Origin of the sequence: Mesorhizobium sp. ISC25, assembly GCF_042295465.1 — a bacterium.
Lineage (GTDB): Bacteria > Pseudomonadota > Alphaproteobacteria > Rhizobiales > Rhizobiaceae > Mesorhizobium.
Genome location: NZ_CP135441.1, coordinates 6418095 through 6475765 on the forward strand (window position 1 = coordinate 6418095; position 57671 = coordinate 6475765).

The 57671-nt window shown below is 61.0% G+C and carries 50 protein-coding genes (2 of these 50 cut by a window edge); 27 read left to right on the plus strand and 23 right to left on the minus strand.

The features are described 5' to 3' along the window. From RQ479_RS31625 to RQ479_RS31640, 4 genes are all read left to right on the plus strand, one after another. Positions 1-275, plus strand: the 3' portion of a protein-coding gene (locus tag RQ479_RS31625) for a sugar transferase (RefSeq protein WP_376703603.1). 400 nt of this gene lie to the left of the window's left edge; the window shows 275 of its 675 coding nt (coding positions 401-675); its start codon lies beyond the left edge, outside the window; its stop codon occupies positions 273-275. A 74-nt stretch (positions 276-349) separates the two neighbouring features. Beyond that, positions 350-1354, plus strand: a complete 1005-nt coding sequence (locus tag RQ479_RS31630; protein WP_352718011.1) for an SDR family NAD(P)-dependent oxidoreductase — start codon at positions 350-352, stop codon at positions 1352-1354. Beyond that, positions 1351-2625: a hypothetical protein gene (locus RQ479_RS31635; RefSeq protein ID WP_376703604.1), complete on the plus strand. Its 1275-nt coding sequence runs from the start codon at positions 1351-1353 to the stop codon at positions 2623-2625. Before RQ479_RS31630 ends, RQ479_RS31635 begins: the two co-directional genes overlap by 4 nt. Further along, positions 2612-3874 carry a polysaccharide biosynthesis/export family protein gene (locus RQ479_RS31640; protein WP_376703605.1) on the plus strand — a complete coding sequence of 421 codons (1263 nt, stop codon included), beginning with the start codon at positions 2612-2614 and terminating at the stop codon, positions 3872-3874. The genes RQ479_RS31635 and RQ479_RS31640 overlap by 14 nt, the downstream gene beginning before the upstream one ends. A gap of 39 nt (positions 3875-3913) precedes the next feature. Here the strand turns inward: RQ479_RS31640 and RQ479_RS31645 are convergent, their stop codons facing one another. Continuing rightward, the gene (locus tag RQ479_RS31645) at positions 3914-5212 is read right to left on the minus strand and encodes an HlyD family type I secretion periplasmic adaptor subunit (protein WP_376703606.1); all 1299 of its coding nucleotides are present in this window, start codon (positions 5210-5212) and stop codon (positions 3914-3916) included. Between the two features lie 242 nt (positions 5213-5454). Further along, the gene (locus tag RQ479_RS31650) at positions 5455-7206 is read right to left on the minus strand and encodes a type I secretion system permease/ATPase (protein ID WP_376703607.1); all 1752 of its coding nucleotides are present in this window, start codon (positions 7204-7206) and stop codon (positions 5455-5457) included. 406 nt (positions 7207-7612) lie between these two features. Here RQ479_RS31650 and RQ479_RS31655 point away from each other — a divergent pair, with 406 nt between their 5' ends. Next, positions 7613-8305, plus strand: coding sequence for a class I SAM-dependent methyltransferase (locus tag RQ479_RS31655; RefSeq protein ID WP_352517216.1), 693 nt, complete (start codon positions 7613-7615; stop codon positions 8303-8305). Between the two features lie 84 nt (positions 8306-8389). Here RQ479_RS31655 and RQ479_RS31660 read toward each other — a convergent pair whose 3' ends face one another. The 9 genes from RQ479_RS31660 to RQ479_RS31700 form a co-directional block, all read right to left on the minus strand. After that, positions 8390-8656: an acyl carrier protein gene (locus RQ479_RS31660; protein WP_292653750.1), complete on the minus strand. Its 267-nt coding sequence runs from the start codon at positions 8654-8656 to the stop codon at positions 8390-8392. Between the two features lie 56 nt (positions 8657-8712). After that, on the minus strand, positions 8713-10266 hold the full coding sequence (locus RQ479_RS31665) for a class I adenylate-forming enzyme family protein (RefSeq protein WP_376706058.1): 1554 nt from the start codon (positions 10264-10266) through the stop codon (positions 8713-8715). Further along, complete coding sequence (gene asnB, locus RQ479_RS31670; protein ID WP_376703608.1) at positions 10266-12287, minus strand: asparagine synthase (glutamine-hydrolyzing); 2022 nt, start codon at positions 12285-12287, stop codon at positions 10266-10268. Before asnB (RQ479_RS31670) ends, RQ479_RS31665 begins: the two co-directional genes overlap by 1 nt. A 22-nt stretch (positions 12288-12309) precedes the next feature. Then, positions 12310-13263, minus strand: a complete 954-nt coding sequence (nadE, locus tag RQ479_RS31675) for an NAD(+) synthase (RefSeq protein WP_376703609.1) — start codon at positions 13261-13263, stop codon at positions 12310-12312. A 26-nt stretch (positions 13264-13289) separates the two neighbouring features. Continuing rightward, complete coding sequence (locus tag RQ479_RS31680) at positions 13290-16028, minus strand: AMP-binding protein (protein ID WP_376703610.1); 2739 nt, start codon at positions 16026-16028, stop codon at positions 13290-13292. Between the two features lie 304 nt (positions 16029-16332). Next, entirely contained in the window at positions 16333-16581 is a 249-nt protein-coding gene (locus RQ479_RS31685; protein WP_352467105.1) for a hypothetical protein, read from the minus strand. A gap of 191 nt (positions 16582-16772) precedes the next feature. Beyond that, on the minus strand, positions 16773-17033 hold the full coding sequence (locus RQ479_RS31690; RefSeq protein WP_376703611.1) for a hypothetical protein: 261 nt from the start codon (positions 17031-17033) through the stop codon (positions 16773-16775). Positions 17034-17134: 101 nt separating this feature from the next. Continuing rightward, positions 17135-18034: a proline iminopeptidase-family hydrolase gene (locus RQ479_RS31695; RefSeq protein WP_376703612.1), complete on the minus strand. Its 900-nt coding sequence runs from the start codon at positions 18032-18034 to the stop codon at positions 17135-17137. A 173-nt stretch (positions 18035-18207) separates the two neighbouring features. Next, complete coding sequence (locus tag RQ479_RS31700) at positions 18208-18933, minus strand: LuxR family transcriptional regulator (RefSeq protein ID WP_376703613.1); 726 nt, start codon at positions 18931-18933, stop codon at positions 18208-18210. A gap of 298 nt (positions 18934-19231) precedes the next feature. Between RQ479_RS31700 and RQ479_RS31705 the strand changes: the two genes are divergently transcribed. The 10 genes from RQ479_RS31705 (at position 19232) to RQ479_RS31750 (ending at position 29922) form a co-directional block, all read left to right on the plus strand. Next, positions 19232-20905 (plus strand): ABC transporter substrate-binding protein, encoded by a 1674-nt coding sequence (locus RQ479_RS31705; protein ID WP_376703614.1) that lies wholly within the window; start codon positions 19232-19234, stop codon positions 20903-20905. A 107-nt stretch (positions 20906-21012) separates the two neighbouring features. Then, entirely contained in the window at positions 21013-22041 is a 1029-nt protein-coding gene (locus RQ479_RS31710; RefSeq protein WP_376703615.1) for an ABC transporter permease, read from the plus strand. After that, complete coding sequence (locus tag RQ479_RS31715) at positions 22041-23015, plus strand: ABC transporter permease (protein ID WP_376703616.1); 975 nt, start codon at positions 22041-22043, stop codon at positions 23013-23015. Before RQ479_RS31710 ends, RQ479_RS31715 begins: the two co-directional genes overlap by 1 nt. Next, positions 23005-24030 (plus strand): ABC transporter ATP-binding protein, encoded by a 1026-nt coding sequence (locus RQ479_RS31720; protein WP_376703617.1) that lies wholly within the window; start codon positions 23005-23007, stop codon positions 24028-24030. The genes RQ479_RS31715 and RQ479_RS31720 overlap by 11 nt, the downstream gene beginning before the upstream one ends. Continuing rightward, the gene (locus tag RQ479_RS31725; RefSeq protein ID WP_376703618.1) at positions 24027-25019 is read left to right on the plus strand and encodes an ABC transporter ATP-binding protein; all 993 of its coding nucleotides are present in this window, start codon (positions 24027-24029) and stop codon (positions 25017-25019) included. Before RQ479_RS31720 ends, RQ479_RS31725 begins: the two co-directional genes overlap by 4 nt. Before the next feature lie 332 nt (positions 25020-25351). After that, positions 25352-26560, plus strand: coding sequence for an ABC transporter substrate-binding protein (locus RQ479_RS31730; RefSeq protein WP_376703619.1), 1209 nt, complete (start codon positions 25352-25354; stop codon positions 26558-26560). A gap of 11 nt (positions 26561-26571) precedes the next feature. Next, the gene (locus RQ479_RS31735; RefSeq protein WP_376703620.1) at positions 26572-27345 is read left to right on the plus strand and encodes an ABC transporter ATP-binding protein; all 774 of its coding nucleotides are present in this window, start codon (positions 26572-26574) and stop codon (positions 27343-27345) included. Beyond that, positions 27338-28048 (plus strand): ABC transporter ATP-binding protein, encoded by a 711-nt coding sequence (locus tag RQ479_RS31740; protein ID WP_352661984.1) that lies wholly within the window; start codon positions 27338-27340, stop codon positions 28046-28048. Before RQ479_RS31735 ends, RQ479_RS31740 begins: the two co-directional genes overlap by 8 nt. 7 nt (positions 28049-28055) lie before the next feature. Then, positions 28056-28943: a branched-chain amino acid ABC transporter permease gene (locus tag RQ479_RS31745; protein ID WP_376703622.1), complete on the plus strand. Its 888-nt coding sequence runs from the start codon at positions 28056-28058 to the stop codon at positions 28941-28943. 1 nt (position 28944) lies between these two features. Then, a complete protein-coding gene (locus tag RQ479_RS31750) occupies positions 28945-29922 on the plus strand; it encodes a branched-chain amino acid ABC transporter permease (protein WP_376703623.1) in 978 nt (325 codons plus the stop codon). Between the two features lie 19 nt (positions 29923-29941). Here RQ479_RS31750 and RQ479_RS31755 read toward each other — a convergent pair whose 3' ends face one another. Genes RQ479_RS31755 through RQ479_RS31770 form a run of 4 tightly spaced genes read right to left on the minus strand, consistent with a single transcriptional unit; the run spans position 29942 to position 33968 of the window. Beyond that, positions 29942-31114 (minus strand): ABC transporter ATP-binding protein, encoded by a 1173-nt coding sequence (locus tag RQ479_RS31755; protein WP_376703624.1) that lies wholly within the window; start codon positions 31112-31114, stop codon positions 29942-29944. Next, positions 31107-32249, minus strand: coding sequence for an extracellular solute-binding protein (locus tag RQ479_RS31760; protein ID WP_376703625.1), 1143 nt, complete (start codon positions 32247-32249; stop codon positions 31107-31109). Before RQ479_RS31760 ends, RQ479_RS31755 begins: the two co-directional genes overlap by 8 nt. Positions 32250-32271: 22 nt before the next feature. Next, positions 32272-33093, minus strand: a complete 822-nt coding sequence (locus RQ479_RS31765) for an ABC transporter permease (protein ID WP_352467122.1) — start codon at positions 33091-33093, stop codon at positions 32272-32274. Next, positions 33090-33968, minus strand: a complete 879-nt coding sequence (locus RQ479_RS31770; protein ID WP_376703626.1) for an ABC transporter permease — start codon at positions 33966-33968, stop codon at positions 33090-33092. Before RQ479_RS31770 ends, RQ479_RS31765 begins: the two co-directional genes overlap by 4 nt. 250 nt (positions 33969-34218) lie before the next feature. On the opposite strand from RQ479_RS31770, the gene RQ479_RS31775 reads away from it, so the two are divergent. The 6 genes from RQ479_RS31775 (at position 34219) to RQ479_RS31800 (ending at position 41173) form a co-directional block, all read left to right on the plus strand. Further along, positions 34219-35145, plus strand: coding sequence for an ArsR/SmtB family transcription factor (locus RQ479_RS31775; protein WP_376703627.1), 927 nt, complete (start codon positions 34219-34221; stop codon positions 35143-35145). 184 nt (positions 35146-35329) lie between these two features. Further along, positions 35330-36841 carry an alpha-N-arabinofuranosidase gene (locus RQ479_RS31780; RefSeq protein WP_376703628.1) on the plus strand — a complete coding sequence of 504 codons (1512 nt, stop codon included), beginning with the start codon at positions 35330-35332 and terminating at the stop codon, positions 36839-36841. 43 nt (positions 36842-36884) lie between these two features. After that, on the plus strand, positions 36885-37976 hold the full coding sequence (locus tag RQ479_RS31785; RefSeq protein WP_376703629.1) for an ABC transporter ATP-binding protein: 1092 nt from the start codon (positions 36885-36887) through the stop codon (positions 37974-37976). A gap of 19 nt (positions 37977-37995) precedes the next feature. Beyond that, positions 37996-38913 (plus strand): carbohydrate ABC transporter permease, encoded by a 918-nt coding sequence (locus tag RQ479_RS31790; protein ID WP_376706059.1) that lies wholly within the window; start codon positions 37996-37998, stop codon positions 38911-38913. After that, entirely contained in the window at positions 38910-39758 is an 849-nt protein-coding gene (locus tag RQ479_RS31795) for a carbohydrate ABC transporter permease (protein WP_376703630.1), read from the plus strand. Before RQ479_RS31790 ends, RQ479_RS31795 begins: the two co-directional genes overlap by 4 nt. Before the next feature lie 95 nt (positions 39759-39853). Further along, positions 39854-41173: an ABC transporter substrate-binding protein gene (locus RQ479_RS31800; protein WP_376703631.1), complete on the plus strand. Its 1320-nt coding sequence runs from the start codon at positions 39854-39856 to the stop codon at positions 41171-41173. Positions 41174-41349: 176 nt separating this feature from the next. On the opposite strand, the gene minE is transcribed toward RQ479_RS31800, so the two are convergent. The 3 genes from minE to minC are packed head-to-tail and all read right to left on the minus strand — an operon-like array spanning position 41350 to position 43173. Next, complete coding sequence (gene minE / locus RQ479_RS31805; protein ID WP_023677151.1) at positions 41350-41622, minus strand: cell division topological specificity factor MinE; 273 nt, start codon at positions 41620-41622, stop codon at positions 41350-41352. Further along, positions 41619-42434, minus strand: a complete 816-nt coding sequence (minD, locus tag RQ479_RS31810) for a septum site-determining protein MinD (RefSeq protein ID WP_254819515.1) — start codon at positions 42432-42434, stop codon at positions 41619-41621. Before minD ends, minE begins: the two co-directional genes overlap by 4 nt. A gap of 19 nt (positions 42435-42453) precedes the next feature. Continuing rightward, a complete protein-coding gene (gene minC, locus RQ479_RS31815; RefSeq protein ID WP_376703632.1) occupies positions 42454-43173 on the minus strand; it encodes a septum site-determining protein MinC in 720 nt (239 codons plus the stop codon). Positions 43174-43412: 239 nt separating this feature from the next. Between minC and RQ479_RS31820 the strand changes: the two genes are divergently transcribed. Then, a complete protein-coding gene (locus RQ479_RS31820; protein ID WP_376703633.1) occupies positions 43413-44273 on the plus strand; it encodes an alpha/beta hydrolase in 861 nt (286 codons plus the stop codon). A 93-nt stretch (positions 44274-44366) separates the two neighbouring features. Here RQ479_RS31820 and RQ479_RS31825 read toward each other — a convergent pair whose 3' ends face one another. Both RQ479_RS31825 and RQ479_RS31830 read right to left on the minus strand, forming a co-directional pair. After that, positions 44367-45473, minus strand: coding sequence for a glycosyltransferase (locus RQ479_RS31825; RefSeq protein ID WP_376703634.1), 1107 nt, complete (start codon positions 45471-45473; stop codon positions 44367-44369). A gap of 10 nt (positions 45474-45483) precedes the next feature. Continuing rightward, on the minus strand, positions 45484-47034 hold the full coding sequence (locus RQ479_RS31830; protein ID WP_376703635.1) for a GumC family protein: 1551 nt from the start codon (positions 47032-47034) through the stop codon (positions 45484-45486). A 171-nt stretch (positions 47035-47205) separates the two neighbouring features. Here RQ479_RS31830 and RQ479_RS31835 point away from each other — a divergent pair, with 171 nt between their 5' ends. Then, positions 47206-48507, plus strand: a complete 1302-nt coding sequence (locus RQ479_RS31835) for a VpsF family polysaccharide biosynthesis protein (protein WP_376703636.1) — start codon at positions 47206-47208, stop codon at positions 48505-48507. A gap of 29 nt (positions 48508-48536) precedes the next feature. Here RQ479_RS31835 and RQ479_RS31840 read toward each other — a convergent pair whose 3' ends face one another. Then, positions 48537-49979 carry a hypothetical protein gene (locus RQ479_RS31840; protein ID WP_376703637.1) on the minus strand — a complete coding sequence of 481 codons (1443 nt, stop codon included), beginning with the start codon at positions 49977-49979 and terminating at the stop codon, positions 48537-48539. Between the two features lie 201 nt (positions 49980-50180). Between RQ479_RS31840 and wecB the strand changes: the two genes are divergently transcribed. From wecB to RQ479_RS31855, 3 genes are read left to right on the plus strand one after another with little or no spacing between them, the layout of a single operon-like run. Continuing rightward, on the plus strand, positions 50181-51335 hold the full coding sequence (gene wecB / locus RQ479_RS31845) for a non-hydrolyzing UDP-N-acetylglucosamine 2-epimerase (protein ID WP_352467134.1): 1155 nt from the start codon (positions 50181-50183) through the stop codon (positions 51333-51335). Then, positions 51328-52659: a UDP-N-acetyl-D-mannosamine dehydrogenase gene (gene wecC / locus RQ479_RS31850; RefSeq protein WP_292653783.1), complete on the plus strand. Its 1332-nt coding sequence runs from the start codon at positions 51328-51330 to the stop codon at positions 52657-52659. The genes wecB and wecC overlap by 8 nt, the downstream gene beginning before the upstream one ends. After that, positions 52656-53459, plus strand: coding sequence for a WecB/TagA/CpsF family glycosyltransferase (locus RQ479_RS31855; protein WP_376703638.1), 804 nt, complete (start codon positions 52656-52658; stop codon positions 53457-53459). The genes wecC and RQ479_RS31855 overlap by 4 nt, the downstream gene beginning before the upstream one ends. 44 nt (positions 53460-53503) lie before the next feature. Here the strand turns inward: RQ479_RS31855 and RQ479_RS31860 are convergent, their stop codons facing one another. Continuing rightward, entirely contained in the window at positions 53504-54943 is a 1440-nt protein-coding gene (locus RQ479_RS31860) for a lipopolysaccharide biosynthesis protein (protein WP_376703639.1), read from the minus strand. A 169-nt stretch (positions 54944-55112) separates the two neighbouring features. Here RQ479_RS31860 and RQ479_RS31865 point away from each other — a divergent pair, with 169 nt between their 5' ends. Then, on the plus strand, positions 55113-56231 hold the full coding sequence (locus tag RQ479_RS31865) for a glycosyltransferase family 4 protein (RefSeq protein ID WP_376703640.1): 1119 nt from the start codon (positions 55113-55115) through the stop codon (positions 56229-56231). Here the strand turns inward: RQ479_RS31865 and asnB (RQ479_RS31870) are convergent. Next, positions 56205-57671: the 3' portion of an asparagine synthase (glutamine-hydrolyzing) gene (asnB, locus tag RQ479_RS31870; protein ID WP_376703641.1), read on the minus strand. Its footprint extends 396 nt past the window's final position; only the last 1467 of its 1863 coding nucleotides appear in the window; the start codon falls outside the window, past its right edge; its stop codon occupies positions 56205-56207. The two genes, RQ479_RS31865 and asnB (RQ479_RS31870), sit on opposite strands and share 27 nt — an antisense overlap.

Genomic DNA, 57671 nt, shown 5'->3' on the forward strand with positions numbered 1-57671 from the left:
TCTTCGCCGATTGTTTTCGCGGGAGCTTCGAGGGTATTTTACAATACAAGCCAGGCTTGCTGGGTCCAGCCCAGGTCCTCTTCCGGAATGAAGCGCATTTTTATCCGGGATCCGTGGACCCGCTACTGTTCTACCGCGAGGTTCTGTTTCCTGCGAAAGCCAGGCTCGACCTTTCCTATTATCCGCAGCGCACAATCGTCTCCGATGTCGTGTGGATGGTGCGCGGGCTGCTGGCGGTACTTGGCATCGTTTCGCCGCCGCCGATCGGAACTTGAGAGCAGGCGGGACATCCGCGCTCTCGTGGATTTGCAAAGTCAGTGCCTCACGTCATAGGGGGAACGCTTGGGTCATGGCATACAAGGGCAGGAAAGTTCTGGTTACGGGTGCCGATGGGTTCATCGGTTCGCATCTCACCGAAGCACTCGTCCGTAGCGGTGCCGACGTCACGGCGGTGGCTCTCTATAATTCGTTCGACAGCCACGGCTGGCTGGACGATTTACCGGACACCATACGAAGCCAACTGAACCTCATCCGAGGCGATGTTCGCGACAGCGCGTTCCTTAATCGGATCGTGCGTGGCCAGGCGGTCGTGTTTCATCTCGCCGCACTGATCGCTATCCCGTATTCGTATGCCGCCGCCCAGTCCTATGTGGAAACCAACATCCTGGGCACGGTCAACGTCCTCGAAGCGGCGCGTCAATGGGAGACTGAGCGTGTGGTGCACACCTCGACAAGCGAGGTTTATGGCACCGCGCTGACAATGCCTATCAGCGAATCCCACCCGTTGCAGGGACAATCACCATATTCGGCATCCAAGATCGGTGCGGACATGATGGCGGAGTCCTACGCCCGATCGTTCGACATCCCCGTGGTTATCATGCGGCCCTTCAATACGTACGGCCCACGCCAAAGTGAGCGGGCCATCGTACCGACCATCATACGTCAGGCTCTCGACAAAAAATGCCCGGCGATCATGGTGGGAGACACAAGCCCGATCCGCGATCTTACTTTCGTGGAAGACACTGCGGCGGCGTTTTTGACCGCAGGTTCGGCCGAGCTCGAATTTGGCCATGCCTACAATGCCGGAAGCCAGCGCGCTGTGACGATCTCGGACGTATTGGATCTGGTGATCGAGTTGAGTGGCTGCAAGAAACCGATTCACCGCGACGAGCGCCGCCTGCGGCCGCAGAATTCCGAGGTGCGTGCCTTGCTGGCCGATTCTTCGCTCCTCGAAAGCAAGACTGGATGGCGCGCCCAGACCAGCCTGCGCGAAGGCTTGGAGCGGACCATCGGATGGTGGCAAGGGCGCCTCAGCGAAGGCCGAGTGCGACACGAAATGGGCTACATGACATGACCTTTCGCCCGCGTGGGTTGGCTCCACTATTGATTGCGGCTGCCTTGTCGTTGGATTTGTCCACGGCCGGCGGCCGGCAAGACAGCGCGCCGACACAGTTTGTCGCGCCAGTGATGATGGATCTGCCCGATTATCTCCAACCCGCGACGGATCCAGCCTTCGGGACAATTTTCATGCGCATTACCAAGCCTGGCGCTCTTGGCAATGGCGTCGTATGCGAGAAAAAATTTTGCAGCCACCGTTATTCCAGCTCCCAAGCGTGGAATTCAGACCAGAGTCTCCTCGTCATCACCAACGGCTGCAACGGCATGTGCTTTTTCGACGGGCAGACCTATGTCCCGCTTTTCCGTCGCGCTCGATCGGCTGAATGCGAATGGCATCCGCAAAATGCCGATCTGATGATTTGCGTTCAGGACCGGAAAATTTCGACCTGGGCGCCGCGGACCAATCGCGAAGACGTGCTGTTCGTGTCGCCGAATTACCATGATCTTCAGTTCGGGCCGTCCAAAGGCAATCCCAGCCGTAACGGCGATCGTATAGCAGTGCGCGCAATCCGTGGCGATGGTGCGATGGTTGCCTTTGCCTATGATCTCAAGCAGCGCCGGAAATTTCCGGACATCGATCTTGCCCAGCTTGCCGGAACCGTCAGCGCCTGCTCGATCTCCCCGCTCGGAGCGAACATCCTGTGCTTTCAGAACGTGAAGGAAGACACAGAACAGCGAGCTGTTTTCTCCGTCGACGGGACGTTGCGGCAGAGTTGGACGGACCATCATCGGCCCGGCCATGGCGATATGACGGTCGATGAAGACGGCAGCGAAGTTTTCGTGGGCATCAGCAAATCCGACCCTGACAAATATCACGTCATCAAAAGGAGACTGGTCGACGGGAAGGTCACCTCGCTTATGAAGTTTGGCGAAGCCGAGCATGCGTCCGTGCGGGCACTGGACAGGAGCGGCTGGGTGTTCGTGAGCTATGGCGGCAATCCCGATGAGATCTCTGCCAATCCCGACTGGGCGCCATATGCGCGAGAGGTGATCGCGCTGCGCCTCGATGGCAGCGGTGAGGTTCGACGGGTCACGCAAACCCACAACGTCCCGTCCGACTATTGGAGCGAAACCCATGCCTCGCCGTCACCCGACGGCTCTCAGGTAATCTGGTCGAGCAACTGGGGCGTGCCTGGCGGGCCGGTCTACGAATTCATCACCCGTCTCGATTGGCCGGAAGAGCCGCGGTCGAACCAGAAGGAGATTGCCGCCAATGGTCCTCGTTAATCGAATCCTTCTTGTCGCGCTCGGTATGCTGGCTACCGTGGAAACGGCCGCTGCAGCGGAAGCGCGGGTTGCTTATCGACTTTCCGCCGGCGATACCGTCGAGATAGGAATTGCCTCCATCTCTGAGCGAACGCAACGTGCGGTGGTCCAGATGGACGGCACGATCGCGCTTCCCGAAGTCGGGATGGTTTCGGTGGGCGGCCTGACTCCGGCCGAATTGCAGACACGCATGCAGACGATCTTGCCAACCAAGATATTCCACCAGCGGCTGCCTGACGGGCGGGAGCAAATGATCGTCATCAAGCCGACAGACGTGACCGCCGTGGTTGCAGAGTACAGGCCGATCTATGTGACCGGCGACGTGCTTACTCCCGGACAGCAGGCCTACCGCCCGCTGATGACCGTGCGGCAGGCTATTGCCGTGTCAGGTGGTTTCAGCCTTTTGCGGTCCCGGGCAACCCAGGTTGGCCCCGATCCGGTGGATCTGCGGCGCGATTATGAGTCGCTTTGGGGGGAATACACGCGAGACTATTTTCACAGCGCCCGTCTCCGCGCCGAACTTCAGGGTAAGTCGACTTTCGACATGCAGCCACCACAAGGGTCGCCTTTGCCGGCAAGTTTTGCGTCGGCGATCGCGCAGGCCGAAGCAGAAGGGCTGAAGCTCTCGTTGGACAATTTCCAGAAAGAGCAGAGCTTTCTCGATAAAAGCGGCAAGGATGCTGCTGCACAAACCGAGACCTTGCTCGAGCGCGAGAAAGCCGAAGCGGATGGGGTGAAGGCGGACGAAGACGAGCTGGCGCGCGTAAGAAAAGCGTTTGAGTCGGGAAATCTAACCAATACCCGGCTCGCCGACGTCCGGCGCGCTTTGGTTCTCTCTTCCAGCCGGGCGCTCGAAACCTCGGTTGAACTTATGAGAGCACGACGTCAGCAGGACGATTTTGCCAGACAGCACGAACGCAATGACAACCAAAGAAGGATCAGTCTGCTGACCGAGCTGAAGGATACCAATGTGCGTCTTGCCGACGTCAGCGCAAGACTTCGCGCCGCCAGCCAGAAGTTGCAGCCCACGGGCGCGGCCGCCCTGCCGTTGCCGGTTGCCGGCGAAAGGATCCAGGCCGAGGTCACGATCGTTCGCAAAGTCGACGAAGAATGGCGGAAACAGCCGGCCCAAGAAGACACCGAGGTCATGCCGGGAGACACGATCGAGGTCAGGTTCAGCAGCGCTCTCGAAAACGCGGCGACGCGATAGACCGGGCCGCCGTACTGCCGGTTGAGTTTGGCAACCGCTTTACTGCCTGAAGGCTCTGGAAAACTGGTCGGTAAGGGGCTTCATCAAGTAGGACCAGACACTGCGCTCGTCGGTTCTTATGTGGACTTCGGCGGGCATGCCGGGTTTGAGTATTTTGTCTCCTGTCAGGCAGGTCGCTTCATTGTCGACGTCGATGCGCGCCGAAAAATAGGAAAGCTGGCGTTGCTGATCCTTGATCAGATCTGCTGAGACGCGGTTGACCGAGCCTTCGCAAGCAGGTGTGGTGCCGGCGTCGAACGCCGGAAAACGGATCGACACCTGCTGTCCGGGATGAATCTCATCGATACGCGACGGCGGAATGGAAGCGTCGACGACAAGGTTGTCGGAATCGGGCACAATCATCATGAGCACCTCTCCAGCGCCAATCACGCCGCCGACGGTGTGGACCGAGGATTCTTGTACCGTGCCCGATTGCGGGGCACGAATGTCTGTCCTGCCGAGTTCGTCTTCGGCCACCACCTTGCGCTCACTGAGCTCGGTCTGCTTGGCTTCCGTTTCGCGAAGTTCGTTGGTCACGTCGCTCCGCATTTGTTCGCCGAGCTGAAGCACCTGCAGGTCCGTTTCACTGATGTGAGCTTGTACCTCCGCTATCGCTGCGACAAGGCGTCCCGATTCGCCGCGAGTCCGGGTCTTCTCCAGGCTGACATTGCTCAACCTCTCCTTGGACACCAACTTCTTTGCGTAGAGAGATTCGACATCTGCAAGGTTCTTGGTCAGCAGATCCAGAGACTCGTCCGTCGCAGACTGCTGCGATTTGAGGCCATCGATCTGACGTTCCAGCTGCTTCGCGCGGCTTTGCAATTGTGCCTTCTGGCCAGCCAGCGCCGCAGCACGACTTTCAAACAAGGCACGCTCGCCACTGACAAGTGCCACCACTTGCGGGTCACCCATTTGAGCCCGAAGGTCGGGCGGGATCTGCATTTCCGGCAGACCCTGGCGCTCGGCCTCCAGTCGGGCCAGACGAATGGTGGCTCGATTGAGATCCTCGGTGATTATCTGCAGGTTTGCTCGGGTCAATGTGTTGTCCAGCCTGACCAACACGTCGCCGGCCTTCACATGATCGCCGTCCTGCGCGAAGATTCCGCCGATGGTGCCGCCGGTTTGATGCTGGACCTTTTTTATGTTGCTTTCGACGACCACAGTCGCAGGCGCAATCACCGCGCCGGCAATCTTGGTCAATCCCAACCAGAGCCCTCCGCCAAAGATCAACAGCAAGCTGGTTGCCAGGCCCAAGAGCAGATTGGCCCGGATGCCATCCGGATCTGGCTTCGTCTCCAACGAACGGCTCTCGCCACCGGCGGCGACGTATGACGACACGGTAACAGTAGAGCGATACTTCACATATGCCCGGCTACACCTTTGTGCGGCGGAACGACAATTCGCTGCCAAGCTCCGGACCAGATTACCCCAGGGTAGATTGGCTCGAATGCCATCCGGCTCCGGCTTCGCCCCGGTCGGCTGGCCTTCGCCGCCAACCGCAGCATATGACGACATGGTCACGTTAGACACTAAGCAATACCTCACGCATGCCCGCTTGCACCGTGTTGCAGCGGAACGACAATGTTTGGCTTGTCCGGACGCGGGAAGGGCCGGATCACATTTGCCAGAACGTCTTCGCGCGAGCCGAACGAATGGAGCATCCCGTTCGACAGGACGAGTACCTGATCGATGTTGACGAGAGCGGAGGGGCGATGCGCAACGACGATCACGATACCGCCGCGCTGACGCACTGCCAGGATTGCGCCGGCCAAAGCAGCATCGCCGTCTGCATCCAGATTGGAATTTGGTTCGTCAAGAACGACGAGGAATGGATCGCCGTAAAGTGCCCTGGCAAGCCCGACGAGCTGCCTCTGCCCAGCCGAAAGGGCCGCGCCGCCTTCTCCGATGCGTGTTTGAAAACCCTGCGGAAGACGCATGATCATCTTGTCCACGCCCGCAGCCTTGGCAGCTGCCAGCACGCCTTTTGCGTCGCTTTTGCCGCCGAACCTCGAAATATTGTCGGCGATCGTCCCGTCGAACAGCTCAACGTCCTGCGGCAGGTAGCCAATATGAATGCCGAGCAGTTCTGAGTTCCACTGATCGAGCGAGGCGCCGTCCAATCTTACCGTGCCACGAAGCGGCTTCCATGCCCCGACCAAAGCGCGCACGAGCGTGGTCTTGCCGGAGCCGCTCGGGCCGACGACCGCCAACCCTGCGCCTCTCGCCAAGCGGAAGCTTACATTGAAGATGGTTGGCTTCTGCAGACTTGGTGGTGCGACGGTCAATTCTTCGACCGCAAGCTCCGCCTTTGGGCGCGGCAGTTCCATTGTCTCTTGCTGGCTAGCAAAGGCGTCCAGTGCTGCCGCCAGCTCGGAATAGCTTTTGCGGGTTGCCAGAAACCCCCTCCAGTTTGCGATGGCCACATCGACCGGCGCCAGTGAGCGACCCAGCAAAATGGACGATGCGATGATCACGCCCGGCGAGGCCTCGCCCCCGATCACAAGGTAGGCACCAAGCCCCAGCACACATGATTGCAAGGCCATTCGAAGCGTCTTCGACAGTGAGCTCGCTGCGCCGACGACGTCGGAAAGCCGTTCCTGGTTCTTCAGATAAAGATGACTGACCTCGTTCCAGCGCCGGCTAAGCGGAGCGGACAGGCCCATCGCCTGAACAACCTCTGCGTTGCGGCGGCCGGAATCGGCCAGAAGCCGCTGTGCTACGAGTGTTTCAGATGCACGAGCCGCGGGTTTGCGGCCGATGATCTCGGCAACCACCGTCAAAAACACAACGGCGCATGCGCCGAGCGTTGCCAGCACACCAAGCGCCGGGTGCAGCAGATAGATGACCACCATATAAAATGGTATCCAGGGAGCATCGAATAAGACGGTCGGCCCCAGTCCGGAAAGAAAGCCACGTAGCTGGTCCAGATCACGAAGCGGGTGTACCCGGTTCGCATCCGGCCCGGCGACGAGGGGCAGGGAAAGCGAGGCTGCGAACGCCTTTTGCTGAAGATTTTTATGCAGGCGGCTGCCGATGCGGACTAACAGGCGAAGCCTCACGAAATCGAGGAGCCCATAGGCCGCGTAAAGTCCCAGCATCCCGACTGTAAATCCGATAAGAGTCGGCACGCTCTGCGAAGGCAGCACGCGGTCGTAGACCTGGAGCATGTAGACGGAGCCGGTCAAGGCGAGGATATTTATCAATCCGGAGAAAACGCCTACGCCAACGAGGCCGTGCACACAGCCGAACATTGCGGAGCGTAGATCGAGCGAGCGCCCTTTGGTTGACTTCATGATGTGCGCTCGTTGACGCGAAATTGCCGCGCAATCTCGTCGGTTCTTTCGATGAGGGACAAACTTTAACCTTCCGGGAAGCAGCAGCTCCGCCCCGCTGCTGGAACATTACGAATTGCTTACATACGTGCCTTCTTTGATTAAAATGTAGCAAAATCGTGACGCCAGGCTGAGAATTCGGCAACTGGCTCGCCAGGCTGGGGATAACTGGGTCGAGTAAGGAGATATTCCTAATCATGACACCGCGCAGAAGCTTATGGTCATCTTCGTAGCATCAAGGCTTCAAAGCGTCTGGGGAGGGATGGGTTTTGATTTTGTCGATCGAGAGTTAAACGATTTTGAGATACACTTCATCGGTACGCCATTGTCGGCCACCAACGCCGGCTAATACGGGAAGGCGAGTGTCGTGAGCGAAGAGATCAATGTCGCCGATGCCTATGGCAGGGGCCGCAGCACCTTCATGGGATTGCAATTGCTGGTCTCGCCCGGTGCGCTTGTTCCTCGGCCGGAAACGGAACTGCTCGGCAAGGCCGCTCTCGATGCTCTGAGCCAACTGAACTTACCGGTACCTCGCGTTGTCGACATGTGCTGTGGGGCGGGTAATCTGGCGTGCGCCATCGCACACCACGCTCCCACCGCGCGCGTGTGGGCAAGCGATCTTACCGACGGATGCGTGGAGGTCGCACGCCGCAACGTCATCCATCTTGATATGGAGGAGCGGGTAACGGTGCTTCAGGGCGACTTATTCAGCGCCTTCTCCGGCCTGGAGCTTGACGGCACGATCGACGTGATCGTTTGCAACCCGCCCTACATTTCCGAAAAACGGCTCGAGGGCGACCGTTCGCATCTGGTCGAACTCGAGCCGCGTGAAGCGTTCGCAGCCGGCCCCTACGGCCTGAGCATCCATATGCGGGTGCTCAAGGAGGCGCCGCGATATTTGCGGCGCGGAGGCATCCTGCTTTTCGAGGTCGGGCTTGGCCAGGACCGACAGGTCATGAGTTTGCTCGAGCGTTCCAAGGCTTATGAGAGTATCCGGGCAGTTACCAATCCAGCGGGCGAGGGCAGGGTGGTTGTGGGACACACAAAAGCGCAGGCATAAGCACTGCAGTCGCGGCAGGCTTCAGACACGCTGTCGCGGCTTAACGGCCGGGGACTTGAAACAGAGCTGCAAGGTTTTCGGGAATCAGTTTCTCTTGCGCATGACGTATTGCGCAATTCCCTGGATGGAATCGAGGTTCTCGGGCAGCAACTCGCTGTCTTCGACCGTGATGCCGAAGGTCTCCTCGATGAAGCCGATAACCTCGAGCACCCCCGTCGAGTCCACGATGCCCTGGTCGAGAAGCGAGGTGTCGCTCTCCAGGCTCTCCGGATCGGCTATATAGAAATTCGAGGCCAGGAAAGCGCGAATTTGTTCGCTGCAGGTATCGGTTCTATCCTTGGTAGATAACATTGATTTCGCCTCCGGTACAAAAGATGAATGCTGATCAACTTCGCCCTGGTACCGACTCATGACAGGGCCGTTTTTTTGAGTTTGCCCGTGTCGGTCATCGGCAGACTGGGTACGATGACGATGGACTTCGGAACCATGAAGTTTTCCAGCCGTCTCTGGCACTCTTTCTGCAACTGCTTTTCACCGATCATGCTTCCCTGCTCCATCACGACAAACGCCTTCACTGCTTGCCCGAGCAGCTCGTCCGGAACACCGATGACCGCGGCTTCCCGTACGCCCGCAATGTTCATCAGCACGTTTTCCACCTCCTTCGGCGCTATCTTCTCTCCGCGCGATTTTATGATCTCGTCGCCGCGACCGACAAAGTAGAGGTAGCCCTCGGCGTCCATCCGGCAGTAGTCGCCCGTGTACAGGACCTGCTCACCCGGCAGCGGGCCGGGCTTGAGCTTCCTGGCTGTCGCCTCCGGCTTGCCCCAATAGCCCTTCATCACCGTCGCTCCGCGGATAACGAGCTGACCAACGACGCCGGGGCCGACCCGCCTGTCATGCTCGTCGACAATCCACATTTCTGTATTGGGGATGGCGATCCCGACGCTCAACGGCTTTCGCTCCAGATCGTCCGGCGGCAGGTAAGTGCAGCGCTTGCATTCGGTAAGGCCGTACATCGAATAGATACGGGCGCCAGAAAACAGCTCCTGAAGCAGGAGAATGTGCTTGAGCGGCAGGGCGGCCGCAGTGTTGGTGACGTAGCGAATGCTCGAAAAATCCTGATCCCTGAGTGACTTGAGCTCCCCGAGTGCGGCAAAGATGGTCGGTACGCCGGGAAAACCCGTCACCCTCTCTTGCTTGATCAGCCCAAGGATCTGCGCCGGGAAGGCGAACGAACGCTCAAGCACGAGGCGGGCGCCGGCGCCGAATGCCATGATCATCTGGTAAAGACCGTAGTCGAAGGCGAGGGGCAGGACGTTGAGGATCACCTCGTCCTCGGCAAGCGCCAGGTATGAGGAAATCGAGGCGCACGCGGCAATCATGTTTCGGTGCGTCAGCATCACGCCCTTGGGTTCGCCCGTCGAGCCGGACGTATAAATGATCGCAGCGAGATCGATATCGATGCAGCGGCGCGCGGGCGGCGTGCTGCGGGCTGCCGCGACCGCAGTATCCCAGCGCACAGCATGCGGCAGTTCTTGCAGGTCGTTGCGTTCGATCGGTCCGGAGACGATCATGCGGCGCAACGATGGGCAATTCCGCGCCGGCTCCCTGAAAATCGAGTGCAGGTGTTTGTCGGTGATCAGTGCCGTCGGGCGGCAATCGTTGAGCAGATAAGCAAGCTTGTCGCTTTTGGTGAGCGGATTGACGATGCACACCACGGCGTTGGCCTTGAGCACCGCCCAGAACGCAACGACAGCCTCGACAGTGTTGTCGGCGAAGATCACCACCCGATCGCCACGTGTGATTCCAGCCTCGGTCAAATTATGGGCTATGGCGTTCGAGCGCATGTCGAGATCGCCATAGGTGACACGTTGGTTGCCGCACACCAGGGCCACCTTGCCGCCGAGCCGGCTGGCAGAGTGGGTGAGATAGTCGTGCAGGAGCGGTACGGCGCCATGCATCACGCGAGCACCTCTTCGCGATGCACGCGGTCGATATCGATGCTGAGGTTGAGCGTGCGAGCCCCACTTGGCCGGCTCGCGATAAATTGCTGATGGAGAAGCTGCGTCGACAGCACCCCGACCAGCGCCATATTGTCGGAGTTGGACAGGTCGCCGCCGCCGGCGCTGGCCTGGCACTTGCTCAGGAGCCGGGTAACCGACTTAGGATCGAAGACGTTCGCTTCGCGCAGCGCGGACTCCGAAAGTGCTTCGCGAATGTAGGCCGGAGCGCCATCTGCGACGAAGCAAAGCGCGTTGGGGGCCCGGTAAGGCTGCTTCTTGCGGGTGACGATTTCCGACGGCACGATCGGTTGCGCCACGCGCTTCAGCACATGCTTCTCATCGAGCACGCGCAGCTTGTAGGCGGCCGGAAGCGAATTCGCGAGCCTCACGAGTTCATGATCGAGGAACGGGAAGCGCCCCTCGACGGAATGAGCCATCAGCATCCTGTCCCCTTGTGAGGAAAGCAGGTATCCCGACATCAGCGTCTGGATCTCGATATACTGGTCCTGCGCAAGAGAGCCCCATCGCGAAAACTCCGATGGCAGGCGGGCAAGCAGCTCGGACACGGCGTTGCGGCGCTCCGTTTGGGCGCGCATGTCTGCCGAAAACAGCCGCTTGATAGCGCTTGTGGTACGCCAGCGCGTGCCATGCGCAAAACCAGGCGCGTCACAGGCGTGGATGTCGCGCCCGAAGAACTGGCGTGCCATCGCCTGCTGCTGCACCGGCGAGCGGCTGAGATAGGGATAGAGGCGCTCCAGCAAACGGGAGCGTCGCGTCGAGGCGGGCTGGCGTCCCCAGAAGCGGCGGACCTTGCCCTCGCGGAACAAATCGTAGCCCGCGAACATTTCGTCGGCCCCTTCGCCGGTCAGCACGACCTTGATGCCATGCTCGCGCACCAGTCTCGAGAGCAGGAACAGTGGCGCCGGCGCGGTCCTAAGGATTGGCCGCTCGGTGTGGTAGATCACCTCAGGGAAGATGCCAGCGATATCGCTGCGCGAAACAACCACCTCATGGTGGTCACTGCCGGCCACGCCGGCAACCACGCGCTGGAAATGCGTCTCATCATACTCGGCGTCGGCAAAACGCAGCGAGAAGGTCTGGAAGCGCTCGCCCGCGAAGCGTCTCCCCAGCGTGGCGATCAGTGAGCTGTCGAGCCCGCCGGACAAATAGCAGCCGACCGGCACGTCGGCGCGTACTATCCTGAGCGCCGTCGCGGCCTCCAGGGCGCTGCGCACTTCCTCCACCGCGTCATCAAGCGAGCCGCTGAATTCATCATCGCCGGGTGCGCCAACCTCTGGATAGCCAGGCTTCCAAAAAGCCCGCTCGCGAACGACGCCGCTGTCATAAATGCGGACATGCCCCGGCGTGAGTTCGCTTACTCCTCCAAACACGCCTTGTGGCGGCGCGACAGTCCAAAGTGTAAAAGTCTGATCGATGCCGGCTGGATCGAAGGCGCGGGGTATGTCCGCATCGGCCGCGAAAATGGCCTTCACCTCGCTGGCGAAGTAAAGCTGTCCGCCATGCTCGCAAAAGTGCAGCGGGCAGATGCCGAACCGATCCCGCGACAAGACGAGACGACCCGCCACGGAGTCCCAGATGGCGACTGCCCACTGCCCATTCATTCGTTCGAAGGCGGCCTCGCCCCAGGCATGATAGGCATGGACGATGACCTCGGTGTCGCTGCGTGTGCGGAAGCGATAGCCGAGCGCGACCAGGTCTTGTCGCAGCTCGACGTAATTGAAGATTTCGCCGTTGAAGACGATCCACATTGTGTCGCCCGCGCCGGCGAGTGGCTGCTGGCCGCTCGCGAGATCGATGACGGACAGGCGGGCATGCGCCAATCCCGCACGTCTGTCCCGGTAAAGGCCGCGCTCGTCCGGGCCGCGATGCGCCAGCGCGCCCACCATGCGCATCAGCGCATCCCGGGAAGGGGGCGCCGCGGCGGTGCTCAGCGACACAATTCCGGCGATGCCGCACATCGCCTAGCCCTCGCCCATTGAACTAGCCCTCGCCCATTGAAGAGGACACCAGCGGCCGCGCGTGAAGATAACGGGCGGCGCGCCGCTTGCTGTCGATATCCTTGAAAACCTTCTGAACCTGCACCACGGTCAGGCCGGTGGCCTCAGCGACGTCTTCGTTGGCGATCCCGTGGTTCAAGCCGTAGAGGCACAGATCCATCAGATAATATGGAAGCGCGAAGTAGAACTCCTCCTGACTCTGCGCCAGCGAGAAGGTGTCCGTGGTGGGCGGTCTGCGCCGGACCTCTTCCTCCACCCCAAGATATTCGGCCAACTGGTAGACCTGGGTCTTGTAGAGGTGAACGATTGGCATCAGGTCGGCAATTCCGTCGCCCTGCTTGACGAAGAAGCCCTGGTCGTACTCCAGGCGGTTCGGCGTGCCCGCTACCGCGTAGTTGAGGCGGTCGGCATGGTAGTATTCGGTCATCTTGCGCAGGCGCTGCTTGTAATTGGTTGCAGCGACGATCTGCAGGTAGGCGGCCGACGGCAGACGCACCGTGTCGGTCTTGCCTTCAGGGTCCTGAACCGTGAGGCGCGTGATGTTGAGACCGTTGCTCTCGAGAACCGAGGCGAGCACCAGCTTGCATTTCCAGCCGTCCCCATATTCTGGAACGACAGTCTGGATTGCTTCGGTCTGCCGTCTATAGGCGCCGATCGCTTCAAGGGCCGGCGTTATCTCCTCCAGGATCGTATCGATACCAAGTTGTGCGGCAACAGTGCGGCCGAGCCTTAGCGAGTCGCCGGAGGAATGGCGCTCCGGCATGAATATCCCGAGGACCTTGTCTTTCCCAAAGGCGCGAACACACAACGCCGCGACGACTGAGCTGTCGATGCCGCCTGAGAGGCCGACAACCACCCCTCGACGTCGCAGCGTGCCAAAGACCTGCTGGCGCAAGATCTGGACGATGCGATCGACTTCCGCGCCAGCGTCCAGCACCAGCGCGTCCTTGCCGAATGTTGAGATCAGGTCGATGGCTTGTACTCCAGTTTGCGAGACTCGGTTGGCGAATAGGTCTGCGCCACCGCTTTCTCGATAAGGGGACGGTTGGTGGCGAGGTGAGGCTCTATGACCAGATCGATGTGGGTGCCGACGATCGGAATCACATCCAGATGGGCGAAAACGCGATCCCAGCCGATGGCCAGAGTCATTCCGGGTCGAGCACAGCGAAACAGGGTGCCGGTGATCGGCAGCGCCGGCTTCGGCTCCGTCAGCCATTGGAAGAAGGCCCGCGCCCGCAAAACCTCCTGCAGTTCCAGTTTGGTTCTAAAGCTCGTCGCATTGAACTGTCCCTGGGCGTAGCGATCGAGAAGCTGGACCAGTTGCGCCTCTCGCCGCATTTTCACGGCGACTTTCGCGAGGGCGCGGCAAGCCATCCGGTAAGCGGATACGCGGTTGGTCCGGATTCGATTGAATGTGCGCGTAAACGTCTCCAAGTAGGCGCTTCGCTCGCCGACGAGGCTGGTGTCGAGGATGCCGAGGAACTTTACGGTTCGCCCCGCGGCCAGCAGCCGCGCCGCAACTTCGAAAGCAACAGCGCCACCGAGCGAATGGCCGAGAAGTCGTACATGGCCCGACGGTTGAGCGCGGCGGATCTGCTCGACCGCGGCATCGGCCATGTCGGCGAGGCTGTTTTGTCCGCGCAGTATCAGAGCCAGAGCCGGATACCTGATGGGGGCAACGCGGGTGACCTTGCCCATCGCTGCTGCAAAGGCAGCAAGGCTCGGGCCATAGCCGACGGATCCCGGGAACAGAAAAAGAATGGGAGGGTTGTGCCTCTCGGCGCGCGCGCTTTGATCGCCTGCCTGGGCAGATACGACCGCCTTGACCATTTCGTCCAGGCTCATCCCGACGGTGAAGGCCTCAAGACCGAGTTCCTGCCCGATGACGCTTTCGATTTCCATGACGCAGTGCAGCAGCTTCAGCGAATCTCCTCCGGCGTCATCCCAGCGCCCTGCCGCCACGCGCGTATTGAGAATGCTGGTCCACGCCCGCTGGACGACCTGCTGCGCCGTCAGCTTGCCTCGCGGCTCGAGCGGACGCGCGGTCGCTGCTGTCTCTCTGGCTGAAAGATCCATCTCTGCAAGTGTCGTGATGTCGACTTTGCCGCTCGGCAGACGCGGAATCTCGGCGATCGTGTGCAACCGCAAGGGACGCAGCGGCGGCGGCAGATTGGTCCTTACAAGCTGGCGAAGCTCGTCCGAAAAGGTCGCTTCGACCGAGCCCCGAGGAACAACAAAGGCGACAAGCTCATTCGCCGCAGCCACGATTGCCACAGCATCCGCAACAGAGGGTGCGCAACGCAGCACCCGTTCGAGTTCGGCTGGCTCGACGCGTCGACCATTGATCTTTACCTGGCGCCCCTTGCGACCGACGATGTGCAGTAGGCCTTGATTATCAAGTCGAACGAGGTCACCTGTCGCGAAAATCCGAAGGCCTGGATCGTCCGGGTCTGATGCTGCCGGGACAACCGCCCCGTCCTCCCAATGGCCAAGCAAGACATACGGGCTCCTGATCAGAAGCTCTCCTCTGCGGCTCGGTTGAACGCGGCGGCCCGTTTCGTCGACAATTGCGAAGGTGATTCCAGGCAGCAGCCAGCCAACTGGAACCGAATCTCCATGCTCCGGCCAGTCTCGCGGCAGGAACCATTGCGCGCCGGTGGTCTCGGTTGACGAGTAACCGATCTGGATGAGGCACGTATCGGAGACGGCCTTGCGCAGCAGGGCGATGTCGGTCCAGGGCACCTTCTCGCCACCGATCCGGGCGACTCTAAGTGAATGGAACGCTTCAGCAGGTCCGTCTGCCATGAGCGCGCGAAGCAGCGCCGGCACCAGATAGGTGATTGTCACGCCTTCGGAACGCACCAGGCGTTGAACGGCGCGCAAGCCGACCGCTTCGACTTCGACCAGATGCAAGGTGGCGCCGGTGAGAAGGGCTGCAAGAATTTCCCGGCACCCGGCGATTGTGGCGGGTCCTGTCAATGGCAGGAAAACATCATCCGAGTTGATGTGGCATGCATCGACATATTGCTGGACCCGGCACAGCAAGCTGCGCTGGCTGTTAACGATGCCTTTGGGCCGGCCCGTGCTTCCTGACGTATAAAGCACGATGGCGGGCGCATCGACAGATATGGAATAAGACTGAGGCACTTGCCCAGCCTGCGAGGCCGCACTGGTCGACACATCGATCCAACTGACCCGGTGAGGCAGACCGTCGGGTCGGACATTCCCCTCGCCCAGGACAGCTGAGAGCCGCGCCCCGGCCACGATTTCAAGAATCCGCGAGCTAGGATCTCGCGCGTTCAGTGGCACCGAAGGCCGTCCAGCCGTCATGCTTGCCAGCATGGCGATGGGATACCAGGCCGAGTTGGCCTGAAGAATACCTATCGCCTGTCCGTCTGGGACGGCCGCCGCGATCTGGTAGGACAGCGTCTCAACTGACCGGAGAAGCTGGGAATAGGTCAGACGATTGGCGCCGTCGCTGATTGCAAGCTTGTCGGGGTACTGGCGGACGATACTTCTCAGGTGCTCGAAGGCGGCAATGTTGGTAAAATCGGCGCCCAATCTTTGAAATGGGCGCAGTGCGGGACCACCCTGATCCAGTGCGTATTGTGAGACACTTGACCAACTATTGGAGGTCGCTGTCTGACAATCCACCGCTAGATCCTGATCCGCGATTTCTGATCCCAAATATGCCGAAGACATGAGTTGCCCACGCTAAGATTAGGGTCACTTATCGCCCCCCGCCCCAATCTTTTCATCGATCATTCTGATGATGCCCTGATCTTCCCTCAAGGACGCTTGGTTAGTCACTTCGCCTGTTTCGCAAGCCGCCGGCCGAGCCAAGCATTCCGGGCTCGCTGGGTGCTGTGGTGCGCATGACGCAGCGAGCATTGGCGTTTGTGCCAAGTTGGCAACACCTGTTGCACACATGCCAAGGCGGGATCGAAGACCAAGGTGGGATCGAAGACGGAATTTGCCGCTATTCAGGCATTATTCAGCATATTGCCTATTCTGTGTTTGTCCCGGGCGATACCGGCGACGCTTCGGTGTCGGAATAGCTGCCGGGGACGAAACAATATGCATAGATCTGTCCCCGATTTTCGTCAGTCACACGGATCCAGTCCTTTTCCCATTTTCGGAAGGTAATATGTCCATCGGTCACCATGGCCGCAGCTCTGAACGGACTCGGCGCGTTGACGACGCGCACCGAGATCACATCGTCGCCGTCCATACGCTCGACGAGATACGTCTGCATCAAAGCCTCCCGCTAAACCACCCGAACTTTAACGGCCGCTAATGGTTTCGGTTGCAACGTGCTTGGCGAAATTTGGGGGGACACGTTCCATACCTGCAGGCACCGAATTCCTTCGCACTCGGCGTCGACCGCGCTGGTCTCGCCTGTCGTCAACGGTTCGCGCGCCCTGAGCGTCGGGACCCAAAAGAAGCTCAAGACAGCTCAGCGCGCTGAGATATCGGCCGGATGGCACAGCGCGCAGCCTGCGCGCCGCCCAGACCGGCACCATCGCCGCGCCGATTTCGGACGTCACCACCCCCTTTTTCGCCGAGTTCGTATGCGGAGTGGAGGACGCGGCCCACCAGCGCGCCGAGCGCTATAATATTCTGCTGTTCAATACCGACGAGAAACACGGCACGCGAAGCGCGCGAGATCGACCCGGTGCTGGAGCGCCGCATCGACGGCATCGTCATGGCACCGGCGGCGGCAACGAGGAGTTGCTCGCCGACCTTGCCGAGAGCGGACTGTCACTCGTCTTCGGCCACCGCAGGCTGAAGGGCGTGTTGCTGGAATGTCAATCGTATTTGGCCAGGAAGCGACCAACGGCGGCGAGGCAGTCGTGCTTTTCCTCGACATGCGGCATGTGGCTGGAATTCGGGAAGACCAGGCCGTCGACGTGCGGAATACGATCGAGAAAGGGCTGGACACAGGCCTCGGTCGCTTCGTCGTAGAAGCCGCGAAAAACCAGGGTCGGCGCCTCGATCCGATGCAGGCGGTCGACGATGGTCCAGTTCCGCATCGTGCCGATGACGTGGAACTCATTGGGACCGTTCATGGTGTGATAGACGGTCGGATCTTCCTCGATTGCCGCAAATGTCCGGGCGACCTCCGGCGGCATCGGAACGACGCGACAGACATGGCGGTCGTAGAAAGCCTTCGTCGCCGTAACATATTCGGGGTGATTGGTGGTTCCCGCCGCTTCATGCCGGTCGAGCGCATTTTGAACATCGGCTGGCAACTCGGCGCGCAATTGCTGGGCCCCTTCCACCCACAGCGCCATCGAGGCCAGCGAATTGGCCAGGATCAACGCCTTGAGCCCCTCAGGGCGGCGCACGGCATGCTCCGCCGAGAGTATGCCGCCCCAGGACTGGCCAAGCAGGGCGTAACGGCCGGCAATGCCGAGATGGGTGAGCAGCGCATCGAGTTCGCCAAGGAAGAAATCGACGGTCCAGAAGTCGCCGCCCTTGTCCGGCAGATGGGTCGATTTGCCATTACCGATCTGATCGTAGTGGATGACGGCTCGCCCGGTTCCGGCAAGCTCCTTGAATGAGTCCACATAGTCGTGCGTGCAGCCCGGTCCACCATGAGCGACGATCAGGGGCAGCTTGCCGGAGGTGAGATTGCCGGTCACCCGGTACCAGGTTCGATAACCCTTATAGCCGCTAAATCCCTCCGTGGTCGCATGTGCCGTCACAGTCCAAGCTCCGCATCATGGCGCGGCAGGAGCCACTTTGGTGCACCCCTCCCAAGCCTTGTTTGCGGCCGACGGTACTAAGCGGCCTGGCGCATTTACAGCTAGCACTATTTATAGGTTCGCCGGTTATGGGCTTGCCCGAGGCAAGGCCGATCGCCCGCAGGTCGCGAGCCTCAATGCTCCGGTTCGAGCAACCGGTAATGGGCGGCGAGCGCGATGGCATGGAAGCGGTTGCGCGCGCCAAGCTTTCGCGTCGCCGCGTTGAGGTGCAGCGTTGCGGTCGGTACCGCGCGGCCAATCTCACGCGCGACCTGCTTGGCCGTCAGTCCGGCAGCGGCCAGGCGCAGGCACTGGCGTTCGCGCGACGTCAGATGGACATGTTGGCAGGTGCGGATTCCGGTGTCGAAACCGGCGTAGACGGAGTCATGGAGCAGATGACCCAGATCGCCGATCTCGGCGATGAAGGGTCTGGCTTCGAGCTCGAACCCGGCCTCCGGATCGGCACGGATCGCGGTGAAGGTGGCGAGATCGCCGCCGGCAAGGCGAATGGGTACGGTGACGCCGCAGGTCATCCTGGTATCAAGCAAATAGCTGACCACAGGATCGTGCTTGGACTGAAGCACGCGCTGCATGACGGTGCTCTGAACGCCGCTGTGCGACCACAGAAACGGTCTCGATACGGTGAGCGCGGCCTCCTGCACCGGGTCAAGCTGATAATATCCGCCCTTGCACCAGAGATCCTGCATGTCGCGCGGCACGTTGCGCAGAGCCATCAACGACGGCGTGATAAGCTCGCCCTTGTGACTGACCGGCACGGGCGTATAGTCGTAGATGAATGCGGTGAAACCGATGGGCTCCAGCACCTCCGTTGCCACCGCCATGGCAGCGTCGATGCTCATTCCAGTTCGGAACCGGCTCTCTAGATCGCCTGGAAGGCTTTGCATCGGGCAAGCTTACCCGCTGATGATTGCTTGTCAAATAGCCATGTCGGCCGGCTGCTCAACAAATAGGCGGGATAAGCCTGTCCGACCCTATCTATCTTAATAGCTATCCCGTCCGGCTTCGCTCGCCGTAGTCTTTTGCGATTGGGCCAAGTAGCGGACGCCGTTCGCAACCCAGACTGTTTTCAGCCGCGCAATGGTCGATCGACCGGGTTCAGCGCGGCAAAAGCCGACACGCCTCCATGAGGGAACAAATATGCGACCCCAAAAAGCATTTGCAGCATTGATACCCGGGCTGGCTCTGCTCGGCGTGACCATGATGTCGCCGGCAAGCAGTGCCTTGGCCACCGAGGGCAAGCCAGGCGGCACACTCCGACTGCTGGCCAATGCCGCGGCAGGCACCGCCGATCCGCACATCAATTACACGCTGCAGTATTTCCAGATCAATTATGTCCTCTACGATGGCCTGGTGACCTACAAGAAGACCGGGGACAAGACGGGCTTCGAGGTCGTCGCGGACCTGGCGGAGAGCCTCCCGCAGGTCGAGAACGGCGGCAAGACCTATGTCTTCAAGCTGCGCAAGGGCATCAAATTCGCGGATGGCTCGGACGTCACCACGAAAGATGTGGTCGCTTCGTTCCAGCGCATCTTCAAGATCAGCGGGCCGACGGCCGGGACCTTCTACAAAGGCATCGTTGGTGCGGATGGGTGCTTGAAGGCGCCCGCGACATGCACCCTCGACGGCGGCCTGTCGGTTGACGATGCGGCCGGAACCATTACGTTCAACCTGGTCCAGCCAGACGCCGAGTTCCTGCAAAAGCTTGCGGTTCCACATGCGTCGATCCTGCCGGCGAGCGCGCCGCTCAAGGACGCCGGCACCGATCCGATTCCGGGCACCGGACCCTATATGATCGCCAGCTACGACCCCAACAAGCTGATGAAGATTGTGCGCAACCCTCATTTCAAGGAGTGGAGCAAGGAAGCGCAGCCGGCCGGATATCCGGACGAGATCGACTATGAATTCGGCCTTACCGACGAGGCGGCGGTGACGGCGGTCGAGAATGGCCAGGCGGACTGGATGTTCGATCCGCCGCCGTCCGACCGTCTCGCCGAACTCGGCACCAAATATGCCAAGCAGGTCACAGTTCACCCGCTGACGGCGATGTGGTATGCGCCGATGAACACCAATCTGGCGCCGTTCAACGACATCCGCGTTCGCCAAGCGGTGAACTTCGCCATCGACCGCGCCGCGATCGTCAAGCTGTTCGGCGGCAGCAATCTGGCGCAGCCGGCCTGTCAGATCCTGCCGCCGGGCTTCCCGTCATTCGCAGCATATTGCCCGTTCACCGCCAATCCGGGTGAGAAGTGGTCCGCGCCGGATATGGACAAGGCCAAGCAATTGGTCGCTGAATCGGGAACCGCAGGTCAGGAGGTGACGATCATCACCGAGGACACCACGGTCTCCAAGGCGATCGGCGTCTACCTGCAGGATGTGCTCAACCAGCTTGGCTACAAGACGTCGGTCAAGCCGATCTCGCAGAACATACAGTTCACCTACATCCAGAACACCAATAACAAGGTGCAGATTTCGATCTCGCAATGGTTCCAGGATTATCCGGCGCCATCGAATTTCCTGCAGGTCTTGTTCAGCTGTGCCTCGTTTACGCCGGGCTCCGACGCCTCGGTCAATATTTCGGGGTTCTGCGACAAGTCGATCGACGCATCGATGGACGAGGCAGAGGCAGCCACCATCGCCGATCCGGCCAAGGGCGCGACACTCTGGACCGCCATCGACAAGGCCGTGACGGACAAGGCTCCGGTCGCTGTCCTGTTCACGCCAAAGCGCGTCGATGTGATCTCTTCCAGGCTGAAGAACTTCACCTTCAGCCCGCAATTCTACTGGATCGTCAGCCAGTCCTGGGTGGAATAGCCGACCGGAGCCAATGCGACGGAGTGCCGCTGGCTCTCCGTCGCATTTCCTTTTCCGGCGGATCAGCGCATCTTCGAGGCCGCGATTTTTCCTAGGCAATCCTGTTCATGGTCAATGTCATTGCGGACCAGCCCGCCATCCCGGTTCGCCGGGCCACCGATGGTCCGTGGCGCACCGCTTGGCGCAAGCTGAAAGGCGATCGTTCGGCAATATCTGCCTTCGCCGTGCTCGTCGTCATCGTGATCGCCTCGCTCGCGGCGCCGCTTTATGCGCGATACGTCTCCGGCACCGATCCATTTGTGACCAATCTCAATGGTGAGATCGTCGTCGATGGGGTGACCCAGCCGGTGCTGCAGCCCTCCACCGAAGGCCTTGGCCTCGGCATGACGCCGATCGGGCCGACCTGGCGCATCGGCCCCTATGTGCTCGGTGCCGACAACCAGGGCCGTGACGTCGCGGCGCGGCTGCTTTACGGCGGACGGGATTCGCTGTTGATCTCGGGTGCTGCAGCCCTGCTGTGCCTTGTCCTCGCGACGTTTCTGGGGGTCGTTTCCGGCTTCTTCGGCGGCATCGTCGACATCGGCCTGTCGCGCATTCTCGACGTGCTCTGGGCCTTTCCGATTTTCCTGTTGGCGATTTCGTTGTCGATCGTGCTGATTGCGCAGAGCATCCAGATCGGTCCATTCGAAATCCGCTCCGGCAGCCTGTGGCTACCGGTCTTCATCATCGGCATCGTCTATGTGCCCTATGTGGCGCGGCCGATCCGCGGCCATGTCCTGACCTTGATGCATGCCGAATTCGTCACCGCTGCGATCGGCCTAGGCGCGTCGCCCTGGCGCATCCTTTTGCGCGACATCATGCCCAATGTCGTGACCCGCATCATCGTTTTCGTGCCGTTGATTCTTGCGCTCAACATGATGACCGAATCCTCGCTGTCGTTCCTGTCGATCGGCGTGCAGCCGCCGGATGCCAGCTGGGGCACGATCATCCAGGACGGCCAGGGCCTGCTCTATTCGCGGCCGGTCGTGGCACTGGCGCCGGGGTTAGCCATTGTGATCACGGTGCTGGCCCTCAACATTCTGGGCGACGGCGTGCGCGACGCGCTCGATCCGAAATCCTCGCCGAGGGGCGTCTAGTGGTTGCCGCGCTCGGCTTCCGGCTTGGCCAGATGGTGCTGGTCATGTTCGGCATCAGTGTCGTCGCTTTCCTGATCTTCTTTGCGACGCCCGGCGCCGATCCATCGGCGCGCATTGCCGGCCGCAATGCTTCGCAAGAGACGTTGATGCAGGTGCGCCACGATTTCGGTCTCGACCGGCCATTGCCGGTGCAATATGGGCTGATGATGAACCGGCTTTTCGTCAGCCGCGATCTCACCTCCTTCGTCAATCGCGGGCAACGCGTCATTCCGACCGTGATAAGCGCCATTCCCGTAACGCTGTCGCTGGTCGGTGGCGCGGCAGTGCTGTGGGTGCTCGGCGGATTGATCGTCGGGGTGATCGCAGGCGCAACGCGCAGTACATTCGTGGATCGGGCGCTGATGATCCTGAGCTTGATAGGCGTGTCGATCCCGGTCTTCTGGCTGGGCGAGGTCGCCAACCTGCTGACACAAAGCCGCTGGCACGACAGCTGGCTGTTTTCCTGGGTTCCTCCGCTCGGCTACATCCCCCTGACCGAGAACCCCTGGGGCTGGTTCAAGGCGCTCGTCATTCCGTGGTTCACGCTGGCAACCCTTTATGTCGGCCTCTATGGCCGGGTGCTGCGGGCAAGCCTGATCGAGATGATGCAGGAGGATTTCATCCGCACGGCCCGGGCCAAGGGGATCGGCGAACGCCGGGTGCTGCTGCACCATGGCCTCAGGACCTCGCTGGTCGCATTTGTTACCATGTTCGGCCTCGATTTTGGTGCCCTGGTCGGTGGCGGCGCGCTGCTGACCGAAGTGGTCTTCGGACTGCAGGGCGTCGGAAAACTCACGTACGAGGCGCTGCAGACGCTCGATCTGCCGATGATCCTGGCCACGGTGATCTACGCCGCCTTCTTCGTGGTGATGGCAAACTTCGTCGTCGACGTGGTCTTCGTCTTCATCGACCCGAGAGCGCGCAATGTCGGCTGATGCTCCTCTTCTGGTGGTCAAGGACCTCACCGTCTCCTTCCGCAGCGACGAGGGCCTGGTGCGCGCGGTGGGAGGTGTTTCGTTCTCCGTCGAGCAGCGCGAGATCGTCGGTGTGGTTGGCGAGTCCGGTTCGGGCAAAAGCCAGACCTTGCTCGCCATTATGGGGCTGATCGACAGCCCCAACGCTATCGTCTCCGGTTCCATCCGTTTCATGGGACAGGAACTGATCGGACTCAAGCGGCGTGCGCTCGATGCCATTCGCGGCCGCCAGATCGCGATGATCTTCCAGGATCCGATGTCGGCGCTCACCCCGGTGCATACGATCGGCAACCAGATCGCCGAGCAGGTGCGCGCGCATGAAAAAGTGTCGGCGAAAGCGGCACGGGCGAGGGCCGTGCAATTGCTGGATGCGGTCGGCATCGCAAATCCGGATCGGGTCGTCGACAGCTACCCGCACCAGCTTTCTGGCGGCATGCGCCAGCGCGCGGTGATTGCCATGGCACTCTCGTGCAACCCGGCGCTGCTCGTCGCGGATGAACCGACTACAGCCCTCGATGTTACGGTGCAGGCGCAGATCCTCGAACTGATCGGACGATTGCGCGACCAGTTCGGTTCCGCCGTGATCCTGGTCACGCACGATCTTGGCGTCGTCGCCGAAGTCGCGGATCGGGTACTGGTGATGTATGGCGGACGCTTTGTCGAGGAGGGCGGCAAGAGCAGCGTGTTTCGGGCGCCGCTGCATCCCTACACATGGGGCTTGTTCGGCTCGATCCCGCCGATGGAGGGACCACGTCCAGCCCGGCTCGCCGCCATCCCGGGGGTTCCGCCCTCGCTCTCCAACCTGCCGAAAGGCTGCGCCTTCGGCCCCCGTTGCGCCTTTCGCCACGACGCCTGCCTGGCTGAGCTGCCGATCATGCAAGGCGGGAGCCATCGCGCCGCCTGCCTGTTGCCGGAGCCTACGCGCAGGCAATTCGCTGCCCAGAGGCCTGGCGGCGTGGTGGAGATGCAACGATGAATGCCATGCCACGCGAACGTCCGCTGCTTCGTGCCGGCGACCTGTCGAAGCGCTATAGCGTCGGCCGCTCGATCTTCCCGGCGCAGCGCCGGACCGTGCATGCGGTCGATACGGTGTCGCTCGACATCTGGCCCGGGGAGACCCTCGGCATCGTCGGCGAGTCCGGTTGCGGCAAATCCACGCTTGGCCGGTGTCTGGTGCGTCTGACCGAAATCAGCTCGGGGTCGCTGGAATTCGAGGGCCGCGACATCAGCGACGCTTCCCAGCGCCAGCTTCGTCCGTTGCGGCGGCAGATGCAGATGGTCTTTCAGGATCCCAGCGCTTCGCTCAATCCGCGCCGGCGGGTCGGCGATCTGCTGGCCGATCCATTCCGCATCCATGAACGCCTCTCGGCATCGGAAATGGCGGACCGCGTGGCCGAGCTCCTGCGCCGGGTCGACTTGTCGCCCCAGCACGCATCGCGCTACCCGCACGAATTCTCCGGCGGCCAGCGCCAGCGTATCGGCATCGCCCGCGCGCTGGCGCTGCGGCCACGGCTGATCGTGGCAGACGAGCCGGTCTCGGCGCTCGACGTGTCGATCCAGGCGCAGATCGTCAATCTGCTCGCCGACCTGCGCGAGGAGTTCAACCTGACCTATGTGTTCATCGCCCACGACCTTTCCGTGGTGCGCCAGATCTCGAGCCGTGTGGCGGTCATGTATCTGGGATCGATCGTGGAGAGCGGGCCGACCGACGAGGTCTTTGCGGCGCCCAGACATCATTACACCGCAGCGCTGCGTTCCGCCGTGCCGGTACCCAGCATCGACCGGGTGCGGCGCGGGCGGCTGGTGCTCAAGGGTGACCTGCCCAGCCCGATGAACCCACCCTCGGGGTGCCGGTTCCACACCCGCTGCCCAGCCGCCACCTCCCTCTGCCGCAGCGAGCGTCCGCTTCTTCAAAGCATCGGCGATGGCCGCCTGGTTGCATGTCATCATCCAGCCGAGGGTTGACGATGGGAATTCTCGGTCAGCGATATCGGATCAGGACCGTTCAGCCGTAATCGTTGCTTCGGCGAGAATAGAGGCCGATCTGGACGGCGCACGATCCGACGCTATGTTGCGCTTCGGCGGTGCGCGGCCGGCATCGCAAATGCCTAATACTAAAGTAACTGTTCTCGCGTTGCCGAGCGATGCTACGATTTGAGGGACGGGCATAAGCGGCCGTAGAGCGCTGCGTGATTTTGCGCCGGAGAGGATGGAATGTGGGAGGCCACTCTTCCGTGCCGCAGCAGGCAGCCGCCGATATGTTGCTCGGTTGTCGATCATAAGGGAGGAAGTCACCAATGAAGATATCGTACCTGGTCTCGGCCGCGCTTCTTGCAGCGACTGCGATGCCTGCCGCAGCCGCCGAGATTTCCGACGGCAAGGTCAAGATCGGCATTCTCAACGACCAGTCGGGCGTCTATGCCGATTTCGGCGGCAAGTGGTCGGTCGAGGCCGCCAAGATGGCGGTCGAGGATTTCGGTGGCAAGGTGCAAGGTGCGCCGGTCGAGATCGTCAGCGCCGACCACCAGAACAAGCCGGACATCGCCTCCAACATTGCGCGGCAGTGGTATGACACCGAACAGGTCGATTCCATCATGGAACTGACAACCTCCTCGGTGGCGCTCGCCGTCCAGGGGATTTCCAAGGAAAAGAAGAAAATCGACATCGTCACCGGCGCCGCGACCACCGAGCTTACCGGCAAACAGTGCTCGCCCTATGGCTTCCACTGGGCCTACGACACGCATTCGCAGGCAGTGGGGACCGGTGGTGCTCTCGTCCAGCAAGGCGGCGACAGCTGGTTCTTCGTCACCGTCGATTATGCATTCGGCTATTCGCTGAAGGAGCAGACCGCAAAGTTCGTCGAGAGCCATGGCGGCAAGGTGGTTGGCGAGGTGCGCTACCCGCTCGGCTCGACCGATTATTCATCCTTCCTGCTGCAGGCGCAATCGTCGGGTGCCAAGGTCATCGGCCTGGCGAATGCCGGCCTCGACACCTCTAACTCGATCAAGCAAGCGGCCGAATTCGGCATCGTGCAGGGCGGCCAACGTCTTGCAGCACTTCTGTTCACGCTGGCCGAGGTGCATGGGCTCGGCCTCGAAGCGGCGCAAGGCGTGGTGCTGACCGAAGGTTTCTACTGGGATCGCGATGACAAGAGCCGCGATTTCGCCCAGCGGTTCTTCAAGCGCACCAACCGCATGCCGAACATGATCCAGGCCGCCACCTATTCAGCGGTGACCCAGTATTTGAAGGCGATCGACAAAGCCGGCACCGATGGAACCGAGGCGGTCGCCAAGGAATTGCATGCGATGCCAGTGAACGACGTCTTTACGGCAAACGGCAAAGTGCAGGCCGACGGCAACATGGTTCACGACATGTATCTTTATCAGGTCAAGTCGCCGAGCGAGAGCACCAAGGAGTGGGACTATTACAAACCGCTCGCCACGATCCCCGGTAACGAGGCGTTCCTGAGCCCCAAGGAGAGCGGCTGTCCCACGGCTGGCGAGTGATTGGCGGACCGATGGAACCGCCCGAACCGAGTGAGCCGCGGGTGGTGCTTTCCGCCCGCGGTTTGCGGCGCGACTTCGCCGGTTTCGTCGCGGTCAGGAATGTCGATCTCGACCTCTACCACGGCAACATCCACGCACTGATCGGACCTAACGGTGCCGGCAAGACCACCGTCTTCAACCTGCTCACCAAGTTCCTGCCGCCGACCAGCGGCAGGATCGAACTGCTCGGCCACGACATCACCCGCACCTCGCCGGCCAAGGTCGCGCGGATGGGCCTGGTGCGCTCGTTCCAGATATCGGCGGTGTTTCCGCATCTCAGCGTGCTCGATAATGTGCGCGTTGCGCTGCAGCGGCCGGGCGGGCTCAGCGTTCAGTTCTGGCGCTCGCTGGCGGCCCTCGACCGGTTGACGCCGCGCGCCGAGGAGCTTTTGCGATCGGTCGGCCTCGACGATGCCAAGAACAGGCCCGCCGCCGATCTCTCCTATGGCAGGAAACGCGTGCTCGAGATCGCCACGACGCTGGCGCTCGACCCGAAAGTGCTGCTGCTCGACGAGCCGATGGCCGGCATGGGGCATGAGGATGTGCGCACGGTTTCCGACATCATCCGCTCGGTCGCCAAGGAGCGCGCGGTGCTGATGGTCGAGCACAATCTGACTGTTGTAGCCGATCTTTGCGACTGGATAACCGTCATGCAGCGCGGCGAAATCCTTGCCGCCGGCGACTACGCCTCGGTCAGCCGCGACGAGCAGGTGAGGATCGCCTATATGGGCACCGCCGATGAGTGACGCCGCGCCGCTTCTCGCAGTCCGCGGCCTCAACGCCTGGTATGGCGAGAGCCATGCGCTGCACGGCGTCGATCTGGAGGTCTTTCCAGGTGAAACGGTGACGTTGCTGGGCCGCAACGGCGTCGGCAAGACCACGACATTGCGCGCCATTATCGGGCTGATCCGCCAGCGGACCGGCCAGATTTTTTTCGACGGCAAGGATCTGATGCGCCTGCCATTGCACCGGACGGCGCATCAAGGCATTGGCCTGGTGCCGGAGGAACGCGGCATCTTCGCAACATTGACCGTGGACGAGAATTTGGTCCTGCCGCCGATCGTCGCCGAGGGCGGCATGAGCGTGGAGGAAATATTCGATCTCTTCCCCAATCTGAAGGAGCGCCGCAACAGCCCCGGAACCAGGCTGTCGGGCGGCGAACAGCAGATGCTGGCGATTGCGCGCATGCTGCGGACCGGCGTGAAAATGCTGCTTCTCGATGAGCCGACCGAGGGCCTGGCTCCGGTCATCGTGCAGCGCATTGGCGATCTGCTGGCGACGATGAAAAAGCGCGGCATGACGATCCTGCTGGTCGAGCAGAATTTCCGCTTTGCCAGCCGCGTCACCGACCGTTTCTACCTGATGGAGCACGGCAAGGTCGTGGCGGGCTTTCCGGTCGGCGAACTGCCGGATCGCATGACGCTGCTGCATGAAGTGCTGGGTGTATGATGGCGCCATGACGATGATCTTCGGAATACCCGTTCAGGCATTCCTCGGCCAATTGCTGGTCGGCCTCATCAACGGCTCGTTCTACGCAATGTTGAGCCTGGGCCTGGCTGTCATATTCGGCCTGTTGCGCGTCATCAATTTCGCTCACGGCGCGCTCTATATGCTCGGCGCCTTCATCGGCTACCTGCTTCTCACCCGGTTCGGCATCGGCTACTGGCCGGCTCTGATCGTGACGCCGCTGATCGTCGGCGGCTTCGGCGTCGTGGTCGAGCGCCTGGCGCTGTCGAGGCTTTACGACATCGACCCGCTCTACGGTCTGCTTTTCACCTTTGGGCTCGCGCTCGTGCTCGAAGGGGTGTTCCGTTACTACTATGGCGTATCGGGAAGTCCTTATTCCGTGCCGCCGCTGCTCTCCGGGGGAACCAATCTCGGCTTCATGTTCCTGCCTAATTACCGCGGCTGGGTGGTGGTCGCCTCGATGATCGTATGTTTCGGCACCTGGGCGCTTATCGAGAAGACCAGGCTGGGCTCCTATCTGCGCGCGGCAACGGAGAACCCCGGCCTGGTGCAGGCTTTCGGCGTCAACGTGCCGTTGCTGCTGACCCTCACCTACGGCCTCGGCGCCGCTCTTGCCGGGCTTGCGGGGGTTCTCGCCGCGCCGATCTATCAGGTGAGCCCGCTGATGGGATCTGACCTCATCATCGTCGTCTTCGCCGTCGTCGTGGTCGGCGGCATGGGATCGATCCTCGGGGCGATCGTCACCGGTTACATGCTTGGCCTCGCCGAAGGCTTGACCAAGGTTTTCTATCCCGAAGCCTCCAATCTGGTGGTCTTCGTCATCATGGCGATCGTGCTTCTGGTCCGGCCAGCCGGCCTGTTCGGAAGGGATGCCTGAGATGGCCGAACTCTCACTTCGCGAGACGCGCGCCAAAAGTTCGGTATGGCTTGAATGGACGCTGGTGGGGCTCGGCATCCTGGCGCTGCTGGTGGCGCCTTTCTTCGTCTATCCGATCTTCCTGATGAAGATGCTGTGCTTTGCGCTGTTTGCCTGCGCGTTCAACCTTCTGCTCGGCTACACCGGGCTGTTGTCCTTCGGCCATGCGACATTCTTCGGGGGGGCGGCCTATTTCACAGCATACGCGGTCAAGGTCTGGGGCTGGCCGCCGGAAGCGGGCATCCTGCTCGGTGTCCTGGGAGCCGCGCTGCTCGGCCTTGTGATGGGCTTCTTTGCCATCCGCCGGCAAGGCATCTATTTCGCCATGATCACGCTGGCGCTGTCGCAGATGTTCTTCTTCTTCTGCGTGCAGGCGCCGTTCACCGGAGGTGAGGACGGCATCCAGGGCGTGCCGCGCGGCAGGTTGCTTGGAACGCTCGACCTGAACGTCTCCATGAACATCTATTATTTCGTGCTGGCAGTCTTCCTGATCGGCGTGTTCGCCATCTGGCGCATCATCAACTCGCCTTTCGGCATGATCCTGCGTTCCATCCGGGAAAACGAGAGCCGGGCCATTTCGCTGGGCTATTCCGTTGCCAATTACAAGCTGGCGGCATTCGTCATGTCGGCGACATTGGCCGGGCTGGCCGGCGCGCTCAAGGCGATCGTTTTTCAGTTTGCCACGCTCACCGACGTCACCTGGCAGATGTCGGGCGAGGTGATTCTGATGACGCTCCTCGGCGGCATCGGCACCATGGTCGGGCCGATCATCGGCGCCAGTCTGATCGTCGGCCTGGAAAACACGCTCGCCACCTCGAGTTTTCCGGTGACCATCGCCACCGGCCTGACCTTCATGGTCTGCGTGCTGGTTTTCCGGCGCGGTATTGTCGGTGAGGTCTATGCGCGGTTTCTCGGCCCAAAGGGTGACGCGAAAGACTGAACGGCTCAGTTCCACCTCGCTAGGCGATGCGTAAGCCTTGCGCATCGAGAAGCACGCAGCCCAGCGGATCGAAGCAGACTTCGACCGTTTCGCCTTCACGCAGCGGCTGGCCATCGATCAGCGTGTTGGCGCGCACCAGCGTGCCGGCGCCGATGTCGATCTCGTAGACCGCATTGCCGCCGAGATAGGAGGTCGAGACGATCCGTCCCGCCAGCCTGTTGGCAGCACCGGCGGTACCGACGGTAAGCTTCTGCGGGCGAACGACGACGGTGACCGCGCTGCCGGTCGCGAGCGCCTTCGGCGCGGCTGCCTTTACGACATGGCCGCTGGCCAGCGCGATCGTCGCCATCTTGCCGTCCATCACTGTCACGCTGCCGGGCAGCATGTTGGCCTTGCCCAGGAAATTGGCGACGAATGCGGTGGCCGGCCGGTCATAGACCTGAGCGGGGGAGCCGATCTGCTCGATCAGGCCGGCGTTCATCACGACGATGTGGTCGGACATCGACAAGGCTTCTTCCTGGTCGTGCGTCACGAAGATAGCGGTGATGCCCGTCTCCCTCTGGATCTTCTTGATCTCGACGCGCATGTCCTCGCGCATATTGGCGTCGAGCGCCGACAAGGGCTCGTCCAGCAGCAGCACTTCCGGCTCGAAGACAATGGCGCGGGCCAGTGCGATGCGTTGCTGCTGGCCGCCCGAGAGCTGTGACGGCAGCTTTGTCTCACTGCCGGGCAGCCGCACCATATCCAGCGCCTTCTTGACCCGGCGCACGATTTCCGGTTTCGGCACGTTTCGGTATTTCAGGCCGAATGCGACGTTGTCGAAGACGTTCTTGTGCGGAAAGAGCGCGTAGTTCTGGAACACCAGACCAATGTTGCGCTTGTAGATCGGGATGTCGTCGACCCGCTTTCCGCCGATCGAGATCTGGCCACTGGAGATGTCGACCAGGCCCGCGATCGATCGCAGGATCGTCGTCTTGCCGCACCCGGACGGCCCCAGCAAGGTGACGAAACTACCCTTGCGGATCGCCAGTGAAAAATCGCGCACGGCGGCGAACTTGCCGTAGAAAATATCGATGTCGCGAAACTCGACCGCAGGCTTTCCTATCGGCTGCCGCTCGCTCTGCGCGAGCGGGTCGCCAGCAGCCCCGGCCGAAGCCGGCCGGGGCTGGTCGTGGCTGTTGTCGTCATGCACCTTTCGACACCCTGTCCCATTGCTTGGTCCAGGCGTCTTCGTTCTTCGCCCAGTAGAGCGGATCGGCGAAGGTCAGGGACTTCATCGATCCGGTCGGGTCGAAGGCCGGAAGCGCGGCGATCTTGTCGGTCAGCTTCACCTTGGTCGGATCGAGCGATGGCGGATAGTTCTGGCCTTCGGCGACGGCGATCGACGTGGCCGGATCCAGCATGAAATTGATCAGCTCCTCGCATTCGGCCATCGGCGATCCCTTGAGCACCAGCATGTCCTCCATCCATGCGTATGAGCCGGCGGGGTCGAGATAGCCGATCGGCTGGCCCTGCTGCTGCAGGGCGGCGACACGTCCTGACCAGGCGTCGGTGACGACGATCTCGTTGCGCGACAGGAGGTCCATGAGTTCCGCGCCGGAACTCCAGAATTTCTTGGCCAGGTCGCGGGTCTCGCGAACCTTGGCCCAGACCGCATCCATATCCTGGATGTTGTTGGGGTCCTGTTTCGTCTGCAGCGCCGCATACCAGACGCGCGTCGTCATATCGGCGTAGCCGCCGATCTTGCCGGCATATTTCGTGTCGGTAAGCAGGTTGGCGCCCTTTTCTTTGGCTTCCTCCGGCGAGATGACCTTGTTGTTGTAGGCGATGCCGGTGGTGCCGTAATCATATGGCACTGCCGACAGCTTCGGCGTGATCTTGCGGAACGGCTCGATCATGGCGGTCAGCACATTCGCCATGTTTGGAATGTTCGCCTCGTTGATCTCCGAATTGAAACCGCCATTGACGTATTTGATGTAGTAGTTGACGCCGGAAGAATGGACGATCTGGAAGTCGCCTGGTTTCGAGGTCTTGATCTTGGTGATGATCTCGTTCTCGTCGCCAAAGGTGCCCTGGACGACCTTGACCTTGGACTTGGCGGTGTAAGGCTGGAACGCGTACTTGTCGATCGCCTCCTGCACCACGCCGCCCCATCCGTCGAAGCGCACTTCCGAAACCGCGGCCAGCGCCCGTCCCATCCAGGGCAGGGAAAGCCCGGTGGCGGCGGCAGCGGCGGCCGTCAGCGTCAGGAATGATCGCCGGCTGATGTCGCCATTGGCATAGCGTTCGTTGAGCCTCTCCAGTCGTTTGGTGGTTGTCAGTTTCATTTCCATTCTCCCATTTTCATTTTCACTTGCCTGCTTTGAACCAGGTGAGGCTTTGCAGGATGAGCCCGCCAGCCAAGGGAATGCCGACCGTCAAAAGGATCATGACGGTTCCGAGCGCGTTCACCTCGGGGCTGATCGAGATCTTCAGCATCGAAAGGATTTGCGTCGGCATGGTCTCGACGCCCGCCGGCCGCCAGAACAGGCTGGCCGAGGTGTTGTCGAACGAAATGGTGAAAGCGAGCAGAACACTGGCAAGCACTGCGGGAATGAGCAGCGGCAGCGTGATTTCGCGGAATGTCGACACACGCGGCGCTCCGAGCGACAGTGCCGCCTCCTCATAGGAACGTTTAATGCCGACCATGCGCGCCTGGACGATCAGCACCACGTAGGGGAGCGTGAGCAGAATGTGGCCGAGCACCAGAAGCGTCATACTGCGCGGCTGGTCGACGGCTTTGATCATGACCAGCAGGCCGACGCCGAGTATCGTTTCGGGGACCAGCGCGGGAAGAATGACAAGCGTGTTGATCGCCTGCTTGCCACGGAACTCGAAGCGCACCAGCGCCAATGCCGCCATGATGCCGAGCAGCGTCGTCACCGTCGCCGTCACCAGGGCAATCCACATCGATGTCCGGAAGGCGTCGAGAACCGGCTCGTTGGTGAGCAGCTTCTCATACCATCGCAGGCTGAAGCCGGTGAGGGGAAAGCCGCCGAACATCGAGGCGTTGAAGGAAAGCACGACCGTGGCGATGATCGGCGCGAACATGAAGACATAGACGCACACCGTGATCGCGCCGGTCAGCCGCCACGCCCATCTGCCTTCGCGATCGGGATGATCCGCTCTCATGCACTGAGACCCTTCATGATCTGCGACAGGCCCATATAGCGGCTGTAAGCGGCCGCGGCCGCGCCGAGCAGGACGAACAGGACGATGGAAAGCGTTGCGCCCATCGGCCAGTTGAGCTGCCCCATGATGGTGTCGTAGATCAAGTTGCCGAACAGCGCGTCGCGGCTTCCGCCGAGCAGCTGCGGCGTCACATAGGAGCCGGCCGCCAGCACGAAGCAGAGCAGCAGCCCGGCGCCCAGCCCCGGCATCGATAGCGGCAGGGTCACTTCGCGGAACGCCTGCGCGCTGGTGCAGCCCATCGAGCGGGCGGCGGCGATCAGCGTGCGGTCGATGCTTTCCAGGCTGACATAGACGTTCAGGATCATATAGGGCAGCAGAAAATGCAGCAGCCCCATGATGACGGCGCCCTCGGTGTAGAGCATCGGCAACGGCTCGTTGATAACCCCCAGCCTGATGAGCACGACGTTGATCAGCCCCTGTTCGCCGAGAATATGGATCCACGAGAATGTCCGGATAGTGAAGCTGATCCAGAACGGCACGATGAGCAGAAGCAACAGCAGCCATTTGTGCCTGAAAGTCGTGGCCCAGATGAAATAGGCGGGGAAATAGCCAAGGATCGCGCAAATCACAGCGGTGATGGCGCCGACGCGAACGGTCTTCCAAAGAAAGCCGTGATAGTAACTATCGGTGAGGAATTCCTTCCAGTTGTCGAAGGTCAGCACCGCCGACTCCACCCCCGCGGTGACGAAGGTGAAGAACGTGTAGACCGTCATCATCGCGATCGGCAGCACCAGAAGCAGGGTAAGCAGCAAAAGCACAGGCGCGACAAGGACCCAGGCCAGTCGCTGATCGTATAATTTCCACCCTTTGGTCACGACCCGTCCAACCGCTTTAAGTGCAAGCCGCCATCACCGGGCTCGGCTCCGGACTAGATTGGGCGATCGGCGTTCAGGTGTCCACTCTGCATATGGCTCCTGCACAAATTCTGTGCAGGGCCACCGCGCGACCACCGGCCTTGCTGGATTCAACAAATTGCCCGGGGTTCTGCCTGCGCATTGATTAAATCAGATATCCCGATATACAGGATAATTTCGGATATAGATTTTGCATGGGTCGGACAATTTCATGAGTCGCAATTTTCTGGTGATTGAACCTGAGGACGGCATTGCCGTGCTCAAGGGGCTTGCCTCCTCGGCGCGTATCTCGATGCTGAAACTGCTGCATGAGAAGGGGCCGATGAATGTCAACGAAATCGCCGCCGTGCTGTCGCTGCCGCAGTCGACCGTCTCGACCAACATCCAGGTGCTGGAGGATGCGGGGCTGATCCGCACCGAGAATCTGAAAGCGAAGAAAGGCAGTCAGAAAATCTGTTATCCGACGGCCGAAGAAGTGCTCGTCGTGTTCAAGAGCGAATATCGTGCGGTCAAGAACGACGCGATCGAAGTGTCGATGCCGATCGGGCTTTACACCGGCTTCGAGGTTACCGCGCCCTGCGGCCTTTGCTCGCCGGACGGCATCATCGGTCTGCTCGATGTTCCCAACACTTTCCTCGATCCGGACCGCATGAAAGCCGGTCTGCTATGGTTCACGCGCGGTTTTGTCGAATACCAGTTCCCCAACAATGCCAAGCTCGCCAATGCCGAGATCACCGAACTCGAAGTGGCGATAGAGCTGTCCTCGGAAGTGCCGGGCACCAGCGCCGATTGGCCCTCGGACATTACGCTGACAATCAATGGCGTCGACGTCGGCACCTGGACGTCGCCGGGGGATTTCGGCGACAAGCGCGGCGTCTTCACGCCCTCCTGGTGGAAGCTCAAGGGCTCGCAATACGGCAAGTTGAAGAACTGGCGAATTGCCAATGACGGCACCTATGTCGACGGCCTCAGGATTTCCGAAACCGGCCTCGCCGCACTCGATCTGAAGAGCCATCATTCAATCCGCATCCGTATCGGCGTCAAGGACGACGCCAAGCGCCCCGGCGGGATCAACATTTTCGGCAAGGGCTTTGGAAATTACGATCAGGACATCCTGCTCAGGATCAAAACTGGTTGATATCATGAAACCGGGTTCTGAAGATAACTTAGCAATTTCAACCAGTTGGCTTTCTGCTATGCAAAAGCGTTCGTCTAATTGTCCTACATTTGGGTATTTTGGCTTGACGAAGGGCTGCCAATCCCGCTTTGATATCGGGCAAGATGATTTAAATCATCGTTTGTGATATCGATGGGAGGAATGCATGAAGGCAGCCGTTACGGCTCATCCGCATTATGTTGTCTCGGAAATCGATCCGAGGCTCTACGGATCCTTCATCGAGCATCTGGGGCGGGCAGTTTACACCGGCATCTATGAGCCCGGCCATCCGACAGCGGACGCCAACGGCATGCGTCAGGACGTCATCGATCTCGTCAGGGAACTCAATGTTCCGATCGTCCGCTATCCCGGCGGCAATTTCGTCTCGGCCTACAATTGGGAAGACGGCATTGGCCCCAAGGAACAGCGCCCAGTCCGCCTCGACCTTGCCTGGCACACATCGGAAAGCAACGAAGTCGGCCTGCATGAATTTGCCGATTGGTGCACCTGCGCCAACACCGAGATGATGCTTGCCGTCAATCTCGGCTCGCGCGGCCTCGACGAAGCCCGCAACCTTCTCGAGTACGCCAACCATCCCGGCGGCAGCAAATGGAGCGACAAGCGCATCGCCAACGGCCGCAAGGAGCCCTTCGACGTCAAGCTCTGGTGCCTCGGCAATGAAATGGATGGCCCCTGGCAGATCGGCCACAAGACCGCGGACGAGTATGGCCGCCTGGCGCATGAGACGGCCAAGGCCATGCGCGCCTTCTCCAAGTCACTCGAGCTGGTGGTCTGCGGCTCTTCGAATGCCAAGATGCCCACCTACCCTGAATGGGAAGCGACGGTTCTCGACCATACCTACAACGAGGTCGACTACATCTCGCTGCACATGTATTTCGACAACGAAGCCAACGACGCTCCGAACTATCTCGCCATGAGCGAAAAGCTCGACGGCTACATTGTCTCGGTCGCCGGCGTCATCGAGTATATCAAGGCCAAGAAGCGCTCCAACAAGCAGGTCTACATCTCGTTCGACGAATGGAACGTCTGGTACCATTCCAAGGAGCAGGACAGGAAGATACTCGGCGGCAGCGACGGCTGGCCGTTCGCCCCGCCGTTGCTCGAAGACATCTATAATTTCGAGGATGTGCTGCAGGTCGGCCTGATCCTCAACACCTTCATCCGCCGCTCCGATGTCGTCAAGATCGCCTGCCTGGCACAACTGGTCAATGTCATCGCGCCGATCATGACCGTTCCGAATGGCCCGGCATGGCGGCAGACGATTTTTTATCCCTATCTGTTTGCTTCTAACTGTGGCCGCGGCAATGCGTTGGATCTCAAGGTGGAAAGCCCGACCTACAAATCCAGCGTTGCGGGCGACGTCGCCTATGTCGATGTTGCCGGCGTGCACGACAGGCAAACCGGCCACGTCACCTTCTTCGCCGTCAACCGCCATTCGAGCGAGGCAATCGAAACAGTGGTCGACCTCACCGGCTTCGGCGCGGCGGAGATCGTCGATCACCGGGTGATGGCACACGCCGATCTGAAAGCCGTCAATTCGGCCGAAAACCCTGGCAATGTCGGCCCCAGGAAGGGTGAGGGAGCCTCGCTCGCCGGCGGCAAGCTGAGCCTGTCGCTGCCGGCCTATTCCTACCAGGTCATACGCTTGAGGCTCTGAGTTCAGGCGGATCATCGAGAAAACGCTGAGGAGGAGCGTCGACGTGACGGCCGATATCGAGATCAGAAACGTGAGCAAACAGTTCGGTGCCATGACCGTGCTGGATCATCTGTCGCTCTCCATAAGGGCACGCGAATTCATCGTGTTCCTGGGACCGTCCGGCTGCGGAAAATCGACGCTTCTTCGAATGATCGCCGGGCTCGAAGCTGTCGATAGCGGCGAGATTGCCATCAATAACGAGCGCATCGATCATTTGCCGCCGGGCAAGCGCGGCATTGCCATGGTGTTCCAGTCCTATGCGCTTTATCCGCATATGACGGTGCGCGACAACATGGCCTTCGGGCTTGCGAATATCGGCGTACCAGGCAAGGTCATCGAGGCGCGCATCAACGAAGCCGCCCGCATCCTGGAAATGCCGCATCTGCTCGATCGCAAGCCGGGCCAGCTCTCGGGCGGTCAGCGCCAGCGCGTCGCCATCGGCCGTGCGATCGTCAAGGAGCCGAAGGCCTTTCTGTTCGACGAGCCGCTCTCCAATCTCGATGCGGCGTTGCGCACCCGTACCCGCATCGAGCTTGCCCAGCTTCACCAGCGGCTGCAATCGACGATGATCTTCGTCACCCACGACCAGGTCGAGGCAATGACGCTGGCCGACCGCATCGTCGTCATGAACAATCGCAAGATCGACCAGATCGGTACCCCGATGGAGATCTACGAGCGCCCGGCGACCAAATTCGTCGCGGGTTTCGTCGGCGCGCCGGCGATGAACTTCGTCGATGCGACGCTCGACAAATCCGGCGAGAACGCCACGGCCAGGTTTGCGGACGGCGTCTCGGTGCAGACCGAGATCGCCTCCAGCCAACTGACCGACGGCAACTACACTTTCGGCATCCGTTCGGAAGACGTGCGCATCGTTGCGGCCGGACAGGGCAATGCCGACGGCGTCGTCGATGTGCTCGAGCGGCTCGGCGAACGCACCCTGATCTACGCGCGGCTGGGCGATGGCCAGCAGATCGTCGGCTCGGATTCCGGCAACAGCCGCGTTGCCGTCGGCGACAGAATCGGGCTCGCCTTCGACGGCCAGAAATCGCATCTGTTCAACGAGACCGGCCGCGCCTGGCATGCGAGGGAGGCCTGAGATGGCTGACCGGCTGGCGATGTCCCCGACCGCGACGCTTGCTGTCGGCGTCAGAGCCCCAACCGCCGACATCTATGCGCCGCAATGGCGAAACTTCATTTTCGTGGCGCCATTCTTGTTCTTCTTCACCACGCTGCTGCTCTTCCCGCTGCTCTGGGGGATGTGGCTGAGTTTCCACAAGGCCGACACGTTCTCGTCCGGAAATTTTGTCGGTCTCGGCAATTACGCCAGGCTGTATCACGACAAGGTCTTCCTGCAATCGATCTGGAACACCTTCTACTTCGTGCTTCTGACGGTGCCGACGCTGGCGCTGATCGGCCTTTTCCTGGCGCTTTGCCTCAACCGCCGCACGCGCACTGCCGCGGTTTTGCGGACGCTGTTCTTTTCCTCCTCGGTGCTGTCGGTCACCATCGTCACGCTGATCTGGCGCATCGTCTTCATTCCGAATGTCGGCCTGTTGTCGACGATCTACGGATGGTTCGGCGCAACGGCCCCGGCCTTCATTTCCGATCCCAATCTGGCCATGGTCGGCATCGCCATTGCCACCATCTGGTGGTGCATCGGCCTGCCGATGATGCTCTTTCTCTCGGCGCTCCAGCAGATTCCGCAGGATATTTACGAGGCGGCAGCCCTGGACAATGCCAATCGCTGGCAGACGCTACGCTCGATCACGCTGCCGTCGATCAAGCGCACCTTCATCCTGGTGATCATCATCCAGATCGTGCTGCAATTCCAGCTGTTCGGCCAAGCCTGGCTGATGACGCGCGGCGGTCCGAACAACCTGACCAAGCCGATCGTGCTCTACATCTACGATACCGCATTCCGTCGCTGGGATCTCGGCCTGGGTGCCGCGGCATCGGAAATCCTGTTCATCCTCATCCTGATCGCGGCCATGGCCCAGTACCTGGTGACACGCAGCAGGGGAGACCAAGCATGAGCGCTCCAGCCACTTCCATCAAGGGACGGGCATTTGGCGACCATGTGCTATTAGCCCTCGTCATCCTGCTTTCGATCGTCATGATCGCGCCGGTTCTGTGGGTGATCGGCCTGTCGCTCAAGGACAATACGGAGCTGATGGCCGATCCGAATTCGGTGTTTCACGCGCCCTATACGCTGAAGAACTACATCAACACCGTCGGCACCTCGTCGGTGTTCATCTGGGTGCGCAACAGCATCATCGTCTCGGGCGGATTGACGCTCGGCACGTTGATCCTGTCGTCGCTCGCCGGCTACGGCTTTGCACGGCTGAATTTCCCCGGCCGAGACGTGCTGTTCGTGATTGTGCTGTTCGGCCTGGCGGTCCCGGAACAGGCCGTGCTCGTCGCCCGTCATCAGATCTTCAGCATGCTGAAGTTCCACAACACCTATCAAGGGCTTATTCTGCCGGGCCTTTCAGCTCCGTTCGGCGTCTTCCTGATGACCCAGTATTTCAAAGCCATCCCGAAGGAACTGGACGAAGCCGCCATGCTCGATAACGCCAGCCGGCTCAGGATTTTCTGGAAGGTGCTTCTGCCGCTCACGCTGCCTGCGCAGGCAACGCTCGGCATCTTCACCTTTCTCGGCGCGTGGAACGACTACTTCTGGCCGCTGATTTCGGCGACGAGGAAGGACATTCTCACGCTGACGGTCGGCATGGCCTCGACCCAGACCAATTTCGCCCAGTCCGAAGGCATCGGCTTCCTGATGGCACAGGCGGTGTTTGCCGGTGCACCGATCCTGATCGTCTACCTGTTCTTCCAGAAATACATCGTCACGGCGGTCTCCGGCGCTGCTGTGAGATAACGAAGATTGCCTGACGGCCGGGGGGAATGCGCAGCAATTGAAGCACGAAAGCCAATCCAGGGTGGAGCGGCGGAAACTCAGTAGGAGGAACTGATATGAAACTGAAGAAAATACTGTTTGCCGCAGTCTCTGCGGGCGCAATGATGCTCGCAAGTCCAAGCTTCGCGGCCACGGAACTGAGCGTGCAGCGCTTTTTCGGCGCCTGCGATGCCGATTTCGGCACCAACACCGATCCCACCAAGGCCGTTGGCGAATGCGGCATCATCACCTCGCTGATCAACAAGTTCAACGCCGACAATCCCGATGTCCATGTCAACGTCACCACCGTGGAATGGCCCGGCTATGATCAGCTGACCGCGCAGTTCGCTTCAGGCGACGCTCCGGACATCGTCACGATCCATGAATCCGTACTGTCGGATTATCAGTCGAAGGGCCTGTTGATGCCGCTCGACGATCTCTTGAAGTCGGTCAGCGTGACACCCGACGCCTTCACCGACGCGGCGCGCAATGGCGCCACCAAAGACGGCAAGATCTACGGCCTGCCGATCGACAGCTGGACGATGCTCTATCACGTCAACCTGGATCTTTTCAAACAAGCCGGCCTCGTCAATGCCGACGGCACGCCGATTTTTCCAAAGTCGCCCGAGGAACTGCTCGCCCAGGCCGAACAGTTCAAGCAGAAGACGGGCAAGCCTTATTTCGTCCAGAACCTGGCCAATGAGACTGCACTCTACACACGCAACCTCTACACTTATCTTTTCCAGCAGGATTCCGATTTCTTTGCGGATCCGAAGCATGTGAAGTTGAATACGCCGGAAGCCAAGAAGGTCGTCGAGATGTACAAGGCGATCTTCGAGAAGGGCTACACCACCACGGATCTCGATTATGGCGGCTCGATCAACGCCTTCCTTGCCGGCGAGGGTGGCGTCCACCTTAACGGCACCTGGGTGGTCGGCGATTACAACGCCCAGTCCGAAACCAAGGGTACGGCGCTCAACAAGGGCGGCTATGCGGTCTATCCGTATCCGCAGCTGTTTGGCGGCACCCACGCGCAATATGCCGACGGCCACACCTGGGCCGTGTCGCAGAAAGACCGCACGCCTGAACAGATCGCGGCGATCGGCAAATTCCTGAAGTTCTTCGCCGACAACGACTTTGAGTGGTCGCGCACCGGTCACCTGCCGGCCTATAAGGCCGTCATCACCTCGGACGCCTTCAAGGCCCTGCCGCATCGCAACACGATCTCTGCGGTCGCCGACCTCGGCAAGCCGCTGCCGTCCGCCGTACAGCGTCAGTTTGCGATCCAGGACATCATCGGCGAAGAGATGAGTGCAGCAATCAGCGGCCAGAAGGACGTCGACACCGCCCTTGCCGACATGGAAAGTCGCGTCAACGAATTGCTCGCCAACATCTGACCACGGGTTTCGAAAGGCCCTCCCAAGGCGCCCCGCGGCTGGAAACGGCCGCGGGGTTTTGGTGAGGCAGTGGTTATTATCCTCGAGTGACTTGGCGGTGGCGACCGGTCAAACACGCCAACCACCATGCCGCAACCTCGGCAGCAGCCGACGCAAGCCCTGACTGAAGGATTCCGCTAGAACGCCGCGGCCATGGGCATTGCGACCTTGTTGGGGATCTGGATGTCGATCTCCAATCTCGAAGTCGTTTCGCCGTGATCCATGCTCACCTGCAGGAAATCCTGATCGACCTGAACATGCCGGGCGATCACCGCCATGATCTCCTCGCGCAGCACGGAGACGAGATCGGGCTGGTTGCGGCTGCGGCGCTCGTAAGCCAACAGCAGTTGCAAGCGCTCGCGCGCCACGGGCGCGCTGCCGCGGCGCTTGAAGATATCGAGCAGGTTCATGCTGCCCTCCTTCCCAACAGCCGGTCGAGGAGGCCCCTCCGCTCGAAAGGCAGAATGACCGGCAGGTCCTCGCCCTCGAGTCTTCTTGCCGCGTCGATATAGGCGCGTGCGGCGGGGTTGGTGTTTTCGCTGAGCGTAACCGGCGCGCCCACATTGGATGCGCGCAGCACGTCCTGGCTCTCGGGAATTATTCCCAGCAAGGGCGTCGACAGGATCTCGAGCACGTCATCGATGCTGAGCATCTCGCCGCGGGCGGCGCGCGCAGCATCGTAGCGCGTGACGAGCACGTGTTTGGCAATCGATTCACCTTGCTCGGCTTTCATCGTCCTGGAGTCGAGCAGGCCGATGATGCGATCGGAATCGCGGACCGAGCTCACTTCCGGATTGGTGACGATTACCGCCTCGTCGGCAAAGCGCATGGCAAGTTGCGCGCCCCGCTCTATGCCGGCGGGGCTGTCGCAGAAGACGTAGTCGAAAACCGAGCGCAGCTTGTCGATGACATCGGCGACGCCTTCCTCGGTGAGAGCGTCCTTGTCGCGCGTTTGCGAGGCCGGCAGCAAGAACAGCGTTTCGAGTCGCTTGTCACGGATCAGCGCCTGCGAGAGCTTGGCGGTTCCCTGAATGACGTTGACGATATCGAAAACAACGCGCCGCTCGGCGCCCATGATCAGATCGAGGTTGCGCAGGCCGACGTCGAAATCGACGAGGGCCACCCGCTTGCCGGTTTTCGCGACCGCGGCGCCGAGAGCGGCCGTCGAGGTCGTCTTGCCGACACCCCCTTTGCCGGATGTGACAACCACTACCTTGCCCATATTTGTGCCTCCAATGTTGTTAGTTGAGCGGTGCGACGCAAAGTGCGCCGTCCTCGAGAAAGGCCTGTACCGGCCTTCCTCGCGAGGAGGCGTCCATCTCCTCGGCGGTGCGGTACCAGCCGTCCACCGCCAGCAGTTCGGCTTCGTTTTTCCGGCAAAAGATGCGAGCCGCGGAATTTCCCGTGGCGCCGGCGAACGCACGTCCACGCAGCGTGCCGTAGACGTGAATCGATCCTCCGGCGATGATCTCGGATCCGGAACTGACGGAGCCGACAATGACCACATCGCCATCGGGATGAAAGATCGACTGGCCGGAGCGGATCGGTGCCTTGATCATCAATGAGTTCGGCGCCTGCGGCTCTTCCGTCTTGGCCTCAGCGGCGGCCTTCGGGTCCGGCTGCACGTAAAGCGCGTCAGCGGTGGCCTCCTTGGCGCCAACGAGGAGCGGCGGCAGATCGGCGTCGAGAGCAACGTTGCCATCGGCCTCGATCGCGTAGATGCGAATCCCGCGCTCCGCGAGCTGGGAGACCAGATCCCGCATCTCGCCCACCTCGGGCTTGAGCATAGTCAGATCGAGCACGACCGGACGGCCGGCAAAGAAGCCGGGAGAGTTTTCGGTCCAGTGATCGAGGCTTTGCAGCCATTCCCCTAAAGGGGCCTCAGGGGTGAGGGTGAAGGCTACAAACGAGCGCGCTCGAAAGCGTATGGACTTGTTTTGGATAGGAGCGACGCAGGTCACAGAGGCGAGTCCTTACTGATTGGTTAAGGCTAGCCCGGCATGGTTAACGAAAAGTTAATGGCGGCTTCCCGGGGCGTTGGGGGAGGCATTCTTTTTGCCTCCGATCGCCCCGCCGGCGCCTTGCTTCCGATGCACGACGAGGCTCTCCTCGTGGCTGCCTGGAGGCGTCTCCAGTTCACTAGGTCGGCCGACCGGTATACGATTGCCATGAACGCCGAGCCTACTAAGGAGTCGTCGACTTGACTACCATTGCCAAGAAGTCGGTCGCGGATCGCGGTCGTGCTACCTATGATCTTGGCGCGACGGCCATCTTTGCTTCCAAATCAGACCCGCGCTTTCACTATTGCCTGCATGTGCCTCCCGCGGTTGGGGAAGGGGCCAAAGTCGATCTGATGGTCGCCATCCATGGCACCGGCCGCACCTCTTTTCTTGGATTCCGCGACGCGTTTTCCGAGTTCGGACGCTGGAACGGCTGCGCCATTTTGTGTCCGCTGTTTCCAATCGGCGTTCTCGGGGATGATGCCCGCAGCGGGTACAAGTATATCCTCGAGGGCAACATACGCTACGATCAGGTGCTGCTCGCCATGGTTGAGGAGGTCAGCGCCAAATACAGTCAGGATTGGAGCCGCTTTGCCATGTTCGGATTTTCCGGCGGCGGGCATTTCACGCATCGTTTTGCTATCCTGCATCCCGACAGGCTCTGGGCGGCCTCAATCGGCGCGCCAGGCTCGGTGACCTTGCTCGATCCGACGCGTGACTGGTGGGTGGGCATTCGTGATCTGCCGGAGAAGTTCGGCATCACCTTCGATGCCACAGCGCTGGCAAAAGTGCCTTTCCAGATGATCGTCGGCGACGCCGACCTGGAGACTTGGGAAATCACTCATGTCCAAGGCAGCGCCCATTGGATGCCGGGCGCCAACGATGCGGGGCGAACACGGCCGGAACGCCTCATGGCATTGTGTCGATCGTTCGAGGCAGCGGGTGCGCGCGTGCGCTTCGATTTGCTGCCAGGCGTATCTCATGAACGGGACGCGGTTCTCGATTCGGTCAAGGATTTCCTCGCCCAACAACTCAAGGAACGACGGAACGCCTCACGATGAATCGTTGCGCCCCAGCCCGTGAAGAGATTACGGCAATCAAAGCCCGACCACGTCGATCGCATCCAACCGCGACCCTGCTGCCGTGCGCGACAACTAGAGCAAGGCTTCGTACTGATCGCCAATCTTGTCGACGGTGAAATCCGCCGCCCTGCTTTTCAGCACGGCAGCAGGGGTGGGGTGGTCCAGCATCTCGGCCATCGCCTCCGTCAGGGCTGCGGCGTCACCGACCGGCACCAAGGTGCCGAAACGGCCGTCACCGAGTATCTCGCGCGGGCCATGCGGAGCATCGGTGGAGATTACGGGGACACCAGCAGCCATGGCCTCGACCAAGACGTTGCCAAAGCCCTCGCTGGTGGATGTAAGGACGAACAGATCGGCTGCGGCATAACAGGCTGCGGGATCGTTGACGTAGCCGGCAAAGAGTACGTCCTGGCCAATGCCGATCTGCTCGGCATAGGCGTGCAATTCGCCAGTCATCGGACCTTCGCCGAAGACGACAAGCCGGGCAGGGCGGCCGGCGCGCAGGGCAGCGAAGGCCCGCAGCAAAGTCCGGTGATCCTTGACCGGCACGAGGCGCCCGGCGGTGGCGATGACCGGGCCATCGCCCATCGCCGCCAACGCTGCCTGCCAGGCATAGGAATTCCCCTGCGGTGCTTCAGCCGGCGGCAGCGGATTGTTGATGACGACGACCTTGGATTCGGGGAAGCCGCGGGCGGTGATGTCACGGCCGACACCCGCCGAAACGGCGATGGCTTTGGTTGCGCGCGCTGCAACCAGTGCGGAAAGCCAGATCGCCAGCCTTGCGCCGAAGCCGCTGGCAGGCAGCGAGGCGGCGGCGTGGAAGCTTGGAAAGAATTTTGCCCGGCTTCTGGCCAACATGAGTGACAGCGCCATCACCAGATTGGCGAATTCCGGGGCACTGTAGACCGCATCAGGATCAAGGCGGCGGAACAAATTTGCGCTTCGCACGATGCCTTTCAGCGTCGCCGACTTGGCGTAACCCTCGCCGCGCAAGAGAAGGCCGAAGTCGACCAGATGCACGGCAGCGGAACGCAGCGCGGCGTTAGGGCCTTCCGCGTTCCAGGTAAAAAGCGTGACCTCGTGGCCACGCGACGCCAGTTCATTTGCCATCAGGACGAAGACACGTTCGGCGCCGCCGCCCCTCAGGCTGGCGATGTGGAAAACGATGCGCTTCGCCATGCCCTGTGCTTCAGGCTCGGCTGGCGGCAAGGCCTGATCGGTTCGGCGGCCGGCGCATGTCGCGGATGATGCCCATGCCGATGGCCAGCAGCATGCCCAGGGCAAAGCCTGCGAACGCTCCTGCGCCTGCCACCAGGGCAGGGCGCGGTGGCCATGAGCGCCCTGGCGGCGGCACCGCGGTCGAAATCACCTGTACGTTTGTGGTGTCGATCTGCTCGCGCTCGCTGATTTGGCGCGCACGGGACAGGAAGCTCTCATAGACCGCTCTCTTGGAGGCGGCATCGCGTTCAAGCTCACGCAGGGCGACTTCGGACTCGCTGTCGGTGAAAACGTTGCTCTTCAGATCGTTCATCCTGGCGTTGAGAGAAGCCAACGAGGCCCTGGCCTTGTCCAGGCTGGACTTTGCCGTGCCGACGGTGCGGGAGAATTCGGCCCGGAGTTGCGAGTTGACGGTCTCGAGTTCTGTCCTGAGCCTGACAATCGTCGGGTGGCGCGGGCCGAAGGTCATCGACTGTGAGTCGATCTGCTGCCGCAGGCTGTTTGACCTGTCGCGCAGCGCCGCGAGCGCTTCCGAAACCGTGGGGTCGGGATTGGCTCCATTGATACCGGAGGCAACCAGGGCGTCGTAGCTTGCCTGCGCGGCGATCACGCGCGATTGCGCATCGACGATTTCGCCGTTGAGCTGCGTCAGCGTCTGCGAACTGACGAGCTGGCCATTGCTGGACGACAGGTTGTGGCTGCGCCTGTAGCTCTCGACCTTCTCTTCGGCAGTCTGCACGTCACTCTTGAGTTGGCCAAGCCGGCTGTCAAGGGCAGCCGCGGCACGGCTGGCACCGGCAGCTTCGGCCTTGGCCAGTTCTTCCTGGAAGTTTTTGACTATGGCCTGCGAGATCAGGATCGCCTTGGCGGTGGTTTCCGCAGATACCGAGAGGGTTGTGACAAACGAGGTCGGGTCCGCGATAGCGTCTACCCGGTCCGCCAGGTTCTTCAGAGCGATAAGCCTCGGGTCCGGCTTCGCCGCAGCGCCAGACGAGGATGTGCTCAGGTCCGGATCGAAAAATTCTGGATCGTGAGTCAGATTCAGTTCGTCCACCACACGGGAAAGCACGTTGCCCGAGGTCAGGATGCGCTGCTTGCTGCGCGTGCTGAGCAGCTGGCTATCGACCTGGCCCGGTTGCGAGTAGAGGTCGTTTTCCACAACCTGCAAATTGGATGGGTTGATGAGGACCTCGGTCGTGACGGTGTAACGCTGCTTGCTCAGCAATGCATAGGCGCCGCCAACAATGCCGCCGATTACCGCCAGCATGAACGCCAGGGCGAGGCCGGCCCGCAGCCATACGAACAGGCGTCGAAAATCGAGCTCGAGAAAATCGCCGATCTTGTCCAGGGTCACCGTCGCGACCGGCTCTGGAGGTTGCGGCGTCACCGGCGCGGAGCTTAGCGCCGCGAATGGGCCATGCTGCTGCAGCAATGCCCTGCGCCGTGCATTGGCGATACGCTCGAATGCACTGTTGTTGGAAGCCGTCGCGGAGATAGGGGGTGTGCCGGAACCGGCAGACATGGTGACAACCCTTGTTAAATCATTACGCTTGGCCTGCTCTACAGAAACATCGTTAACATCTTATTTTCCAAGTTGGCGCATTTTACTGTTCGTACACCCCGTCCGTCCGGCGGACGTTGAAGGGATTTCGTTGCCCAGAATGCCGTTCGAATATCGCCATTTGGATGGGCCATGAGCTATCCCGCTGCCGCTTCGGAACGGGTGTTGTCCAGCCGAGCGCGCCGTCAGAACGCGCTGTCGCTGCTGTTCTTCCTGTGCGCGGCGTTCGCGCTCCTGCTTCGCTTTACGGTGTCGCCGCAGGTGATGAACATGGTCGTCGACTATACGGCCCAGGGAGGCTCGTTCTACGAAAAGCTGCATTTCGGCACCTATGCGATCATCCTGCTGCTTCCTATCGTTCTTTTCAGCCGACCGTTTCTGCTGCACGGCGATGAAATTGGAATATTCAAGGCGTTGATCCGCTATTCGGTGCTGATGTTCGCGCTGGTGCCCTATCTGTTCGTTACCGGCCGTGCGGGCTCCTCCGGCTTCATCATCGATACCTATCTGGTAGCCGGCGCCATAGGTCTGTTGATGCTGGCATTGAATGCAGAGGTGCGGCGGGCGCTGGGAGACGTCGTGCTTGGAATGGCGATCCTGAGCGCTGTCATCGGCACCATCGAGGCGGTGACTCAACATCGGCTGTTGCCCTATGGGTTGAACGAACTGCAATTCAGGCCAACTGGCCTGTCGGCCCATCCGCTGGCACTGGGCGCGCTCTGCGCCACAAGCATTGGATTCGTGCCGCTGACGCACTGGCGCATATGGGCGCGGGTGATGGCGATCTTCCTGTTGTTCATCGGTTGCGCTGCATCGGGCGCTCGCGCCGCGCTGATGCTCGCAACCGCAGAAATCCTCATTCTGCTGCTGTTCGTGCCTTGGCCGGGCCTGTCGCTCAAATATGAGCGGCAGGCCAAATTTGTCGTACTGATGTTCACCGTCGCCGGTGGCGCGGTGCTCGTGGCTGTACTGTTTGCGGGCGGTCTGCTGAATCGGTTCAGCAACACCATCTTCGACGAAAACTTCATGGCCCGGGTGACCATTTACCAGGTGTTCGGACTGGTCAGCTGGAACGACATCCTGTTCGGCATGAACGTTGACGACCTGCTGGCGATCGTCAGGCAGAAGCTGCATCTGCCCTACATCGAAAGCGCGCCGGTGGTAATTATCTTGCTCTTCGGCCTGCCCATAGCCCTGCTGTTTACAGCGCTGATATTCTGGTTCGTCTTCCGGCTGCTGCGCGGGGCGCCGCTGCCGGCATGGATCGGCACTATAACGTTCTTGCTTGCCGCGCTGTCAAACAACGCGCTTTCGTCAAAAACGCCGGACATGACGATCATCGTGGTGTTGCTGCTTGCCTACAGGAACCAGCCCTACAGAAACCAGCCGGAGAGCACGTCTTCGGTCGCTGCATTCCAACCTGAAGCCGGCTGAGATCCGTTCAGCACGGGCCTCAAATCCGGTCAGCCGGCGCTGTCCACGACCTCGACATGGCCCGCGCGGTTGAGCGTGTGGATGCCCGCCCGAGCCCATGCCGTCCCGGGATCGATTGGCTGGGGCAGTTCGAAACGGACGTCGAAATCATCAAGCCGATCCAGTCGCATCAAGCCCAGGCCGCCGCCATAGGCTCTCGAGCCGTTTTGCACCGGCAACAGCAAAGCGTCGCCCTGGCGGATAAAGGCGCCGCCCGGCCGAGTGGCCGAGTGATCGACGGCGACCGGATTGAGCGCGTGCGCAGCCCAGGGCCCACGCAGCGCCGGAGCGGAATAGACGGCCATCGTGTCGGATGCGCTGCCGTGACCGAACCGCTCAGTCCCCAACAGCCAGAAGCGGCCGTCGGATTCGAGCAGCGTGGCGTCGTTGAAATCCCTGTCCGTCATCAGCACCGTATCGCGTACCCAGCGATCCGGAAACTGCACCGCACGGTAGAGCACCAGTTCTCGCGCCGTAGCGCTTTCAGGGATCATGAAAATCTCGCCGGAGTGAGCGAACACCTGCGGATATGACAGGTGATGCGCTTCCTCCAGCACCATTTTCGGCACGCCGAAAGTGCCGTCGGTGCCAAGTTCGGCGACAGAAATCACGCCGCGGCCGATGGCGTAGGGGAACTCCTCGACAAAAAGAAAGTGGCGGCCGTCGCGCTCGAGAACGAACGGATCGGCGTAGAATCGCTGCCCGTCATCGGCAAGCACGGTGAACGGCTTGCCATCCAGTTGTCCGGTTTCGGCGACGCCTGGACCGTCGATCAGCCGGTAAGCAACCTGCCAATAGAAGGGGCGCCGACCACGTCGCAGTTTTTGCACGGCGCGGTCAACCAATCCCCTGACGAAAAAGGGCAGATAGTGCCTGATAAACCCGCCTTTCTGCAGGGGCGGCGCCGGGCTCTCGGCAATCGGCGCAAGTTTGCCCGTGGAGAAGCGGGCGACACATTGGGCAATCAGGGAGATGGTGCCGGCGAGCAGGTCGTTGCTGGTTCGGGAGAGCCAGAGCCGATCACTGATCATCGGCCGCGCCCTGGCGACGGCAACGCCGTCGAGGCGCGCGGTGAGTTCAGGCAACCGCCTGCTCGCCAGCATCTCGGTCATGCCCGCGGCAAAGCTGCTGTGGCCGCAAAATTCGAGCGTCAGGACAGGCGTGCCCCGTCGTGCGGCGGTAGCGGTGAGATCGACTATAAGATCGACTGAGCTGGTATCGCCGGACGGCAACGGCCCGGAACGGCTTGCCAGTGAGGGGTCGAAGCGCCGGCCCTCGAGCGCCAGCACATTATCCATCCCGCGCGAGTTGGGTTCAGGCGTCGGCGCGCGGCTACTCGAAACCGCATGTCCAGCCGCACTCAACCGCGCCAGAAGCTCATTTTCCCAGCGCCGGGATGTGTTGGCGTGGCCGATGATTAAAATATTAGTCAATCCAATATATTCTTTTTCAAGATTATTACCATAGACTACTTGTCAGCCCAACCTTTCATAAGAGTTAATCCGGGAGAACGCGGCCTTGGTTGTTAATCATATATTAAGAATTGAGATCACGAAGGCGCTGTCCGGCGCTATTATGGCTCTTGCGGGCAATAGTCGGCATGTCCCGAGGGCTGCAGGCGACCAGGATCAGCGATGAACGTCCTTTCACGTCCAAAACTGCCGTCCAGGCAGAAACTGCTGATCGTGTTCGGCACGAGGCCGGAGGCACTCAAATGCTTTCCAGTGGCGCGTGCCGCCCTTGCTCATCCAGGCTTCATCACCGAAATATGCATTACCGCCCAGCATCGTGAAATGGTCGACCAGGTTGTCGAGCTGACCGGCCTGCCTGTGCATCACGATCTCAACATCATGCAACCCGGCCAGTCGCTGTTCGACGTGACCTCGCGGGTGCTCCTGGGCATGGCCGAGGTGCTGGACAAGGCGAAACCCGATATCGTCATGGTACAGGGCGACACCACCACGGCGATGGCCGCGGCTCTGGCTGCCTTCTACAAGCGTATCCCGGTCGCTCATGTCGAAGCAGGATTGCGCAGCCACAACATCAACTCGCCGTTTCCTGAAGAACTGAACCGCAAGATTGCCGGCAACATCGCCACCTGGCATTTTGCGCCGACCGTTCAGGCGCGCGACAATCTCATCGCCGAAGGAAAGGCCGAAAGCACCATCTTCGTGACCGGCAACACGGTGATCGACACGCTGTTGCATTTTTCAAGCGCGATCGATGCCGACAGGCTGATGAACGCGAAGCTCGCTGCCCGCTTCCCCTTCCTCGACCCTTCCAAGAAAATGATCCTCGTCACCGGCCATCGCCGCGAGAATTTCGATGGCGGCATCCAGCGCATCTGTACGGCGTTGACGGGATTGGCGGCGCGCGGAGACGTGCAGATCGTCTACCCTGTCCATCCAAACCCCAATGTGAGCTCGGTGGTCAACGCAGAGCTGGAAGGCGTGCCGAACATCCATCTGGTCGAGCCGCAGGATTATCTGCCGTTTCTGTACCTGCAGAAGCAGAGCTATCTGGTGCTTACCGATAGCGGCGGCGTGCAGGAAGAAGCGCCTTCGCTCGGCAAGCCGGTGCTGGTGATGCGCGAAAATACCGAGCGACCCGAGGGGATCGTGGCCGGCACCGCCCGTCTTGTCGGGACCGATGTCGAGAAAATCCTGTTCAACGCCAATCGCCTGCTCGACGATCAGGCTGCCTATCGCGGCATGGCGGAACGACACAACCCATATGGCGATGGCCGGGCCAGTAACCGGATTGTTGAGGAACTGCTGCATCATGGCTGAAATCAAAACCGTTTCCGTAATCGGTATGGGCTATATCGGCCTGCCGACCTGCGCCATTTTCGCCAGCCGCGGGCTCAACGTCATTGGCGTCGATGTCAACGGAGCGGTGGTCGAGAAGGTCAACCGCGGCGAAATCCACATCGTCGAGCCGGACCTTGACGGCCTGATCCAGAAGGTCGTGGCTAACGGCAAGCTCATGGCCTACAGCACGCCGCAGCCGGCGGACGCCTATATCATCGCCGTGCCGACCCCGATGACCCACGACCATAAGCCGGACGTGACCTACGTGCTCGCGGCGGCACGAAGCATCGCCCCAGTGCTGAAGCGGGGAGACCTTGTGGTGTTGGAATCGACATCGCCGGTCGGAACCACGCGTATCATGACCGGGCTGCTTGCCGAGTTGCGGCCTGATCTCAAATTTCCTGTCCAGCATGGCGAAGACGCCGATGTGCTGGTCGCCTATTCGCCCGAGCGCGTGCTGCCGGGAAAGGTGCTGACCGAGCTGATCAACAACGATCGCTCGATCGGCGGATTGTCCCGCAAGTCGTCGGAACGGACCGCGGCACTCTATTCGACCTTCGTCACCGGCGACCTGTTCATGACAACGGCCGAAAGTGCTGAGCTGGTGAAACTGACGGAGAACGCGTTCCGCGACGTCAACATCGCCTTTGCCAACGAGCTTGCCGCAGTGTGTCAGGACCTGTCGCTCAATGTATGGGAAGTGATCGATCTCGCCAATCGGCACCCTCGCGTGAACATCCTCCAGCCGAGCCCGGGCGTTGGCGGTCACTGCATTGCGGTCGATCCATATTTTATCATCGACGCCGCACCCAACAGCACGCGGCTGATGGCTTCGGCACGCCGGATCAATTCCGAGCGGCCGATGTCGGTGGTCAGGGATATCGAGGCCTTGCTCGACCCCTCCCGCAAACAGACGATCGCCTGTCTTGGCCTCAGCTTCAAAGCCAACATCGACGATTTGCGCGAGAGCCCGGCCGTCGAGGTGGTGAAACTCCTGTCCGATATCCCCAATGTGAAGATCATTGCGGCTGAACCCAACACAAATTCGCTGCCGCATGAACTCGAGGGCAGGGGCATCGTGTTCACCGACGCACTTTCGGCCATCGACAAATCCGACATCGTCGTCCTCCTTGTCGACCATCGACAATTCAATCTGGTCGACCCCGAAGCGCTCAAGGACAAGAAGCTCGTCGATACGAGGGGCCTGTGGACGTGGCGCAAGGCACGCAAGCCCGACGCCCGCATCGAAGGCAAGAAACCAGAGGTCGCACAAGTGACGCTTGCAAGGGAGCAGGCCGCATGAACGCGCACGCCCCAGCATGGGCGCAGCATTCCCTGTTGGCGTCACGGCGCCGGGAGTTCCTTGGCGCACCTATCCATGCGCTGACCATGGCAGAGACGCTGGCCATCGCCGACGAGGCGATGACCTTGCGGCGGCCGCTGCATCATGTGGTCGTGAACGTCGCCAAGCTGGTGACCATGCGCCAGAATGCCGAACTGCACGAGGACGTGGCAGGGGCGGACGTGGTCAACGTCGACGGCATCGGCGTGCTTTGGGGCGCACGTCTGTGCGGCGTCGCGCTGCCCGAGCGGGTGGCGGGCGTCGACATCATGATCAATCTGCTGAGCCTCTGCGCGAAGCGTGGGTTCAGGCCGTATCTGCTGGGGGCCGAACAGCACGTTCTCGACGCGGTTGCAGCGAGACTTGCCAAAGATCATCCGAGCCTCAGCATAGCGGGAATGCGCAACGGTTATTTCAAGCCGGAGGACGAGGCCGGGATCGTCGCGGCGATCAACGCCTCGGACGCCGACTGCCTGCTGGTGGCCATGCCGACACCGCGCAAGGAGCGCTTTCTCAAACGCTACCGCGATGAACTCGCCCCAAGCTTCGTGATGGGCGTGGGCGGCAGTTTCGACGTCTATGGCGGCAAGGTTGCCCGTGCACCGAAGCTGATACAAGCGACCGGCCTGGAGTGGCTGTTCCGTGTTGTGCAGGAGCCGCGACGCTTGTGGCGCCGCTACTACGACACCAACACTGCCTACGCCGGGCTGCTGTGCCGGGAGTTCTGGGAGCGTCGCTGGCGCCGAAACGCCGGTTTATAGGTTCGCGCTCCCCCACAAAACAGCCGTTGGCCCTGGACTTCGCTTTATGCGATCCGCAGCCGAGCCCGCAGCTGGGCGACGAATTGCGTCGCTGCCACGGGGTGGAACAACGAGGTCAGCCCGAAGAAAACCGCAGCGCCGGTGGTGCCGCCGGCGACAAGCGAGAAGATCGCCGGCACGTCGCCCACCACCATGCTGGCAAGCTTGGCGGCCACCCCCGTGCTGACCGAGATGACCACGGAAACACCGATGTCGCGCCACGGCACCGGCACCGGCGTGAGCCGCTCGCTGATGATAATGCAGGTTATGGAGCCCACCACCGAGCCGCCCGCCAGCGCCAAAGCGGCGCCGATCTCCGCCATCGGGGGGATCAACAGCAGGGACAATGCGATTGTTGCCACCGAGCCGAAGAGATTGGCGATGATCAGCAGCCACGGCCGCTTGTGCGCGTGCACCACGACGCCATAGACGAAGCTGGTGAGGTTGGCGCACAGCACGCTGAAGGCAATGACCGGAAACAGCAGGCCGAAGCGGCCGTGATATTGCGAGGGCAGCATGAGCTCGGTGATATCGCCGCTGAGCGCGACCAGCATCGCTGCAATCGGCAGGCAAAGCCGCATCATCAGCGCCATCAGCTGCGATAGCAGCCGGCCCGACGCCGCGGGCCCGTCCTCGTCGAACCGGCTGACCACCTCGGGAAAGGCGCCCATGTTGATGGCGTTGGCGACCATGTCGATCGGCTGGCGGGCCAGGGCATAGGCTGCGGCGAAGATCGCTACAGCGCTGGCATCGTAATAGATCTTGAGGAACAGACGCTCCGCGCTGTTGAGCCCGAAGCCCACCAGCGCCATGATGACCAGCGGCACACCGAGCGCAAAGAAGTCCCTGTGGGTGAAGCGCGGCGGACCGGTAACGACCCGTCGGTATGCCATGATCCCCGCCACGATGCCGGCAATCAAGGCGCCGAGGCTCGAGCCGAGCGAAACCGTCAGAAAGCTATCCTGGAAGACAAGAATGGCGCCGATCGGCAGCGCGAGTTGCAGCAGGGCACGCAGGGCTTCTAAGATCGAATAGACCGAATGGCGCTGCTGCATCTGCAGCACCGTCAACGCGAAGCGGCTGATGGATCCGGCGACCAGATAGCCGCAGACCGCGATCGCGAACTCGACCCAGCGTTCCGGCACGACCACCGCCGACGCGCCTACCGATATGACCAGCGCCAGGGCCGTGGTCGCAAGCAACACCTGCCCGGCCAGCATCAGGCTGCCGCGGCTGACCTCGCCCTTGCCGCCCAGCCTGAGCAAGGCGATGCGCAGCCAGTTGGTGACGGCAATGTCGGTCATTTCACCGACGGTCACCACCAGGGTGAGCAGGCCATACTCGGTCTGGTCGATCAAACGCGTCACGACGACCAGCAGGAGCAGCGCCGAAATTCGCGTCAGCAGGATCGCCGGAGCATAAATGAGCGTGGAACGGAGCAGCAAGGGCGTGTCCCTGGAAAACTCACCTTCGACTAGCCGCCGACTTGCGGGAAATCCAGCACGATGACGGCGAAGGGTGAACAGATTCAGTTTGAACTAAAAGATTTGCCGTAAACCTTATCGGGAACGTTTGCTTTGCAGTTACCCGGTCTGTGTTATTCAGAGTACCATCATGTTGCAGTGCCTCATATCCGATCGAAAAATACATGTCCTGGTCGCGACGCCGTCGGGCGTTTCGGGGCAGGGCGGCATCGACCGGATCATGGGGGCGCTGAAACAAGAGTTCGAACGGCAAGAAATTGCCGACATCGATGTGTGCTTCCTTGCCAGCCGTGGCCCGGGCCATGTCGGACTTTCGATCTTCTATATGCTCGGCTTTTGCTTACGGATGCTTAAAGCGCGTCTGGCTGGACGCGCCGATGTCATTCATATCAACATCTCAGTTTCCGGCAGCACCTACCGCAAGATGGTGATCGCCGCCTGCGCACGGCTGCTGTCGATACCCTATGTCCTGCATTTGCACGGGGCGCAGTATCAGACATTCTGGAAAGCCGACCGCGGTTTCATAAGCCGCCGAATCAAAGCTCTGTTCGAGCATGCCGATCGGGTGATCGTTTTGGGCATGCTTTGGCGCGATTTCGTCGCCGATCGGGCGCCGGGCGCTGCCGGCAATATCGTGATCGTGCCCAATGCGACCGAAGTCCCGTCGCTGGCGCATGTCGGCGGCGGCGACCATGTGCATATCCTATTCCTGGGCCGCATCGGCGACCGCAAGGGCGTACCGCAATTGCTGGAGGCACTGCACCGCATGAGCCCCGTCAAGAATTGGCGCGCCACGATTGCCGGCGATGGCGAAGTCGAGGCGGCACGGACAAAGTCAGCCGCGCTGGGGATTGCAGACCGGATCGCCTTTCCGGGTTGGGTGGGACCTGACGATGTCGCATCGCTGATCTCTTCGGCCGATATTCTGGTTCTTCCCTCCTTCGCCGAAAATCTGCCGATGTCGGTGATCGAAGGCATGGCAGCCGGTTTGGCGGTGGTGGCGACCCCGGTTGGCGCGGTCGAAGACATAATCACCGACGGGCAATCCGGGCTGCTGGTGCCGCCAGGCGATATTACAGCGTTGACCGACGCGTTGAGCCGCCTCGTGGAGAACCCGGCACTAAGGGCAAGGCTTGGTGCCGGTGCCATGGCCGTGCATCGGGAACGGCTTGAGCTCGCGCCATTTGTCGGCGCAATCTGCGATGTCTGGCGGTCGGCCGCGTCAAGCCGTCAACCGGTCAAGCGCTGAGGCCGACGATCGCGGCGGCGCTTCGAGCCTGAATTCGCGGTGGAATATCTCTAAATTCAACAGCGCCCATATCAGCTTTTCGTGGTCGGCGGCACGCGTGGTGTGTTCCGAGACGATTTGATCAAGCTGTTTCGGACTCAGATAGCTGCGAATAACGGAGTGAGGCGAGCAAAGATGGTCATGCACGTAGTTCCTCATCGATCCGCGAAACCATTCGGCGACCGGTACCTTGAACCCGACCTTGCGGCGGCTGAGAATTTCCTCCGGAAGGATATTGGCCATGCTGTCGCGCAGGATCTGCTTGCTGTGCAACCAACCCAGCCTGTAGCGATCGGGCAATTTGCTGACGAACGAAACCAGATCGCGATCGAGGAACGGCATTCTTCCTTCGATTGAACCGGCCATCATCATGTGGTCGCCTCGTTCCAGGAGATTGTCGGGCAGCCACGATGTCTGATCGAAAAACAGCACGCGGCGAAGATGGGAGGCCGCAGCGCTTGACGAGAACGGAAAGTCGGTGCGCTCATAACGGCGATTTGCGGACGCGCCGATCAGGCAAGCGCGCTGCCGCGCCGAAACGGCTCCAAACCAGGAGACCATCCGGGCGGCAAAGTTCCTTTCGCCCGCGGTGCGGGCAAACGTATCGACCTTGGCCGACGCGCCCGGCATGGCGCGTACCAAAGGGGAAAGGACGTTATCGTGCAGCGAGGCTGGAACAAGCGACTGGTAGATACCGGCCAGTGATTCCGCGCGATGCTTGGGGTAGCCGCCGAGAATCTCGTCGGCTCCTTCTCCGGTGAGCACCATCTTGACGTCCTGGGAGGCTCGGTCCGACATCAAGTAAATTGGAATATCGCTGCTTTGCGAAACAGGTGCCCCGCGTTGGCGAACCATCGCTGGCAGGTGATCCATCAGATCGCCTGGCTGGATGACAAGTTCGCAATGATCGGTCCTGAAATGATCGGCAACGCGCCGGGCGAATGCAAGTTCGCTGTAGGCTGCGTCGTCGAACCCGACAGAAAACGTGCGAATGGGCGTGGCGCTATGCCTGGCCATCAGCGCGACGATAGCCGAGGAGTCGAGTCCTCCGGAGAGAAAGGCCCCAAAAGGTGCATCGCTGCGCATCCTGATCTCGACGGAATGGTCGAGCAGTTCCAGAAATCGCCGCTTGGCGGTTTTTCCGTCGATCCGCTCGGTCAGAGCCGCCTGGTCCGGAGGCGTATAGTAGCGCGTTTCCTTGACTACCCCTTGCGACCAGACAGCATAGCTGCCGGGATTGATCTTGCGGATCTGTTTAAAAAGCGTGCGTGGTCCCGGCACATAACGCCAGTTCAGATACTCGTGCACGGCATCCAGATCGAGTTGCTGCGCATCTTGCTGCGACGACAATAATGCGTTGATCTCCGAGGCAAACAGCAGCGATTTTTCGCTTTGCATGAG

Coding starts and splice junctions, on each gene's coding strand:
- RQ479_RS31630 (WP_352718011.1), top strand. CDS start 350: ATGGCATACAAGGGCAGGAAAGTTCTGGTTACGGGTGCCGATGGGTTC.
- RQ479_RS31635 (WP_376703604.1), top strand. CDS start 1,351: ATGACCTTTCGCCCGCGTGGGTTGGCTCCACTATTGATTGCGGCTGCC.
- RQ479_RS31640 (WP_376703605.1), top strand. CDS start 2,612: ATGGTCCTCGTTAATCGAATCCTTCTTGTCGCGCTCGGTATGCTGGCT.
- RQ479_RS31650 (WP_376703607.1), bottom strand. CDS start 7,206: ATGAAGTCAACCAAAGGGCGCTCGCTCGATCTACGCTCCGCAATGTTC.
- RQ479_RS31660 (WP_292653750.1), bottom strand. CDS start 8,656: ATGTTATCTACCAAGGATAGAACCGATACCTGCAGCGAACAAATTCGC.
- RQ479_RS31665 (WP_376706058.1), bottom strand. CDS start 10,266: ATGCATGGCGCCGTACCGCTCCTGCACGACTATCTCACCCACTCTGCC.
- asnB (WP_376703608.1), bottom strand. CDS start 12,287: ATGTGCGGCATCGCCGGAATTGTGTCGCTGAGCACCGCCGCGGCGCCC.
- RQ479_RS31680 (WP_376703610.1), bottom strand. CDS start 16,028: ATGTCTTCGGCATATTTGGGATCAGAAATCGCGGATCAGGATCTAGCG.
- RQ479_RS31685 (WP_352467105.1), bottom strand. CDS start 16,581: ATGCAGACGTATCTCGTCGAGCGTATGGACGGCGACGATGTGATCTCG.
- RQ479_RS31690 (WP_376703611.1), bottom strand. CDS start 17,033: ATGACGATGCCGTCGATGCGGCGCTCCAGCACCGGGTCGATCTCGCGC.
- RQ479_RS31700 (WP_376703613.1), bottom strand. CDS start 18,933: ATGAGCATCGACGCTGCCATGGCGGTGGCAACGGAGGTGCTGGAGCCC.
- RQ479_RS31705 (WP_376703614.1), top strand. CDS start 19,232: ATGCGACCCCAAAAAGCATTTGCAGCATTGATACCCGGGCTGGCTCTG.
- RQ479_RS31710 (WP_376703615.1), top strand. CDS start 21,013: ATGGTCAATGTCATTGCGGACCAGCCCGCCATCCCGGTTCGCCGGGCC.
- RQ479_RS31720 (WP_376703617.1), top strand. CDS start 23,005: ATGTCGGCTGATGCTCCTCTTCTGGTGGTCAAGGACCTCACCGTCTCC.
- RQ479_RS31725 (WP_376703618.1), top strand. CDS start 24,027: ATGAATGCCATGCCACGCGAACGTCCGCTGCTTCGTGCCGGCGACCTG.
- RQ479_RS31730 (WP_376703619.1), top strand. CDS start 25,352: ATGAAGATATCGTACCTGGTCTCGGCCGCGCTTCTTGCAGCGACTGCG.
- RQ479_RS31735 (WP_376703620.1), top strand. CDS start 26,572: ATGGAACCGCCCGAACCGAGTGAGCCGCGGGTGGTGCTTTCCGCCCGC.
- RQ479_RS31740 (WP_352661984.1), top strand. CDS start 27,338: ATGAGTGACGCCGCGCCGCTTCTCGCAGTCCGCGGCCTCAACGCCTGG.
- RQ479_RS31745 (WP_376703622.1), top strand. CDS start 28,056: ATGACGATGATCTTCGGAATACCCGTTCAGGCATTCCTCGGCCAATTG.
- RQ479_RS31750 (WP_376703623.1), top strand. CDS start 28,945: ATGGCCGAACTCTCACTTCGCGAGACGCGCGCCAAAAGTTCGGTATGG.
- RQ479_RS31760 (WP_376703625.1), bottom strand. CDS start 32,249: ATGAAACTGACAACCACCAAACGACTGGAGAGGCTCAACGAACGCTAT.
- RQ479_RS31765 (WP_352467122.1), bottom strand. CDS start 33,093: ATGAGAGCGGATCATCCCGATCGCGAAGGCAGATGGGCGTGGCGGCTG.
- RQ479_RS31775 (WP_376703627.1), top strand. CDS start 34,219: ATGAGTCGCAATTTTCTGGTGATTGAACCTGAGGACGGCATTGCCGTG.
- RQ479_RS31780 (WP_376703628.1), top strand. CDS start 35,330: ATGAAGGCAGCCGTTACGGCTCATCCGCATTATGTTGTCTCGGAAATC.
- RQ479_RS31790 (WP_376706059.1), top strand. CDS start 37,996: ATGTCCCCGACCGCGACGCTTGCTGTCGGCGTCAGAGCCCCAACCGCC.
- RQ479_RS31795 (WP_376703630.1), top strand. CDS start 38,910: ATGAGCGCTCCAGCCACTTCCATCAAGGGACGGGCATTTGGCGACCAT.
- RQ479_RS31800 (WP_376703631.1), top strand. CDS start 39,854: ATGAAACTGAAGAAAATACTGTTTGCCGCAGTCTCTGCGGGCGCAATG.
- minE (WP_023677151.1), bottom strand. CDS start 41,622: ATGAACCTGCTCGATATCTTCAAGCGCCGCGGCAGCGCGCCCGTGGCG.
- minD (WP_254819515.1), bottom strand. CDS start 42,434: ATGGGCAAGGTAGTGGTTGTCACATCCGGCAAAGGGGGTGTCGGCAAG.
- RQ479_RS31825 (WP_376703634.1), bottom strand. CDS start 45,473: ATGGCGAAGCGCATCGTTTTCCACATCGCCAGCCTGAGGGGCGGCGGC.
- RQ479_RS31830 (WP_376703635.1), bottom strand. CDS start 47,034: ATGTCTGCCGGTTCCGGCACACCCCCTATCTCCGCGACGGCTTCCAAC.
- RQ479_RS31835 (WP_376703636.1), top strand. CDS start 47,206: ATGAGCTATCCCGCTGCCGCTTCGGAACGGGTGTTGTCCAGCCGAGCG.
- wecB (WP_352467134.1), top strand. CDS start 50,181: ATGAACGTCCTTTCACGTCCAAAACTGCCGTCCAGGCAGAAACTGCTG.
- wecC (WP_292653783.1), top strand. CDS start 51,328: ATGGCTGAAATCAAAACCGTTTCCGTAATCGGTATGGGCTATATCGGC.
- RQ479_RS31855 (WP_376703638.1), top strand. CDS start 52,656: ATGAACGCGCACGCCCCAGCATGGGCGCAGCATTCCCTGTTGGCGTCA.
- RQ479_RS31865 (WP_376703640.1), top strand. CDS start 55,113: ATGTTGCAGTGCCTCATATCCGATCGAAAAATACATGTCCTGGTCGCG.